Genomic DNA, 53,080 nt, shown 5'->3' with positions numbered 1-53,080 from the left:
GGGCGCCCAGCACGGTGCCTGCAGCGACGCAGCCGACGCCCTTCGAGCCGGTCGACGACACGCCGGCGACCGCCGAGCCGTTGCCGCCCAGCCCGTCGCCGGCCTCGGCGACGCCCGCACCCGCGTCGCCACCGGCGTCGGGCGCGTGACGGGCGGTCGTAACGCCATCCAAACGCCGCCTTTGCACTGCTGCGCTATCCTGTTGCTCCCCCCGCAAACAGGCGAACGCACATGGGCGGTTTGAGCCTCTGGCACTGGCTGATCGTGCTGGTGATCGTGGTGCTGGTGTTCGGCACCAAGCGCCTGAAGAACGTCGGCCAGGATCTGGGCGAGGCGGTGAAGGGCTTCAAGAAGGGCATGAACGAGCACGACCAGGAGAAGCTGGCCGACCAGACCCGTCGCGACGAGATCGCGCGCGAGGAAGCCCTGCGCGCGGCGGACGCGCGCCGCGACACCGCCGATCCCCTGAAGCGCGACGACGACCGCACGCCGCCTTCCGCGCGCTGACCTCGCCGACCCGCGCGGGCCACGGCGATGTTCGACGTCGGATTCTCTGAACTGCTGGTCATCGCGGTCGTCGCACTGCTGGTGCTCGGCCCGGAGCGGCTGCCCAAGGCGGCGCGCTTTGCCGGCCTGTGGGTGCGGCGGGCACGCGCGCAGTGGAATTCAGTGAAGTCCGAGTTCGAACGTGAAATGGCCGACGACGAGCTGCGACGCACGTTGCACGAGACCCGCGAATCGCTGCGCGAGGCGCAGGCCTCGTTGCGCGAAGCAGGCTCCAGCCTGCAGCGCGATTTCCAGGGCGCCAGCGACGAGCTGATGCGCGGGCCGTCGCCGGACCCACGCGAGCCGCGGCAACCGCGCGAGCCACGGGGGGCATTGCCCGCCGCCGCGGCTACGCCAACGGCGACCCGGTCGCTCGACGCGGGCGCACCGGCGCTGGGTGCGACGGCCCCGGTCCAACCTCCCGCGGACGATGCGGCAGCACTGCCGGCCACGAACGACGACGGCTTCGATCCTGATCCCGAAGTGTCTTTGCACGCGCCGATGGAGGATCCGCCACCGCCCATGGACGAGGACGAGGACGACGCGCTGTCGGCGCCTTCGCACCGTCCGCCGGGACCCGACCAGGACGCCGCCGATGCTCCCCAGCGCTGACGACGACGGCGGCGCCCGCCTGTTCGACCACCTGATCGAACTGCGCACGCGGCTGCTGCGCGCGGTCGCGGGGCTGGCATTGATGTTCGTCGTGCTGCTGCCGTTCGCCAACCGGCTGTATGCGCTGCTGGCGCTGCCGCTGCTGGAGAAGCTGCCCAAGGGCGGCCAGCTGATCGCCACCGAAGTCGCGTCGCCATTCTTCGCGCCGTTGAAACTCGCGTTCTTCGTCGCACTGGTGATCGCGATGCCCTGGCTGCTGTACCAGCTGTGGGCGTTCGTCGCCCCCGGGTTGTACAAGCGCGAGCGCCGGCTGGCGATGCCGCTGCTGGCCTCGGCGCTGCTGCTGTTCTACCTGGGCTGCGCCTTCGCGTATTTCGTCGTGCTGCCGGCGGTGTTCACCTTCCTCAACAAGGTGACACCCACGGGCGTGACGATGATGACGGACATCACCAACTACCTCGACTTCGTGCTGGTGATCTTCATCGCCTTCGGGGCGAGCTTCGAGTTGCCGGTGGCGCTGGTGATCCTGGCGCTGCTGGGCTGGGTGACGCCGAAACAACTGCGCGAATGGCGCGGCTACGCGGTGGTCGGCATCTTCGTGTTGGCCGCGGTCATCACCCCGCCCGACGTGGTCTCGCAGATGCTGCTCGCGGTGCCGATGATCCTGCTCTACGAAGCCGGCATCCTCGCCGCCAGCGCGGTACGGCCGACGCGCGCGAGTGGCGTGTCGACGTCGGAATGAGCGAAGCGGCCAGGCGTGATTCCGGCGTCCGCGCGGCTGCGGCGCCGGCCGGTTTCTGGCGCCGCTACGCCGCCTGGTCGCTCGACATCGCCGTCGTTGGCGCGCTGGCGACGTTGCTGGCGTGGTCGTCGCTGGTCTCCGGCTGGCAGGCGATCACCGCCGCCAGCGCACGGTTGTCCGACCTGCTCGGCACCCAGTTGGCCGACGCGCTCATGCACGGGACGCGAGCCGATGCGCTGGCGCCGCAGCTGTTGGCCGATCCCGCCGTGCAGGCCGCCGCGAGCGCGGTCGAATCCGGCATCGATCGCATGCTCCTGCCCTGGCTGCCGTGGATGCTGGCGCTGGCGGCGTTGTGGTTCGTCGGCTTCGAAGCGGGCCCCTGGCAGGCGACGCCGGGCAAGCGCGCGTTGCGGATGCGGGTGGTGGGAGCCGTCGATGATGCGCGCCCGCCGCTGGCGCGGATCGCCCTGCGCCATGGTTCCGGCGCGCTGTCCTGGCTGACGCTCAACCTGGGCCACCTGCTCGTCGCGGTGTCGCCCCGAGGGCGCGCGCTGCACGACCTGGTCGCGGGCACACGCGTCGTCAGCGACGCCGCCCAGCCGCGGTTGCCGGCGTGGGCGCGCGCCTGGCTGGGATTGCAGGTGCTGGCGTGCTTCGTGCTGCTGGCCTGGGGCCTGGCGCGCTACATGGCGATGCTGCGTGCGTCGCTGGGGTAGGCGGCCGAGGCGGAGCGGCGCAGGGGCGCCTGGCGGACGAAAAGACACGGTTCGCGGCTGAAGCCGCGCCTGCCGGGGAGCCGCTGCCACCCGGCGGCTTGCGGATGAACCGCGCGGGCTGGATCAGGCCTCGAAGCCGGCGGCGGGCGCCGATGGCGTCGGCGCGCCGGCAGCGGTGACGTCGCGCCACAGGAAATACATCACGCCGAACATCACCACGTACATCGCGACCAGGAATGCCAGGTACACCGGCAGCGCCAGCAGCATGCCCAGCAGCGGATGCACCAGGCTGCCCAGCGCCATCAGCAGCGCCAGGCCCAGGCCGAGCACGATCGCCACCACCAGCATCCCGAACAGCGACACCACCGCCAGCACCAGCAGCGGCAGCACGTTCTTGATCGTGCCGGCGAAACCGTCGGCGAGCGCGCCGCCGACGTTGCGGTCGGTCAGCGCGACCTGGCCGAAGCCGATCGAATACACCCCGCCCAGGAACATCATCAGCAGCATCCCCAGTCCGAACACCGTGCCCAGCCCCGAGGGCGCCGCCGGCAGCACCGGCGGCGTGCCCGGCGTGGCCTGCTGCGCGGCGGCAAGCACCTGCACGTACCAGCTGGCGACGTCGCCGCCGAAGGCGACCAGGACCGCGCCGAACGCGAGCAGGTAGATCAGCGACATCAGCAGGCCGAAGCCGATCAGCCGACCGCGCGCGGGCCCGGGACGGAAGGTGTCGAACAATGCCGTGGCGTGGGTCGGGCGGCCGCGCTCGGTGGCGTCGATCACGCCAAAGAAACCGCCGATCAGCAGCGGATAGACCACCACCATCACCAGCAGGCTCACGCCGGTGATCCACAACATCGCCGCCGTCCCCGGGAACAGCCGCTGCGCGATGAGCTGCAACACGCTGGGAATGAGTGCGACCAGCATCAGCAGGGCGGCCGCGCCGAACAGCGCGCGCGGATTGTTGCGTCCCAGGTTGATCGCCTGCTTCAGCCAGGACCAGCCGGCGCCCGGCGCCATCGCGTGTGTATGCATCCGTGTACCCCTGTGATCCTGCGTTGATGCGCACGGCGCGCCGCGCCGATGCGGCGTCGCCGGTCGCGGCGTGCGGTGTCAGCGCGCCTGCACCTGCAGCGCGTGCCGCACGAAGCGCCGCAACACCCGTCGCGCGTGCGGCGTGGCGGTGATCGTACGCGACAACCGCCTCGCGCAGTGGCCTTCGCGCGCGAGCGCATCGTGCTTGGCATCGACGTAGCCGCGCATGTGGACGGTGCCGAATTCGGGATGGAACTGTACGCCCCAGGCCGATGTCCCCCAGCGGAACGCATGGCAGCCGTCCTGCGCGCTGCGCGCCAGCACGGTGGCGCCGTCGGGCGTGCGCAGCACGCTCTGCAGGTGCGTGGCCTGGGCCGGAAAGCGCGCAGGCAGGCCGCCGAACAGCGGATCGCCGGCGGCATCGGCGTGCAGGTCGATCGCCACCGTGCCCATCTCGCGGCCGCTGGGGTTGTCGCCGACTTCGCCGCCCAACGCGTGCGCCAGCAGCTGGTGCCCGTAGCAGATGCCGAACAGCGGCATGCCGGCATGGGCCGCATCGCGCAGCCACTGCGCGCTGCGCTCGCTCCAGTCGCGACGCTCGGTGACCATCGCCCCGGAGCCGGTGATCAGCACGGCGGCGAAGCCGTCGCGATCGGGCAGCGCTTCGCCGGCTTCGACGTTGACCGCGATCGCGGCGTCGGCGGGCAGCCCCGCGGCGACCCGGATCCAGTGCGGGAAACGCCCATGCCGGCGCATGGTCGGCACCGGTTGCCCGGTTTCGAGGATGAGGAAGGGTTTGGCAAGAGCGCCCGGGAATGTCGCGTTCAAGGTCCGCGCAACCTGCTCGTCGATCGGTGGGCGATGGCGCCTGGCGCACATCGGGAGTCTGGCGGCCGCGCGCGACCGCGCCCGTATACTAGCCCGCTTTTCCCGCGCCCAAACACGGTCGGCCACGGCATGCCCAACTCCGTCACGGATCGCTCGCAGGCGGTCACGTTCCAGTCGTTGATCCAGCGCCTGAATGCCTACTGGGCGCAGCAGGGCTGCGTGCTGGTGCAGCCGCTGGACCTGGAAGTCGGCGCTGGCACCTTCCACCCGGCGACCTTCCTGCGCGCACTCGGCCCGGAGCCGTGGAACGCCGCCTACGTGCAGCCCTGCCGCCGCCCGACCGACGGCCGCTATGGCGAGAATCCCAACCGCCTGCAGCGCTACTACCAGTACCAGGTAGTGATGAAGCCCAATCCCGACAACCTGCAGGAGTTGTACCTGGGCTCGCTGGCGGCGCTGGGCATCGATCCGTTGGTGCACGACCTGCGCTTCGTCGAGGACAACTGGGAATCGCCGACGCTCGGCGCCTGGGGCCTGGGCTGGGAAGTGTGGTTGAACGGGATGGAAGTCACCCAGTTCACCTATTTCCAGCAGGCCGGCGGCATCGAATGCAAGCCGGTGCTGGGCGAGATCACCTACGGCCTGGAGCGGCTGTGCATGTACCTGCAGAACGTCGACAACGTGTTCGACATCGTCTGGACCAACGGACCCGACGGCACGCCCGTCACCTACCGCGACGTCTACCACCAGAACGAGGTCGAGCAGTCGGCCTACAACTTCGAGCATGCCGACGTCGCCGAACTCTTCCACCGCTTCGACGCCTGCGAGGCCGAGGCACTGAAGCTGGTCGAGCTCGGCCTGCCGCTGCCGGCCTACGACCAGGTGGCCAAGGCCTCGCACAGCTTCAACCTGCTCGACGCGCGCCGCGCGATCTCGGTCACCGAGCGCCAGCGCTACATCCTGCGCGTGCGCCGGCTGTCGCAGGCGGTGGCGGAAAGCTATTACGCGCAGCGCGAGAAGCTCGGCTTCCCGGGCCTGCGCCATGCCAACGGAGCCGCGGCATGAGCCTGCAGCCGCTGCTGGTCGAACTGGGCACCGAGGAGCTGCCGGTCAAGGCGCTGCCGGGGCTGGCGCAGGCCTTGTTCGACGGCGTGGTCGATGGCCTGGTGCGGCGCGGGATCGCTGTGGATCGCGACGGCGCCAAGCCGCTTTACACGCCACGTCGGCTCGCGGTGCTGCTGCCGGGCGTCGGTGGCGAGCAGCCCGAGCAGCACTCGGAAGTATTCGGGCCGTACCTCAACATCGCGCTCGATGCCGATGGCCAGCCGACGAAAGCGCTGCAGGGCTTCGCCGCCAAGGCCGGCGTCGACTGGCGCACGCTGGCGCGCACCACCGACGCCAAGGGCGAGCGCTTCGTGCATCGCGCGGTGACGCCGGGCGCATCCACGCGCGCGCTGCTTCCGGAGATCCTGCGCGAGGCGATCGCGGCGATGCCCATCCCCAAGCCGATGCGCTGGGGCGACCACGATTACGCCTTCGCCCGGCCGGTGCACTGGCTGGTGCTGCTGCTGGGCGACGCGATCGTGGACGCGGAGCTGTTCGGCCTGCGCAGCGACCGCACCAGTCGCGGCCATCGCTTCGAGCATCCGTCGCCGGTGTGGATTCCCACCCCGGGCGATTACGTCGATGCACTGCGCGCGGCCAGGGTGCTGGTGGATCCCGACGAGCGGCGCGAGCGCATCGAGCGCCAGGTCGCGCATGCGGCGGCCGCCGTCGACGGCATCGCGCGGATCGACGCCGACAACCTCGAGCAGGTGAATTGCCTGGTCGAGTGGCCCAGCGCGGTGGCCTGCAGCTTCGATCGCGAATTCCTCGCGGTGCCGCAGGAAGCGCTGGTGGCGACGATGGAAGCCAACCAGAAGTTCTTCCCGGTGCTCGATTCCGACGGGCGCCTGGTCGAGCATTTCATCGGCATCGCCAACATCCAGTCCACCGACGTGGCCGAAGTGCGCAAGGGCTACGAGCGCGTGATCCGCCCGCGTTTCGCCGATGCGAAATTCTTCTTCGACGCCGACCTCAAGCAGGGGCTGGCGTCGATGAATGCCGGGCTTGCGAGCGTGACCTACCAGGCGAAGCTGGGCACCGTCGCCGACAAGGTCGCGCGGGTCGCCGCGCTGGCCGAAATGATCGCCCGGGACATCGGTGTCGATCCGGCAAGCGCGCGCCGCGCCGCCGAATCGTCGAAGGCCGACCTGCAGTCGCGGCTGGTCAACGAGTTCCCGGAACTGCAGGGCATCGCCGGTCGCTACTACGCCGCGGCCCAGGGCGAAACCCCCGACGTGTCGGCAGCGATCGATGAAGGCTACATGCCGCGGTTTTCCGCCGACGCGATCGCGCCGTCGAGGACCGGGCAGGTGCTCGCACTCGCCGAACGCCTGGATACTCTGGCCGGCGGCTTCGCCGCGGGGCTCAAGCCCACCGGCAACAAGGATCCGTTCGCGTTGCGACGCAATGCGCTGGGGCTGGCGCGGACGCTGATCGAAGCGGGTATCGATCTCGACCTGGGTACGGCGCTGGAACGCGCGCGCGATATCGTCGGCGCAGTCGGCAAGGACGCCCAGGCGGCGTGGGCCGACGTCGGCGAGTTGCGCGAGTTCATCCTCGACCGCCTGCGCAGTTACTACGCCGAGCAGTCGGTGCCGACGCAGCAGTTCGAAGCCGTGCTCGCGATCGCACCCAAATCGCTGCTCGACTTCGACCGCCGCCTGAAGGCGCTCGGCGAATTCGCGACGCTCCCCGAAGCCGCCGCCCTGGCCGCGGCCAACAAGCGCATCCGCAACATCCTGCGCAAGGTCGAGGGCGACATCCCGACGCGCATCGACGACGCGCTGCTCGAAGCCGGCGCCGAACGCGATCTCGCCGAAGCGGTTTCACAGGCGTTGGCGCAGACCGACGATGCGCTGGCCAGGCGGGATTACGTCGCCGTCCTGGGCCGGCTCGCGCGCCTGCGCCCGCAGGTCGACGCCTTCTTCGACCAGGTGATGGTCAACGTCGACGACGCCCGAGTGCGCGACAACCGGCTGGCCCTGCTGCAGCGCCTCGCCGACCGCCTGGGCAGCGTGGCGGCGATCGAGCACCTGTCCGGCTGACGGCACGCGCGTCGCGCGGCGGGTGTCGCCGCGCGCAGGCAGCGATGCCGTGCTCGTCCCGCGGGCGGCACCCGTCCATGGGATGAACGAGTCGCAGACAGGCGCCGCGTATCCTCGGGACATGCGCGCCACCCGCCTGCTGTGCCTGCCCCTGTTGCTGCTCGCGGCCGTCGCAACCGCGCAGGCCGCGACCGTGGTGCGGGTCGACATCCGCGGCCTGGACGAACCAATGGCGCAGAACGCGCGCTTGGCATTGCCGCTGGTGGACGCGATCGGCAAGGATCTCTCCGGGCGGCGATTGGCCTTGCTGCTGCGCGAGGCACCGGCGCAGGTGCGATCGGCGCTCGAGCCGTTCGGTTATTACTCCGCGCAGGTCGACGTGCAGCGCCTCGCCGTGGCGGGCCAGCCACGGCAGGCGGCCATCCGCATCGATGTCGACCCCGGGACGCCGGTGCGCGTGCGCGGTGAGCGGATCTCGATTTCGGGCGATGGTGGCGACGACACATCGCTGCAGCGCGGCGTCGCCGCCTTCAGGCCCGCCATCGGCGACGTCTTCGACCAGGGGGTTTACGAAGCGGGCAAGGCGCGCATCGCCGGACAGCTTGCCGATCGCGGTTATTTCGATGCGGCCCTTGCCGAGCACCGGGTCGAAGTCACGCGGGCCGAACATGCCGCCGACATCGCGCTCGCCTGGCGCAGTGGCACGCGCTACGCGCTGGGGCCAGTGGACTTCGAGCAGGCGCCGCAGGCGATCATCCATGAGCGCGTGCTGGACAAGCTCGTCGACTGGATGCCGGGCGACCCCTACCAGCAGGACAGCATCGATCGCCTGCGGCAGTCGTTGATGGCATTGGACTACTTCAGCCGCATCGACATCGAACCCGACCCCGCGAATGCGGTCGACCACCAGGTGCCGGTGCAGGTCAGGCTCGCGCCCGCCAAGCGCAGCATCTACATCGCCGGCGTCAGCTACGGCACCGACAGCGGGCCGGGCGTGCGCCTGGGCGTGGAGCGGCGCTACCTCAACGCGCGCGGGCACAAGGCGCAGGCCGAGCTGGACTACGCGCAGCGGCGCAGGACGCTCACCCTGCAATACCGCATCCCCGCATTCGCATGGCTCGACGGCTGGTATACCGCAAGCCTGCAGGCCGCCGACGAGCAGACCGATTACATCGACACCCGCCGGGTGGAATTCGTGGCCAGCCGCAGCGGCGAGGTCAACATGCACCTGACCGCCAACGTGTCGCTGCACGTGCTGCGCGAGCGCTGGGCATATCCGGCGCAGGGGCTGGCGCCGGCCTGGCAGTACGGCACGTTCACCTTTCCGGCATTGCGCGCGGAGTACATCGATGTCGACGACCGGCTGTATCCGCGGCGCGGCATGTCCAGTTCACTGGAGTTGCGCGGCGGGGCGAAGGGCGCGGGCTCGGATGCCGACTTCGCGCAGGTGCATGCCCGCGCGAGCTGGTTCAAGGGCCTGGGCGCGGACAACCGGCTGATCCTGCGCGGCGAGCTGGGGCATACCTTCACCGACGCGGTGGTCGACCTGCCGCCGAGCCTGCGCTTCTATGCCGGCGGCGATCGCAGCATCCGCGGCTACGACTATCGCGAGGTGGGCCCGCGGCTGGGGACATTCGGCCTGGGCGCGAACAACCTCATCACCGCGAGCAGTGAGTTCGAGCATTACTTCACCGAGCAATGGGGCGGCGCGGTCTTCGTCGACACCGGCAGCGCGTTCAACGGCCGCACGCCGGACTGGCGCACCGGCGTCGGCATCGGCCTGCGCTGGCGCTCGCCGGTGGGCCCGTTGCGGGTGGACCTCGCGCATGGCCTCGACCATCCGGATGCGAACTTCACCCTGTCGCTGAACTTCGGGGCCGACCTGTGAGCGTCGGTCGATGACGCGCGTGGGCCGATGAGGGGCGTGCCGCTGACGCCGGAACAGCGCGCGCAGCGCCACGCGGCGCGACGCGCGCTCGCGCGCCGGGTGGCATGGCGCTCGGGCCGGGCGATCGCGGCGCTGGTGGTCGTCGTCGCGGTCGTCGCGTGGTGGCTGCTGACCACGATCGGCGGTCGCGACGTGCTGCTGCGGCAGATCGTCGCGCGCCTGCCGCAGGGCACGTCGCTGACCTGGCAGCGTGCCGAAGGCCCGGTGTCGGGGCCGATGGTGCTGCACGGGGTGCGCTTTTCGATGCCGCGCCAGCGCAATGCCGCGTGCGTCGCCGATCCAACCCACCGTTGCGACATGGGCACGCTGGTCTTCACCGCGCGCACGGTGGCGATCGACCCGGCACTGCGCCCGCTGCTGGGACGCAGGCTGCGGCTGGATGCGCTGGCGATCGCCGATGCGACGCTGGAGCTGCCGACGACGACGCAGCCGTTCGAATTGCCGCGCTGGCCGGGATCGCTGCCGCAGATCGCGCCGCCGCTGGCACTGCGCGCCGATGCCATCCGCATCGACCGCCTGCGGGTCACGCGCGATGGCGCGCCGCTGGTCGACATCGCCTCGGTGCGCGGCGGGATCGATGCCGCGCGCGGGCGACTGCACGTCGAGCACCTGCGCGTGGACAGCGATCGCGGACGCTTCACCGCGCATGGCGACTACGCCCCTGCCGACGACTACCGCAGCGATCTCACCGTGACGGCCGTGTTGCCGGCCGCAGGAGGCACCCGGCCGGCGCTGGCACTGGTGGCGCGCGGCGACCTGTCGGCGATGCAGGTAGCGATCGGCGGCCATGCGCCGGCACCGGTGCGCGCGACACTGGCCTTGCACGGCGTGCAGTCGCCACGCTGGACGCTGGATGCGCAATCGAGCGCGTTCGACCCCGGATTGCTCACCGACGGCGTGGCGAAGACGCCGGTCGCGTTCGCCCTGCACGCCGACGGCACCGGTGGCCATGCACGACTGCACGGACACGCGGCGCGCGGCGCGTGGTCGGTCGTCGTCCAGCCATCGCAGGTCGCGCTCGTCGACCAGATGCTCGAGCTGCAGCCGCTGGTCATCGATACGCTCGATGGCCGCATCACCGTGCGCGGCCGCGCCGACCTGCACGATCCGCGGACGTCGTCCCTGCGATTCGCGGTGAATGCGCGCGGACTGACCTGGCGCGCGCCGGGCGCGCCGGCCGTGCGCGGCGATGCCGACCTCGGCCTCGCCGGGCAGCTGGACGCATGGGCGGCGATCGGCCACGCCACGCTGCAGCGCGGCGCGCAGTCCGCGCGCGTGCAGTTCGATGCGCGCGGCGACCGGCAACATGCGCTGTTGCGCCGGATGCAGGCGGCCACCCCGGGCGGTGCGCTCGATGCCAGCGGCCAGCTGCGCTGGGCGCCGTCGCTGCAATGGGCGCTGGAGGCGCAGCTGGCGCACTTCGACCCCGGCTACGTCGTGCCCGGTTGGGACGGCGCGCTGGACGGACGCATCCGCAGCAGTGGCCACCGCCAGGCCGATGGCGACCTCGTCGCGCAGGTGCAGGTGCCCTCGATCGCCGGCCGGCTGCGCGGCCGCGCATTGCAGGGCCATGGCGACGTTGCGCTGGCCGCCAGGCAATACCGGGGCGCGGTCTCGCTGGCGATCGGCGCCAGCCGCGTCGATGCGCACGGCACGTTCGGCGATCGCATCGACCTGGATGCGCGCTTCACGCCGCTGCAGCTGGCCGACCTGCTGCCGCAGGCGCGCGGCGTGTTGCGCGGTCGCCTGCAACTGCGCGGACCGCGCACGGCGCCGGACATCGCTGTCGACCTCGACGGCAGCGGCCTGGCCTGGGGCGGCCGGCGGCTGGACGCGTTGTCGGCGCATGGGCGCCTGCCGTGGCACGGTGGCGGCGGTGCCTTGACGCTCGACGCACGCGGCCTCGCGGCCGGCGTCGACATGGATCGCCTGCAGGTGCAGGCGCGCGGCGCGGTCGAAGCACTGCAACTGCAGGCGAGCGCGCAGGGTCCGCTTGGCACGATGACGCTCGTGGGCCAGGCCAGCAGGCACGGCGGCGGTTGGCGCGGCACGCTGGCGGCGTTGCGGCTGGCGCCCGCGCAGGGCGCGCCGTGGCGGCTGCAATCACCGGCGCGGTTCGCGCAGGACGGCGCGCGCTGGACTTTGTCGCGCAACTGCTTCGTCGCCGTCGACGCCGGCACCGTGTGCGCGAGCGCGGACTGGCCGCGCCGGGGCATCGAGGTCAACGCACGGGGCCTGCCACTGGCCCTGGCGAGGCCATGGCTGTCGCCGCGCAGCGATGGGCTGCCATGGCGCCTGCACGGCGTCCTCGATGTCCGCGCCCACGTGCAACCGGTGCAGGGGCGTTGGCGCGGCGAGGTGCATGTCACGTCGGCCGCGGGCGGACTGCGCAACAGCGAACGCGCGCGTCGCGACCTGGTGGCGTACGACGCGCTGGTGTTCGACGCCCGCTTCGATCCGCGCCAACTCGATGCCACGCTGCACGCCGGCCTGTCCGGCAACGGCCGCATCGATGCGCAGGTGGCCACCGGCTGGGACGCGTACGCACGCTTGCAGGGCCAGCTCGGCTTTTCGACCGACGCGCTGACGTGGATGGAACTGCTGTCGCCGGACATCGTCGATCCGGCCGGCCGCCTGCAGGGGCACGTCACCCTCGGCGGCACCCGCGCGCAGCCGGTGCTGGGCGGGCAGGCACAGCTCAGCGGCTTCCACACCGAGGTGCCGGCGCTGGCGCTCACGCTGCGCGACGGTAACCTGCGCCTGCAGGCGCAAGCCGATGGCCGCGCGCGCATCGACGGGCGGCTGCGCTCCGGCGACGGTGTGCTCACGGTCGATGGCACCCTGGGCTGGCGCGGTACGGCGGGCACGCCCTCGGCGCCGCTGGTGCTACGCGTGCGCGGAAACAACGTGCTCGCATCCGATACGCCGGAGCTGCGCGCGGTGATCGACCCGGACGTGGTCGTGCGTTATGCGGCCGGACAACCGCTGTCGGTCACCGGCCGCGTCGGCGTACCGAGCGCGGACATCGACCTGGCGCGACTGGACCGCGGCGCGACCACCTCGCCGGATGTCGTGGTGCTCGATCCGGCCACGCCCGACGCCAAGGCCGCCACCCCGCTGGCGCTGGACCTCACGCTGGTGCTCGGCGACGACGTGCACCTGCGCGGCTTCGGCCTCGACGGCACCCTCGACGGCAGCCTGCAGGTCGGCGCGCCGGCAGGGGCGCCCCTGCGTGCCACCGGCAGGCTGCAGGTCGGCGGCCGCTATCTCGCCTACGGTCAGAAGCTCGACATCACCCGCGGCGACCTGGCCTGGAACAACGATCCCATCGGCGACCCGCGCCTGGACATCCGCGCGCAACGCGAGGTCGGCGACGTCACCGCGGGCATCGACGTCAGCGGTCGCGCGTCGCGCCCGCATGCGCAGGTGTGGACCGATCCGGCCACCGACCAGTCGCAGGCGCTGGCCTATCTCGCGCTCGGGCGCCCGTTGTCGACCGCCAGCAACGACGAGGCGCAGCAGCTCGATGCCGCTGGCGCCGCGCTTGCCGCCGGCGGCAATCTCATCGCATCGCAGCTGGGCGCGAAACTTGGCCTGGACGCGGCCGGCGTCAGCCAGTCGCGCACGCTCGGGGCCAGCGTGCTTGGCGTGGGCAAGTACCTGTCGCCGCGCCTCTACGTCGGCTACGGTGTCTCGCTGCTCGGCACCGGGCAGGTGCTGACGCTGAAGTACCTGCTGGGGCACGGCTTCGACATCGAGATCGAATCGAGCACGGTCGAGAACCGCGCCTCGGCCAACTGGCGCAAGGAGAAGTGAGCCGATGAGCACCACCCGCCGCCTGCGCGTGCCGCCGCCGATCGCGATGACGCTCGAACAGGGCGTGGCCGCGATCAAGCGCGAACAGGCGTTGCCGCTTGCGTTCCCGCCCGGGGTGGAGGCGCTCGCCGCGCAGGCCGCGCTTGCGCCGCGACTGCCGGCGCTGGATCGCACCGACATTCCCTTCGTCACCATCGATCCCGCCGGCGCGATGGACCTGGACCAGGCACTGCACGTCGAGCGCGCGGGCGACGGCTATCGCGTGCATTACGCCATCGCCGACGTCGCCGCCTTCGTCACCGCCGGCGACGCGATCGACATCGAGGCGCATAAGCGCGGCGAAACCCTGTACGGCGCCGACGCGAAGATCCCGCTGCACCCGAAAATCCTGTCCGAGGATGCGGCCTCGCTGCTGCCCGACCAGGTGCGCCCGGCGCTGCTGTGGAGCATCGAGCTCGACGCGACCGGCGAAGGCACCGCGGTCGACGTGCGCCGTGCGCGCGTGCGCAGCCGGGCGCGACTGGATTACGACGGCGTGCAGGCACGCATCGATGCCGGCGATGCCGATCCGATGTGGGCGTTGCTGCGCGAAGTGGGCGAGCTGCGCAAGCAGCGCGAGCGTCGTCGCGGCGGCATCAGCCTGCCGCTGCCGGAGCAGGAGATCCGCGTCGAGGGCGATGGGCAATGGCGGCTGGAATTCCGTGCGCGCCATCCGGTGGAGGACTGGAACGAACAGATCTCGCTGCTCACCGGCATGGCCGCCGCGCACCTGATGGTGCAGGCGCAGGTGGGCATCCTGCGCACGCTGCCCAAGCCGCAGGACGGGGCCGTCGAGCGCCTGCGACGCACCGCGCACGCGCTCGGCCTGGCCTGGCCGCAGGCGATGTCGTATCCGGACTTCATCGATTCGCTGGATCCAGCCAAGCCGCGCGACGTGGCGATGATGGTGGCCAGCACCACCGTGCTGCGCGGCGCCGGTTACGTCGCCTTCGACGGCGCGCTGCCGGCGCAACCGATGCACTGGCCACTGGCCGCCGAATACGCGCATGCGACCGCGCCGCTGCGGCGGCTGGTGGACCGCTACACCGGCGAGACCTGCGTCGCGCTGTGCGCGCAGGCGCCGGTACCGGCGTGGGTGCGCGATGCCCTGCCGGCGCTGCCGGCGACGATGCAGGCCGCCGACCAGCGCGCCAGCCGCTTCGAGCGCGCGGTGCTCGACCAGGTGGAGGCCGCGACGCTGGCTTCGCGCGTGGGCGAGGTGTTCGAGGGCGACCTCGTCGAGGTGCGTCGCGACGATCCCGCGCAGGGCGTGGTCATGCTGCGCGATCCGGCGATCGAGGCGCCGGTCGCCGGTGCCGGCCCGCTGCCGCTCGGCGATACGGTGCGGGTGCGGCTGGTCGAAGCCGATCCTGCGCGGCGGACCACCCGCTTCGTGCTGGCGTGAGCGCCGGCTGGACCGCTAGCGGCTGACGATCGCACCGCGCAGTCGCGGCGTGCCGTCGGCGACGTCGGTCCAGACCAGGTACGCCGCATCGCGATGCAGGGCCAGTTGCGGGTAGCCCGAAGCGATGCCCTGGCCATGCAGCGTCGCAACCCGCATCCGCTGCAGTTCGCGCGTCAGGTCCGGCGTGTAGCGCGCCAGCCACAGCCCCTGGCCGCCCGCCTCCGCGCGCAACCACGCGATCCAGACCTGGGCGCCACCGAAAGCCACCGCGACGCGGCCCTGCACGGCGTCGCCGTGGTCGACGACGACCGGCGGGTCGAACCGCTGGCCACCATCGCGACTGCGCGCGAGCGACACCGTCGGCTGCTGCCCGGCGGCGGTGTACCAGGCGACGAACGCGGTGTGGCCCTCCACCGCCAGCGCCGGGCCGTTGACCGGGCATGCCGGCATCGTCCAATGGTCGGAGTGGACCGGCGTTGGCGCGGTCCAGTGGGCGCCATCGAAGCGGGCGCTGGCGATATCGCGGGTTTCCTTCGCGTCTCGGTCGCGGAACACGAGCAGCGCACCCGGCGCGATCGCCGCCGCGGCGGTCTGGCAGCAGTCGCAGGCCAGCGTATCGACGACCGCATCGTCGTGGCGTTGCAGCAGGCGGTCGAACAGCGCGGCATGCACCGCGGTGCGTTGGTCGGCCGCCGCGTCGGAAGTCCCGTCGTCCATCGCATGCGCGCCTGGCGCGGGTGTCTTCGCGCGCGGTGCGGTCGTGGCCTTGGCCGGCGATGCCGTGGGCGGCGCCGCATCGGCGCTGCCGTCGAGCCAAGCCACGCCGAGACTGTCGCGACCGGCCGGCCACAGCGAGACGAAGCCGCGTTCGGCATCGTCGGTACGGCCGTTGATGCGTGCCGGCGGACTCCAGTTGAAGCCGCCATCGACCGAGCGGGCGAGCATGAGGTCGGTGGCGCCAGGCTGCGCCAGATCCTTCTGCAGCCATTGCACCCACAGCGCGCCGTCGGCGGTCGCCGCCATGTGCGGCCGGTTGGCGGCTTCGGCCAGCAGCGCATCGCCGACCACGATCGTGCGCGCGCCACTTTCCCAGTTGCCCTGGTCGCCCCAGGCGGCGAACTGCAGCGCATCGCGGCGTCCGGGCACCGTGCTGATCCAGCTCAGCAGCAGGCGGCCGTCATGGCTGGTCGCCAGGCCAGGGGCGATCGCGCCCGGGGACGAGGGCACCAGCCACTCGCTGCGCGCGTAATCGCCATGGCCCACGGCCGCGGACGCCTCGGCGGCGTCGGGCGTTCGATGGCAGCCAAGCAACAGCACGGGCAGCAGGCCGCACGCAAGTATGGTCAATTGGCGCATCGTGCCTCTCCATTGAGCGGCCCATTGTAGGAGCGCCGCGTGGAGCGAGGCGCAAAGCCCACGGGCGACCTGGGCTTCGCTCCCACCGGAAGCGGGCGGGGGTGCCTAGGCCACGCGCGCGCGCTGCACGCGCGCCAGGTGCACCAGCAGCAAGGAAATCGCCGCCGGTGTCATGCCCGGGATGCGTTGCGCCTGGCCGATGGTCTCCGGACGCACACGCTCGAGTTTCTGTTGCACTTCCGCCGAAAGGCCGCGCACGGCGGCGTAATCGAAACCCGCGGGGATCGCGTGGGCTTCGTGCCGCTGCTGGCGCGCGATCTCGTCGTGCTGGCGTTGCAGGTAGCCCGAATACTTGACTCCGATCTCGACCTGTTCGGCCACCGCCGGGTCGTCGACCGCAGGCGAGAACCCGGGCACCGACAGCAGTGCCGCGTAATCCAGTTCCGGGCGCTTGAGCAGGTCCAGCGCACTGCTCTCGCGGCTGAGCTCCAGCGACAGCACCGAAGCCAGTTCGCGCCCCAATGCGTTGTTCGGCGTCGCCCACAGCGCGCCCAGGCGCGCCTGCTCGCATTCGATCGCCTCGCGCTTGCGTTCGAAAGCGGCCGCGCGCGCGTCGTCGACCAGGCCAAGTTCGCGCCCGATCGGCGTCAGCCGCAGGTCGGCATTGTCCTCGCGCAACTGCAAGCGGTATTCGGCGCGCGAAGTGAACATGCGGTAGGGCTCGGTGGTGCCCTGGGTGACGAGGTCGTCGATCAGCACGCCGATGTAGGCCTGGTCGCGCCGTGGCGACCACGCCGGCAGCGCGCGCACGTGGCGCGCGGCATTGAGCCCGGCGATGAGTCCCTGCGCGGCGGCCTCCTCGTAGCCGGTGGTGCCGTTGATCTGGCCGGCGAAGAACAGCCCGGCGATCGGTTTGGTTTCCAGCGATGCCTTCAGCCCGCGCGGATCGAAATAGTCGTATTCGATCGCGTACCCGGGCCGGGTGATGTGCGCGCGCTCGAAGCCGCGGATGCTGCGCACAAGCTCCAGCTGCACGTCGAACGGCAGCGAGGTCGAGATGCCGTTGGGATAGATCTCGCTGGCGTCCAGGCCCTCGGGCTCGACGAACACCTGGTGGCTGTCCTTGTCGGCGAAGCGCACCACCTTGTCCTCGATCGATGGGCAGTAGCGCGGGCCGACGCCTTCGATCTGGCCGCTGTACAGCGGCGAGCGATGCAGAGCGCCACGGATGATGTCGTGGGTGCGTTCGCTGGTGTGGGTGATCCAGCACGGCACCTGCCGCGGATGGTCGGCGCGCGTGCCCATGAACGAGAACACCGGGCGCGGGTCGTCGCCGGGCTGCAGCGTCATCACCGAGTAATCCAGGCTGCGGCCATCGATCCGCGGCGGCGTGCCGGTCTTGAGGCGGTCGACGACGAAGGGCCGCTCGCGCAGCTTCGCGGCCAGCGTCGTCGCCGGCGGATCGCCCATGCGCCCGGCGGCGTACTGGGTGTCGCCGACATGGATGCGGCCGGCAAGGAAGGTGCCCGCGGTCAGCACCACCGCCGGCGCCGTGAACCGCAGGCCGGTCTGGGTGAGCACGCCGCGCACTTGCTCGCCTTCGATCAACAGGTCGTCGACCGCGGCCTGGAACACGCTGAGGTTGCGCTGGGATTCCACCGCGCGGCGGATGAAGCCGCGATACAGCGCGCGATCGGCCTGGCAGCGGGTGGCGCGCACCGCGGGTCCCTTGGAGGCGTTGAGCCGGCGCCACTGGATGCCGGCGGCATCGGCGGCGCGGGCCATGACGCCGCCGAGCGCATCGATCTCGCGCACCAGGTGGCCCTTGCCGATCCCGCCGATCGCCGGGTTGCAGCTCATCGCGCCGACCGTCTCGATGTTGTGGGTCAGCAGCAGCGTGCGCGCACCGCTGCGGGCCGACGCCAGCGCCGCCTCGGTGCCGGCGTGGCCGCCGCCGATGACGATGACGTCGTAACGATGGAAGGACTCGGGCATGGGCGCATTATCGCGCGCGGCGGCCGGCACCATGTCGTGCTTGCCTGCGCCGGGGCGGGCCCGGTCGCGGCGACGCTGGCGCGTGCGCTCGCGCTGCGCAAAGAGTGGGCAAAAAAAGGGGCCGAACGTCCCCCGACATTCGGCCCCGGCATCCCCGACGTGCGCGCGACCAGCCCTGTTCCAATCCTGGTCGGCGCCCCTGACGCCTTGCCACGTCGGGTGCAGGGGAGATGATGCAGGAAGCGTGCCAACTGTCGTGGCCAGCACAGGCTGAATGATTCAGTGCGCAGATGGCCGCGGCGAAGGCCACGCGGCGGCGATGCGGGTGTATGAGGCAGCCGTCCGCTGCGGATGGCCGGCATGGAATCGCCGACGAGGCGCGGAGGAACGCGCGAAAGGCGCCGACGCCCGGCGGGGAAGCGGAACAGGGGGGATCCGGGAACCCCCGCCGGGCATCGACATGGAAGGCGACGCAAGCCGCGTCGCAATGCGACGCAGCCCGTCAGTAGCCGCGGCTAGCTTGGGGCCCGACCCCGTCCCAGCGCAAGCGCTCTCAGGGCCTGGAAATGCGACGCTCGTCGCGATCCCGTTCGGCTCTCGCCGGCGCGCGTGACTGGGAACGCTCGTTTCGCTGCGGTGCCGGCTGGAAATCGGGCCGGCCCATCTTCGGAACCGGGGCCGTCGGCACCAATGGACGCCGCATCGGAGCCGCCGGCAGCGGAGCCGACGCCACGGGGCGAACGCTGGACGACAGCGGCCGCGAAGGCAACGGCCCGGACATCACCGGTCGAGGACGCAGCGGCATCGGGATCGGCCGATGCCGTGGCGGCTTGGGACGCTCGCCCCAGGGCGGCGGGTCCGGACGATGGCCGTGATTGGGCCGCGTGTCGCCGCCGTCGTCGTGGTCGTCGTGGTCGCCGTGGCCGTGGCCGTGGCCCTGGCCGTGGCGCACGATGATGATCGGCGGATAGTAGGGACTCCAGTAACCACCGTAACCGAAGCCGCCCCACGGGTAGCCGTAGCCGCCATACCCGTAGCCGCCATAGCCGTAACCCAGTCCGATGCTCCCGCCCCAGCCACCCCCGTAACCGTAGCCGGGATAACCGTAGCCGTACCCACCATAGCCGCCGTAGCCATGGTCGTAGACCTCGGTCGATGGCTGGCCATAGTAGTAATCGCCGGTGCCATCGCGGTACTGGTACCCGCTGGTGACGCAACCTCCGAGCAGGCCGGCGAGCGTCACGGCCAGGGTCGGCAACAGCAGTGTGCGGTTCATGGTGGCGTCCCCTCGATGGAAGCCGCAGCTTCCGCCGCCGGCTTTGAATCCGTGCTTAACCTTTCCGCCCACACCTGAATGCCAATTGTGATGGCGGCGCGCGACTGCGAGCATGCGTGACCACGTTTGCGGATCCCACCGATGGCACTGCATCGAACCTCGGGGCGCTGGCGCCTTGGCCTGGGACTGGCGCTGGCGACCGCGGGGTTCTGGGCGACGTTGCCGATCGCGCTCAAGGTCTGCCTGGAAATCCTCGATCCGATCACGCTGACATGGTTCCGATTCGTGGTGGCGATGGTGTTCACCGCCGCCTGGCTTGGCGCGCGTGGGCAGTTGCGCGGCTACGGCGCGCTGTCGCGGCGACAGTGGGCGATGCTGGCGGCCGCCGCCGCGTTGCTGCTGGGCAACTACGTCTTCTACCTGCTCGGCGTGCAACACACCACGCCGGCCAATGCGCAGTTGCTGATCCAGCTGGCGCCGCTGTTGATGGCGCTGGGCGGGATCTGGGTGTTCCACGAAGACTTCCGCGCCGCGCAGTGGCTGGGACTGGCGTTGCTCGCCGGCGGCATGGTGCTGTTCTTCCGCGACCAGCTGGACGCGGCGCGGCAGGCGCCGGGCTACCTGCTGGGATCGGCGTGGGTGGTGATCGGCGCGCTGGTGTGGGCGGCGTATGCGCTGCTGCAGAAGCAGTTGCTGTTGCAGCTGGGCTCGATGCAGATCCTGCTGCTGATCTACGTCGCCGCCAGCGTGGCCCTGCTGCCGTTCTCGCATCCGGCCTCGCTGGCGCGGCTGGATGGCCTGCACTGGGCGATGCTCGGCTACTGCGCGCTCAACACCATCGGTGCCTACGGCGCCTTCGCCGAAGCGCTGGCGCATTGGGAAGCCTCGCGGGTGTGGGCGATCCTGGCGACGACGCCGCTGTTGTGCATCGGCGCGGTGGCGCTCGTGCACCAGTGGTGGCCGTGGCTGATCGCACCCGAACGCATCAGCACCCTGGGTTATGCCGGCGCACTGCTGGTGGTCGCGGGTTCCGCCGCGGTCAGCCTCCTCGGCCGGCGGACCGCGCGATAGCATTGCCGACATGGACATCCACGCCATCACCGCACCGACCTTCGCCGATGTCATGACCGCCGCGGTGCGGATCGCGCCGCATGCGCAGGTGACGCCGGTGCTGCGTTCGCGCTCGCTCGATGCGCTCGCCGGCGCGCAGCTGCATTTCAAGTGCGAGCAGCTGCAGCGCGCCGGTGCATTCAAGTTCCGAGGCGCCTGCAATGCGGTCTGGGCGCTGCCCGAAACCGTCGCCGCGCGCGGGGTGGTGACGCATTCCTCGGGCAACCATGGCGCCGCGCTGGCGCTGGCGGCCGGCACCCGCGGCATCGCCTGCCACGTGGTGGTGCCCGAAGGCGCGGTCGCCTCCAAACTGGCCGCGATCCGCGCCTATGGCGCCAGCCTGCATTCCTGCGCGCCGACGATCGCCGCGCGCGAAGCGCGCTGCGACGCGTTGCAGCGCGATACCGACGCGACGCTGGTGCATCCCTATCGCGATCCGGACGTCATCGCCGGGCAGGGCACGGCTGCGCTGGAGCTGATCAACGCCTGCGAAGGCCGACTCGACGCGCTGGTGGTGCCGGTCGGCGGCGGCGGACTGGCATCGGGCACCGCGCTCGCGGCCGCGGCGCTCGCACCGCACTGCCGGCTGTACGTCGCCGAACCCGCGGGCGCGGCGGAAACCGCGGCCTCGCTCGCGCAGGGCCGCCGCGTCACCGACTTCGTCCCCGACACCATCTGCGACGGGCTGCGCGGCACCCTGGGCCAGGTCAATTTCGATCTGCTGCATGCGCATGACGTGCAGGCGCTGGTGGTCGACGACGCCGACACCGTGGCGGCGATGCGCCTGCTGTGGTCGCGCATGAAGCAACTGGTCGAACCGTCCTCGGCGACCGTGCTGGCGGCGATCCTGCGTTACCCGCAGCACTTCGCAGGCCAGCGCGTGGGCGTGCTGCTGTCCGGTGGCAACGTCGACCTGGATGCACTGCCGACGCTGTTCTCGGCCACCTGAACACGCGCGCACGCCAGGCGCCGCGTCGCTAGAATCCACGTCGGTCATTCACGCGAGCTGCGCATGCATCGGCTGCTGCTGCATTCCCCTGCCGCCCGCATCGCGCTGATCGCGATCGCGCTGTCCCTGCTGTTCCTCGGACAGCGCGCGATCTGGGATCCGGACGAGGGCCGCTATACCAACGTCGCGCTGCACATGCTCGACAGCGGCAACTGGATCGAGCCGCAGCGCAGCCACGAAGTCGACCACTGGACCAAGCCGCCGCTGACCTACTGGGCCATTGCCTCCAGCGTCGCGGTGTTCGGGCACAACCCCTGGGCCGCGCGCCTGCCGGCGGCGCTGTCGTACCTGCTGTGCGTGCTGCTGTCGGGACTGATCGCACGCAGGCTCGCGCCCGGCAGCCAGCAACAGGCGGCCCTGGCCTACGCGACGATGCTGCTGCCGATCGGCGCGGCGCAACTGATCACCACCGATTACGTGCTGGCGGCGTGCGAGACGCTGGCGCTGTGGGGATTCGTCGAGGCGCGCTTCGGTGCATCGGCGCTGGGGCGGCGCACGACCGCACTCGGATGGCTCGCGGTGATGTGGCTCGGGTTCGCGCTCGCGTTCCTCGCCAAGGGCCCGCCGGGCCTGTTGCCGCTGCTGGCGGTGCTGGGCTTCGACCTCGCCATGCCCGGTCGGGTGCGCCCGCGCGCGTTGCACTGGTCGGGCCTGCTGTTGTTCGTGCTGGTCGCCGCGCCGTGGTACCTCGCGGTGGTGCAGCGCCACCCGGGCCTGCTGCAGTACTTCCTGGGCAGCGAAGTCGTCGATCGCGTCGCCAGCGACGACTTCAGCCGCCACGGGCAGTGGTACGGCTGGATCGCCATCTACCTGCCGACGCTGCTGGTGGGGACGCTGCCGTGGACGCCCGCGCTGCTGCGCTGGGCGCGCGAACTGCCCGCGACCGTGCGCGCGTGGCGCCCGCGCGAAGCGCGCACGGCCGACGCCGGCCACCTGTTGCTGGCGCTATGGCTGCTGCTGCCGCTGCTGGTGTTCTGCGTGTCGCGGTCGCGGATGCCGTTGTACATCCTGCCGTTGTTCGTACCGCTGGCAGTGTTGGCGGCGCGCCAGCGGCAGCGCGAAGGCCGGTCCCTGCCGCGTTGGGGCTGGCTGCTGGCCTGGGTCGCTGTCGTGCTGGCGTTGCAGCTGGCGGCCGCGCGTTTTCCCACCCACAAGGATGCCGCCGGCTGGGCGGAGGCGATCCGCGCGCGCGTCGCTGGACCGGTGAGCCAGGTCAACTTCGTCGAGGACATGGCGCGTTATGGCCTGCACCTGCACCTGGGCACGGATGTCGAGAAGCTGTCGATGCAGCCGCTGCCAGGCGCGCCGCGGTTCAACCCGGAATACGACGCGGCCGTGACCGACCTGCTAGACGACGACTTCGATCCGGACAGCCTGTGGATCATCAAGCAGGCGCGCGTGTCGCAATTGCGCGCGCTGCTCGCCACGCACGGATTCACTGCGATCGCGCAGGGCACGCCCTATGAAGGCCGGGTGCTGCTGCGGGTGCGGCGGGTGGCAATCGCCGCGCACTGAACGGCGCGCACTGAACGCCGCTTCGACCGCACCGCGGCCGCGATTCAGGCGTCGGGCGCGAGCTTCGACAGGCCCTGCTGCAACAGCAGCCGCGTCATCGCCGCACGCTCGGCCGCCGGCCGCGCCTGCATCGCGTCGAGCAACCAGCGCACCGAACGGCAGCGTTGCCATTGGCTGTCGGGTGCATCGGCGGGCGCATTGAATCCGGCGGTGAAACCGTCGTGCAGCAGCGCCGCGGTGACCCCGGCTGCCTTGATCGACTGCATCGCCCGGGCGCCATCGTAGGGCTGCGGCGGCGACTGCAATGCGGCGACCAATGCGTCGCCGATCGCGGCGGCGAAGCGGTCGCGGCTGGCCGGAGGCAGCTGCGCCGCAATCGCATTCATCCCCTCCAGGCTGCGATCGGCCTGCGGGTCGAACAATCCGCACAGCACCTGCGCCTGGGCGTCCTCCCGCATCGCATCGTGCACGGTGAGCAGCAGCGCATCGACCTGCGGGTCGGGCACGCGCTGCAGAAGTTCATTTCCGCTGGCGGCGAGCAGCGACGGATCCAGCGTCCACGGCGCCGTCGCGTCCTGCGCCAGTGCGTTGATCGGCAGCGCCAGCGCCGCCGCCATCATCCAGTTCCGCCATCGCATGTGTTCGCGCCGCTTGTGGGGAGTGCGCGAATCTAGCGCCGCACGGCTGAACGCCGCTCAGCGCCGCCGTACCGGGATGCCGCTGGCCGGGAAGCGCGCGATCTCCACCCCCGCTTCGCGGATCGGCGCGCCGTGCGCGGGGGCCCATGCCATGGCGGTGATGGTTTCCCAACTCGCGGGCAGTTGCCCCGACGGCTCGATGAAGCGTGCATAGGCCTGCGCGGCCCGTGCGAAGCGCGCGCGACCGGTCAGGGTCGGACGGCGCGAATGCAGGGCATTGGTCGCGCCCATCGCGCGCAGCTCGCGCATCAGCGCGGTGAGATCCGGATAACGCGTCAGCGTGACGTCGCGATCGAGCACCGGGTCGCGGAAGCCAGCGGCCATGAGCGCATCGCCGAAGCCGGCGATATCGGTGAACGGACTCACGTGCGGCGCGACCGCATCGGCCTCGGCGAAGGCATCGCGCAGCTCGTGCAGCGTTGCCGGCCCGAAGGTCGATACCAGCAGCATGCCTCCGGGTCTGAGCACGCGGCGGAAGCCGGCGAACACCGCCGGCAGGTCCTCGACCCATTGCAGGCACAGGTTGGAGAACAGCACGTCCACGCTCGCCTCGGCCAGCGGCAACGCGCGCACGTCCGCGCACACCCGGCGCACGCCGCGACGCAGCGGATGCCAGCGTTGCCGGCGCGCGGACTCGCGCAGCATCGGCAGTGCGAGATCCAGCGCCAGCACCTGCGCCTTGGGCCAGCGCCGCTGCAAGGCCTGCGCGGCGGTGCCGGGGCCGCAACCCAGGTCGAGCACGACCTGCGGCGCGGCGGCCTTCCAGTACTCCAGCGATTCGAGCAGGTGCGCTTCCACGCCGTGCTGCAATCCGGCGACGGCGTCGTAGCTGCGCGCGGCGCGCGAGAAGGCGCGTCGCACCTGGCTGCGGTCGAAGAGGTTGTGGTGCGAAGGCAGGTTCATGCGGCAAGGAAATCCAGCAGGCGGGCAGCCACGGCGTCGGCGTGGGTCAGGAACGGCGCATGGCCGGCGTGTTCGATCACCTCGAACCGCGCGGCCGGCGTGTGCTCGGCGGCCAGCCGCATCGCGCGCGCCGGCACCAGCCGGTCGCGGCGGCCGGCCAGCCACAGGCTGGGCACGCGCAGCCCGGGCAGGGCCGGGCGAAGATCGACACTACGCAGCAATTGCAGGCCATCGGCCAGCGCCAGCGCGGTGGGTTCGCCGCGCGCGAACAGGTCGCGTCGCAACGTGCGCAGCTCATCGCCCTGGTGGTCGGAGCCGAACGCTTCCAGCGCGACGAAGCGATCCAGGGTGCCGCGATAGTCCTCGCGCAGGCCCTGGGCGAAATCGCGGAAGATGTCCGCCGACACGCCCAGGTGGGCCGCCTCGCCGGGCTCGTCGTCATGGCGGACGAAGCTGGCGTTGGCGCACAGCAACGCAAGCCGCGGAACGCAATGCGGCCGGGTCGACGCCGCATGCAACGTGAACATGCCGCCCAGCGACCAGCCGCACCACGGCGCGACCGGCACCTGGGCGAGGATCGCTTCGACGCACGGCTCCAGTGCCAGGGGCACTGCGCTGTCATGGCTCAGTCCATGCCCGGGCAGGTCGACCAGGTGCAGCGTATGCACGTCGCGCAGGCGTGCGACCAATGGCGCGAACACGCCGCCGTGCATCGCCCAACCATGCAGCAGCACCAGTGGCGGACCCCTGCCGACGACTTCGACGTGCAGCGATGGCGTCATCGCACTCATGCGCCGCGGTCCGCGCACAGGGCCTGCGCCTGGGCGGAAGATGACGTCGCCGGATGCGCGACCACCCACGCGAACGCGATGATTCCCGCGATCACCAGCAACGCACCCCACAAGGCGACGCCCTGCGGCCACGGCTCGCGCAGCATGCCGACGCCCAGGCCGGTGGCGAACAGCAGTTCGGCGGCCTGCATCGCCTCGGCCGCGCCCAGCGCCACCGGGTTGTGCTGGACCATGCCGGTGGCCTGGAAGAACAGGATCGTCGCGATCACCCCCGCACTGAGCGCGACGCCGGCGGCGAGCCACAACTGCGGCGGCGACGGCGCGCCCGCCTGCTGCCAGGCGAAAGCCGCCACCAGCCACCACAGCGGCTGGCTGGCCAGGGTCATGCCGAACACGCGCTGCGTCGCGTTGAGGGTTTCGCCCGTGCGCTCCAGGTGCAACAACAGCAGGCGATTGCCCAGCGGATACAGCACCGCCGAGCCGAGCACGCAGGCCAGCGCGATCCAGCCGTCGCGATCCAGGTGTCCGTGCGCATGGCCCAGTTGCAACAGCAGCACGCCGACCAGGATCAGCACGCCGACCGCCAGCGCGGCGCGCGGAATCCGGCGGCGCGGATCGTCCGCGGCGGTGAAGCGATAGACCAGCGGCGCGCACAGCATGCCGGCGATCACGGTGAACTGGAACGAGCCGGCGACCAGCCACGACGGCCCGCTGCCCGCCGCATACGCCAGCAATACGTAGAACAGCACGAAGCCCAGTCCGCTGCAGGCCAGCCACGGCCACGGATGCGCACGCAGCGCGCGCCACACCGGCCCGATCCCGCCCTGCCAGCGCATCAGCGGCAACAGCATCGGCAGCGTCAGCAGGTAGCGCAGCGACGCCGTCCACGCCCAATGCCCGCCATCGGTTGCGATCGCGCGGTTGAAGACATAGGTGAAGGTGAAGAACAGCGCCGCCAGCAAGGCAATCGCAATCGCCGCCAGGCCCTGGCGGCGGGTGTGTCGCGTCGCGGTCACGCCGGCAGTGCCGGCGCGTGGCGCTGCGCGCCGATCGCCTCGGACGCGTGCGTCAGCGCGTCGAGCAGGCGGTCGACGTCGGCATCGGCGTGCCCGGCGCTGAGGGTGATGCGCAGGCGCGCGCCGCCTTCGGGCACGGTCGGCGGCCGGATCGCGGCGACCCAGAAGCCGCGCGTTTCCAGCGCGGCGGCCAGCGCCAGCGCGCGCGCGTTGTCGCCGCACAGCAGCGGCTGGATTGCGCTGTCCGAAGGCAGCAGCGACAGGCCGCGCCGGGCGGCGCCGCGCTTGAAGCGATCGATCAGGCCGGCGAGTTTCTCGCGCCGCCAGTGGTCCTTGCGCGCCAGCCGCACCGCGGCCAGCGATGCGGCCGCAAGCGGCGGCGGCAACGCGGTGGTGTAGAGGTAGGGACGCGCGGTTTCTGCCAGGTGCGCGACCAGCGCGTCGTCGCCGAAGACGACCGCGCCGTAACTGCCCAAGGCCTTGCCCAGCGTCGCCAGCTGCAACGGCACTTCCGCCACGCCCAGCTGCGCGGCGGCGACGCTGCCGCGGCCTTCGGGGCCGAGCACGCCGATGCCATGCGCATCGTCGACATAGAACGTCGCCTGCTGCACGCGCGCGGCCAGTGCCAGCCGGCGCAACGGGGCGACATCGCCATCCATGCTGAAGACGCCGTCGGTGGCCAACATCGCCGTCGGCTCGGGCACGGAACGCAACTGCCGCAGCGCGCCATCGGCGTCGGCATGCGGATAACGGCGCAGCGTGCAACCGGCCAGGCGCGCGGCATCGATCAGGCTGGCGTGGTTGGCCTTGTCCTGCACGCACAGGTCGCCCGGGCGCAGCAGCGCCTGCATCACCGCGAGGTTGGCGGTGAAGCCGCTGCCGAAAAGCAGCGCGCGCGGCGCGCCGAGCCAGTCGGCGAGCTCGCGTTCGAGCGCGTCATGGGTGGCGTGGTGGCCGCACACCAGGTGCGAGCCGATGCCGCCGGCGCCTTCGCGCGACGCAGTGTCCTGCATCGCTTCGGTCACGGCGAACTGCTGCGACAGGCCCAGGTAGTCGTTGCTGCAGAAATTCACCAGCCAGCGGCCGTCGCCATGCGCGTCGAGCACCAGGCAGCGCACGCCGTCGCGGCGGCTGACGATGCGCCGCTCGCGGCTGCGGCCGAGCGCGATGCGTTCGGCACGCTGGGCTTGGATGCGTTCGTCCAGGCGCGGGCGCATGGCTCAGGCCGCGACCGCGGGATGGTCGGTGATCGAGGCGTGCACGGTGCCGGCGTGATCGTGGTCGGCAGCGTCGACCCGCACCGCCATCGGCCGCAATCCGAGGCGTGCGAACAGCGCCAGGTCGCGCCCGGTGTCCGGGTTGCCGGTGGTGAGGAGCTTTTCGCCGTAGAAGATCGAGTTGGCGCCGGCAGCGAAACACAGCGCCTGCAACTCGTCGGACATCGATTCGCGCCCGGCCGACAGCCGCACCATCGACTTCGGCATCAGGATCCGTGCTACCGCAATCGTGCGCACGAATTCGAACGGATCCAGTTCCGCGGTGCCCGCCAGCGGCGTACCGGCGACCTGCACCAGGCGGTTGATCGGCACCGAATCCGGATGCGCCGGCAGGGTGGCCAGCGTCTGCAGCAGGCCCGCCCTTTGTTCACGGCTCTCGCCCATGCCGACGATGCCGCCGCAGCAGGTCTTCATGCCAGCGTCGCGCACGTGCGACAGCGTGTCCAGCCGATCCTGGAACTCGCGGGTGTGGATGATCTCGCCGTAGAACTCCGGCGCGGTGTCGAGGTTGTGGTTGTAGTAGTCCAGGCCCGCGTCCTTGAGCGCGTGCGCCTGGGTATCGCTGAGCATGCCCAGGGTGGCGCAGGTCTCCAGGCCCAGCGCCTTCACCTCGCGGATCATCGCGGCGACCTTCGGGATGTCGCGATCCTTGGGCGAGCGCCACGCCGCGCCCATGCAGAATCGCGAGGCGCCGGCGGCCTTGGCCTGCCTGGCCTTCTCCACCACCGCACCGGTTTCCATCAGCTTGGTGGCGTCGACACCGGTGTGGTAGCGCGCGGCCTGCGGGCAGTAGCCGCAGTCCTCGGGGCAACCGCCGGTCTTGACCGACAGCAGCGTGCTGACCTGGATCTCGGCCGGATCGAAGCACTCCCGGTGCACGCTGCCGGCGCGATGCAGCAACTCGGTGAACGGCAGCGCGAACAGGGCCAGCACCTCCTCGCGCGACCAGTCGTGGCGCAGCGGCGCGGTGGCGAGGGCGATGCTGACGTCAGGCATGGGCGTTTTCCGACTGCGGGCGCGGGGCGAGCCAGGCAGTCTGGAAACCATGCCCGCCACTGTCAACCCGATCCACCCGCGCCCGGTTGACGGCCGCTTCGCGCGCCTGCTGGGCGCGCTGTGGCCGCCGCGCTGCCTGGCCTGCGGCGAGCGCGGCGACGGCGCGCGCGACCTGTGTCCCGACTGCGCGGACGCCTTGCCGTGGCTGGGCACCGCCTGCCCGAGCTGCGCGCTGCCGCTTCCAGCGCCGGCGGTGGCCTGTGGCGGCTGTTTGCAGGCGCCGCCGCCACTGGCGCAGGTGCATGCGGCCTTCGTGTATGCGCGGCCGCTGGACCGGCTGCTGCCGCGGCTGAAGTTCCATGGCGACCTCACCGCCGGGCGGCTGCTGTCGCAGTTGATGGCGCAGGCCTGCGCGCGAGCGCCGCAACCCGATGCGATCGTCCCAGTCCCGCTGCATGCCGCGCGCCTGCGCCGTCGCGGTTACGACCAGGCGCTGGAACTGGCGCGGCCGCTCGCACGCCAGTTCGGGCTGCCATTGCGCGAGGAGCTGCTGCGCCGGCGCAAGGCCACCGCGCCGCAGTCCGAGCAGGCCAACGCCACCGACCGGCAGCGCAACCTGCGCGACGCCTTCCACGTGCCGGCGGGGATGGCCCTGCCGGCGCACGTCGCGCTGGTGGATGACGTCATGACCACCGGCGCCACCCTCCACGCCGCGGCGAAAGCGCTGCGGCGCGCCGGCGTCCAGCGCGTCGATGCCTGGGTCTGCGCGCGGGTGCCGTAGCAACGGACCGCCCGGGCGGTCCGGTTTGTGCGGGGCCGCCGCTTCCCCTGGTAGGAGCGGCTTCAGCCGCGAGCGCTTCGTGCCGCTGGACGACTGAAGGAGCTCGCGAAAGCCTCGGCCTCAGCGCAACGCGTAATCGGCGGCAATACCCGCGAAGATCGTCGCACCGACCCAGTGGTTGTGCAGGAACGCGCGGAAACACGCGTCGCGTTGCCGATGCCGGGCGATCAGGAATTCGTAGCCCACCAGCAGCAGCGCCGCGCCGAGCCCATACCAGTAATAGCGCCCGAGCTGCGCGCGTTGCCCGACCAGCGCGAGCGCGGCGAAGGTCATCGCGTACAGCACGCCCAGGGCGACCAGGTCGGCATCGCCGAAAAGGATCGCGGTCGACTTCGCGCCGGCGCGCAGGTCGTCGTCGCGGTCGACCATCGCATACCAGGTGTCGTAACCGGTGGCCCAGAAGATGTTGGCCATGTACAGCACCCAGGCCACCGCCGGCACGTGGCCCTGCACCGCGGCGAACGCCATCGGGATGCCCCAGCCGAAGGCCATCCCCAGGTACACCTGCGGCAGGTAGGTGTAGCGCTTGAGGTAGGGATAGCTGGCCGCGAGCAGCACGCCGACGACGCTCAGCAGCACGGTCAGCCGGTTGAGCGTCAGCACCAGCGCGAAGGCGACCAGCATCAGCGCCGCGAACACCGCCAGTGCCTCGCGCCCGGACACCGCGCCGGTGGCGAGCGGGCGGTCTCGGGTGCGCTCGACCTGCGGATCCAGCCAGCGGTCGGCATAGTCGTTGATCACGCAACCGGCCGAGCGCGTCAGCCACACCCCGGCGGTGAACACCAGCCACGGCCACCATGGCGGCACCCCGCCGGCGGCGATCCACAGCCCCCACCAGGTCGGCCACAGCAGCAGCAGCCAGCCGATCGGCCGATTGCCGCGCACCAGCGCCCAGTACAGCGACAGCCGCGTCGGCGGGGTCGGCGGCGGCGGGGCGGGCGGCGGCGCGTAGCGCTCGTAGCTCATCGCGCCAGCCTAGCAACTGGCGCGCGGCTCGCGCCGATTCGCACGATCATGCGAGAATGCGCCTCCTGCGCGTGCCTAGGCTCGCGGAACGGCCTCGCGCCCGTAGCTCAGCCGGATAGAGTAGTGGCTTCCGAAGCCATTGGTCGGGGGTTCGAATCCCTCCGGGCGCGCCATTAGCACCACAATGGTTGGCTCCGCGGCCGTAGCCGGTTGCAGGCCCCTCAAGACCCAGCGGCATGGCCGCGACAAGGTGGATCGTGCGCAACTACGACCTCGACTTCCTCAAGAAATTCGCCATGGTGATTGGCTTCCTGGTGCTGTTGACCGCCGGGCTGCAGTTGCTGGCCTATCACCTCAACAGCGCGATTCCGGCCGAAGTCTCGCCCATCGCGGCGCAGCGCACCCAGGACCGCATCGAGCCTCTGGGCGCGGTCTATGCCGGCGCCACCGGTGCCGCGGCGCAGGCCGCCGCTTCGGCCGCCGCACAGGCCGCCGCCGCCTCGCAGGTCGCCTACGGCGGCACGACCGACGGCTCGGTGATCTTCAACAACCTGTGCACCGGCTGCCACACCTCCGGTGCCGGCATGGCGCCGACCCTGGACAAGGCGCACTGGGCAGCGCGCATCGCGCAGGGCAAGGACACCCTGTACCAGCACGCGATCGAGGGCTTCCACGGCCCCGACGGCGGCGTGATGCCGCCCAAGGGCGGCAACCCGGCGCTGACCGATGACCAGGTCAAGGCCACCGTCGACTGGATGCTGGGCCAGATCAAGTAACGCGGCACGTCGGACCAGCGTCGGCGCGGCTTCAGCCGCGCGCTTTCCCGCCGCCACCGTCGTTCGCCGCGGCCGCGACTGAAGCGCTTCTGCAAGCTCGCGCAATGCCAGCATTGCCCGGCGTCGAAACGTCTGCGTGGGACCATCGCCACACGCAGACAGGGCGCTCCCGGCCCGCCCGTTATCATGGCGCGATGCCCGCGCCTTCCTTCCCGACCGAACCTGCCAGCGTGCTGCTCGACGGCCCCGCCGGCGCGCTGGAACTGGCGGTGGATCCGGCCGAAGGCCCGCCGGTCCCGGCGGTCGCGGTGTTCTGCCACCCGTTGCCGACCGAAGGCGGCACCATGCACAACAAGGTCGTCACCATGGCCACGCGCGCGCTGCGCGAGGTCGGCGTCGATACCGTGCGCTTCAACTTCCGCGGCGTCGGCGCCTCGCAGGGCCACTTCGACGACGGCAATGGCGAGACCGAAGACCTGGTCGCGGTCGCCAGCTGGGTGCGCGCGCAACGCCCGGCCGCGGCGCTGTGGCTGGGCGGTTTCAGCTTCGGCGCCTACGTGGCCCTGCGTGCCGCGCCGACGTTGCAACCGGCCTTCATGTTGTCGATCGCGCCCCCGGTGCGGCGCAGCTGGGACTTCGATGCGCTCCTCCTGCCGACCTGTCCGTGGCTGGTGATCCAGGGCGAGGCCGATGAAATCGTCGATCCGCAGGCGGTCTACGCCTGGATCGAAGCGATGGCCACGCCGCCGCAGCTGGTGCGCATGCCCGACACCAGCCATTTCTTCCATCGCCGGCTGATGGACCTGCGCGGCGCGGTGAAGAACGGGGTGCGGCCCTGGCTGCCCAGCGCCGCATGACCTCGGACGGGGTGGCGACACCGTCGCAGGCCTATGCCGCCGGCGTCGCACGCGGCGACTGGGACGCCGACCCGGCGCAGGCAGCGGCGCTGCGCGAGCTCGACCGCATCCATGTCGCGCTGGTCGACGCGCCGTCGGCAGGCTGGCTGTCGCGGCTGTTGCGCGCCGGCGTGCCGCCGATCCAGGGCTTGTATCTGTGGGGCGGCGTCGGCCGCGGCAAGACCTTCCTGGTCGACCTGCTGTATGCCGGGCTGCCGATCGCGCACAAGCGGCGCACGCACTTCCACCGCTTCATGCGCGAAATCCACGCCGCCCTGCGCGCGCATGCCGGCGAGCGCGATCCGCTGGCGACGATCGCGCGCCAGTGGCGGCGGCAGTACCGGATATTGGTTCTGGATGAATTCTTCGTCAGCGACATCGGCGACGCGATGCTGCTCGGGCGCCTGCTCGAACGCCTGTTCGCCGAAGGCGTGGTGCTGGTCACCACCTCCAATACGCCGCCGGCGCAGCTGTACAGGGACGGCCTGCAACGCGCGCGTTTCCTGCCGGCCATCGCGCAGATCGAAGAGCATTGCGTTGTATCGCACCTGGAAAGCACGCACGACTACCGCTTGCGCGCACTCACCCGCTCGCCGGTCTACCGGCAGCCGCTGGATGCCGGATCCGACGCCTGGCTGGACGAACGCTGGCATGCACTGGGCGGCGACGATGCGCATCGCGACGCCGGCATCGACATCGATGGGCGGCGCATCGCGGTGCGCGCGCGCAGCAAGGGGTTGGTGTGGTTCGACTTCGATGCGCTGTGCGAAGGCCCGCGCGCGGCCGGCGACTACATCGAGGTCGCGCGCGAGTTCCATACCCTGCTGCTCGGCGGCATCCCGCGGTTCGACGCCCGCCGCGACGATGCCGCGCGCCGCTTCATCACCCTGGTCGACGAGCTCTACGATCGCCACGTCAACCTGGTCTGCACCGCCGCCGCGCCGCCGCCGGCCCTGTACGTGGGCGAGCGGCTTGCCGGCGCGTTCGAACGCACGACCTCGCGCCTGATCGAGATGCGCTCGGCCGAATACCTCGCGCTCGAGCACCGCGGCTGAAGCCGGCGCGCGCGACCCGCGCGCACCGCGCTCAGCGCGCGCGCCGCCGCCAGGCGAGCGCGGCGTAAACCACCACCAGCACCGCCAGCGCGATCGCGATCGCCGACCACTCCTTGGCTGTCAGCGTCGACACGATCAGCACCATCGCCGCCAGCGCCAGTGCGGGAATCGCGAAGCCCCCGGGCAGCACGAATGGCGTGCCGTGCTGGCGCAGATCGCGCCGCTGCGCGCGCCACGCGCTGCTCGCGACCAGGCCGTAGACCAGGCAGATCGCGCCGCCGGAAATCAGCGCCAGCGCATCGAAGTTGCCGACCAGCGACAGCATCCATGCCAGCCCGGCGTGCACCACCAGCGCCAGCATCGGCACCCGGTGGCGCAGGGTGACGTCGCCGAAGGCGCTGGGCAGGTAGCCATCGCGACCCAGCGCAAACACCAGCCGCGAGGTTCCCAGCAGGTTGCCCATCAAAAAACCGGTCATCGAGATCGCCGCGGTGGCCAGCAGCAGCACGTTGCCTGGGGCCCACAACGCGCCCGCGGTCGCCGCCACCGGGACCGTGCTCGTGCCCAGGCGTGCGCCGAGCACGCCCTGGCCGACGATCTGCAGGCCCAGGTACAGCAGCACCACCAGCACGATCGCGATCAACGCCGCGCGCGGGACGCTGCGCGCCGGGTTGGTGACTTCGCCCGACGGCACCAGCGCGGTCTCCATGCCCGAGTAGGCGAACATCACCAGCGCCATCGATGCGCCCAGCGCGCCCAGCGACGGCACCGCCGATGGCAGGAAGCTCACCTGCGGCCAGTCGACGAAGAACATCCCGATCGCGGCCAGCGCGAACAGCGGAGCCAGCTTCAGCGCGGCCAGGGCGGTGATCGCGCGCGCGCCCAAGCGCACGCCAAACGCATTGAGTGCGAACAACGCCAGGTACACCGCCGTCAGCAGCAACGCGCGCGGCAGCGGCGGCGCCAGCGCCGGCACCAGGCTGGCGACCTGCAGCGACAGCGCCGCGGCGACGCCGGCGCTGGAGGTGACGTTGCTGATCCACATCAGCGCGCCGGCGATGAAACCGGCGAACGGCCCGAAGGTCGCGCTGACATAGCTGTAGGGACCGCCGGTGACCTGCACCCGGCTGCCGACCGCGGCGAAACACAGCGCCACCGGAATGATCGCCAGCGCGCCGGCGATGAGCGCCAGCGGCGCGGCCGAGCCCATCTGCGCAGACAGCGCGGACGGCATGCGGAAGATGCCGCCGCCGACGATGACGTTGATCACCGCGGCGGTGAGCGCGAATGCGCCGACCGCGCGCAGCAGCGCGGCCTCGCCATGCAGCGCGGAAGCAGGGAAACCGTCGGGGCGGGCAGCGGTCATGGCGGCGGCGGTCGATGTGCAGCCGGCAGCCTCGCATGCGCGCCAGTGCCACGCCAGCATCCTCGGGGGTGCGCCCTGCGCCGGTTACGGCAGGGCATCCACTCCCGCGCGCAGGATCGTGGCGCCATGGCGTGTCGCACGCGGTGGCTCGCGGCATGCATGCGCCGGCCGCCGCGCACGCCGCCATTCAAGCCCACGTCGGGCCGCCACGTGTTGGGTTGGCGAAGGCGCGACGCATCCGCGAAGCGGCCGGCACGCGGCCGGCGCCCGGTCTACTCAGCGGCGTCGACCGCCGCTCTTGGAGGCAGCGGCCGGCGCGCTCGCGGCCAGTTCGGTCACGCGCTGCAGGACGCGGGTGACACCGAGCTTCTCGACCCGGCCACCGGATTTCTCGAACGCGGCGATGTGCTCGGCGATGCGTTCGCTGTCCACCCGCTTGTGCAGGTTGGCGTCCGAACCGCCATCGCGCGCCTTGCGGCCGCCACCGCTGCCCTTGGCCGGGGTGCTTTTGGCCGCGGTGGCCTTGGTGGCTGGCTTCCCCGACGGCGCGGACTTGCCGGCCGCCGGTTTCGCGGCGGCGATGGGCTTGGCCACCGCCGGCTTCGACGCGGCGGGCTTGGTCGCGACCGGCTTCGACGCGGCGGGCTTGGTCGCGACCGGCCTTGATGGTGCGGGCTTGGCCGCCGACTTCGACGCGACCGGCCTGGAAGCGCCCGGCCTGGCCTTGGCGACGACTGGCTTGGTCGACGCGGGCCGCGCCGGTGCCGGCTTGCTTGTGGCTGGCCTGGCGGCTGGCTTCGCCGATGGCTTGGCGGGCGCGGGCCTGGCCTTGCCGGCAGCGGCCTTGGGAATCGATGCCTTCGGCGTCGTCGCCTTCGACACCTTGGCCGGCGGGCGCTTGGCGGCGGCGGCAGTGCCGCGGCGGCTCGTGGCTGTCATGGAACCTCCCCTCGTCGCCACCCGCGGTGGCGCACCGAGCCACTATGCGGCCTTCGCGGCCTTAATGCGAACCACGGGCCATGCCGGCGGCGTCCGTTCAGCCTGGGTCCGATTGCGCCTGTGCCTTGGCGGCCTGCAGCCGGGCCAGTTCCAGCTCGTCGCGCTTGGCCTGCTGCTTGCGCAGCTCCTCGCGCCGGATCGCCTCGACCTGGTCCGGCGTCGGCGCCTCGTGCAGTTCCAGCGACAGCCCCGCCGCCACGGTCGGCTCGCCGCGCTGGCTCTTGAGCTTGATGTTCAGCCGCAGCTCGTTGGCCGAGTCGGCGTTGCGGATCGCCTCGTCGTAGCCGATCAGGCCTTCGTTGTAGAGCTCGAACAGCGCCCAGTCGAAGGTGCGCATGCCCAGTTCGCGCGACTTGGTCATCACGCCCTTCAACTCGCCGAACTCGCCCTTGAAGATCTTCTCGGCGATGGTCGGGGTGTTGATGAGGATCTCGATCGCCGCCACCCGGCCCTTGCCGTCCTCGGTGCGCACCAGCCGCTGGGAGACGATCGCGCGCAGGTTCGCCGACAGGTCCATCAGCAGCTGGGTGCGGCGCTCCTCGGGGAAGAAATTGATGATGCGTTCCATCGTCTGCGAGGCGCTGTTGGCGTGCAGGGTGGACAGGCACAGGTGGCCCGTCTCGGCGAAGGCGATCGCGTGCTCCATCGTTTCCGAATCGCGGATCTCGCCGACCAGGATCACGTCCGGGGCCTGGCGCAGGGTGTTCTTCAGCGCGTGGTGCCAGCTCAGGGTGTCGACGCCGACCTCGCGGTGGGTGATCAGCGACTGCTGCGAGACGTGCGCGTATTCGACCGGATCCTCGACGGTGATGATGTGGCCGGCCGATGTGCGGTTGCGATGGTCGATCATCGCCGCCAGCGACGTCGACTTGCCCGAGCCGGTGCCGCCCACCACCAGCACCAGGCCGCGCTTGTTCATCACGACGTCCTTCAGCACCTCGGGCAGCCGCAGCTTCTCGAAATTGGGGATCTCGGCCGCGATCGTGCGCAGCACCATCCCCACGCAGCCCTGCTGCATGAACACGTTGACGCGGAAGCGCGACAGCCCGGGGATCGCGATGGCGAAGTTGCACTCCATCTCGCGCTCGAATTCCTCGCGCTGGCGCTCGTTCATCGTCGCCCGCGCGAGCTGCGCGGTGACGTCGGCGGTGAGCTTCTGCTGCGTCAGCGGCGTCATCGCACCCTGCGCCTTGATGCTGGGCGGGAAGTCGGCGGCGATGAACAGGTCCGAGCCGCCGGCCTGGCTCATCGCCGTCAGCAGCTTGAGCATGTAGGCGCGGGCTTGTTCTTCGGTCAGTGTCGGCATGGTGGGAATCGGATCAAGGATGTCGTAGCCCGGGTCAGGCTGCAGGCCGCACCCGGGGGTATTGCGCCAACGTTGCCGGGTGCGCTTCGCTGACCCGGGCTACGCCTGTCGCGGCTCGCACACTCATCCCAGCGGTTGCCCTTCCGGCGCGCCGCGGCCGAGCTTGTCGGGCAGCGGCTCGCCGTCGCCGGTGAAGTCCAGCGAGACCGAGTTCAGGCAATGCCGCTCGCCGGTTGGTGGCGGGCCGTCCGGAAACACGTGCCCGAGGTGGCTGCCGCAACGTGCGCAGACGTCCTCCACCCGCACCATGCCGTAACTTTCGTCGCGTACGCGGCGCACGTAGGCCTGGTCGATGGGCTGGAAGAAACTCGGCCAGCCGGTGCCGGAATCGAATTTCGCGCTGGAGCGGAACAGCGGCAGTCCGCAGAAGCGGCACGTGTAGGCGCCGTTGCGCTTGTTGTCCAGGAACACGCCACAGAACGCCGCCTCGGTGCCGTGCTCAAGCAGCACGCGGCGTTCGTCCGGGCTCAGGCCGGCCGTGAGCTGCTGGCGCTGGGCGTCGGTGGGCGGGGCGAGATCGAACTGCGGCATGGTGTGGCATCCCGTGGCAGGCCCGGGGCAGGGGCCGCCCGAGTAAAGCACAGGGTGCCGGGCTCCTGCCGTGGTGGCATTCACGATCGGTCGCGGCTCACTCGGGTTCGCGTCGCGGCGGCGGCGCGTGCTCGCGCAGCAGGTGCTCCAGGTTGTGCTGGATCCGTTGCCGGAATGCCGGCCCAAGCGCGGTGGCGGTCGGCGCCGGCGCCGGCGCGGCGTGGTAGGCCGCCGCGTCGCTGGCGGCCGAGACCACCGGCGCGGCGAGGATGTCGGTGCGATTGCCGCTGGTGGTGCCGGCCCGGGCGAAGAAGGGAACGAACACCGCGCCGCGACTGGACAGCCCCTGGTAATCGCCGAGGAAGTAACCATCGGCGTTGGGCGCCGTGTCGAGGTCGAAGCGGCTGCTGATGCGGTTTTCGCGCCAGGTCACGCCGTCGTCGTCGGACCAGGCCAGCCAGGCTTCGGTCCACAGCGAGGTCGTGGCGGCGGTGTCGCTGCGAAAATCGAAATAGCTCACGCCTACCGCGCCGTCGCTGCGCACGTGCACGCTGGGGACGAATGCAGCCACGTTCGCCGACGGATTGATGCGCACAGGGCTGGTCCAGTGCCGGCCGCCGTCGCTGGAGCGGGACAAGGCAATGCCGTCGACCTTGCCGTTGCTGAAGCGCCCGTCCTGCCACGCCACGTACAGCTTGCCGCCCGGCGCCACCGCGATCTGGCCAATGTAGGCGCTGTCGCGCACCGCCCTGCCGGTGTGCGGGTCGCGCGTGCCCACCGACAGGTTGTCGGCAACGTGGATCGGTGCCGACCAGGTCAGTCCCTTGTCGGTCGAGCGGATCACCGCCAGCAACGCATGCCTGCTGCCATCGACGTGGGTGTCGATCTCGGTGAACAGGTCCACCAGGGCACCGTCGGGCAGGCCGACGATCACGTTGCCGATGGTCTGGTTGACGCCGCCGGGGTTGTAGATCGCGCGCGCCGGGGTCCAGCTGCCGCCGCCGTTGCTGGTGCGGGAGAAGTACACGGGGCCATTGCCGTTCGGCGTCAGGCGGTCCCATACCGCGTAGGCGCGCAAGGCATTGTTGGGATCGGCGGTGATCGTATTCTTGTCGTTGAAGGCATTGGCGCCATCGCGGATCAGCGTGACCGGCGCACTCCAGCTATGGCCATTGTCGAGCGATCGGCTGACCAGCATCGCGTTGGACGAGCCGGCGGCGAACACCCCGCCGGTCGCCGACAGTGCCATCAGGTAGGCGGTGCCGCCGGGCGAATAGGCCAGCCAGGGATCAGTCGTGCGCGCGTAGTCGCCGCCGTTGTCGGCGCGGCCGCCACCGCAGCGGGAGAAGGGCACGATCCGCCGCGTCCAGCTGGCGCCGCCGTCGCTGCTATAGGCGGCGATGATCCCGCGCGCCGAACCGTTGGACCAGCGATCCTGCTGCCAGGCACCGATCACGATCCGTGAATCGCGCGGGTTCACCGCCAGCGTGGGTTCGACTTCGGCGTTGGCGTACACGGCCCCGCTCGCGTCCTGGCCATCGCAGCCGCTGGTGAAGGGCGTGCTGGCGGACACCTGGAAGGCGGGCCCGGCCACCGCCGGACTCTGCCCGCCGCCGGGCACCGGCTGCCAGACCGGGTCCGGCACGGCCACGAGCTGGCGACGGTCGGCGTGGAGGGCCGATGGCCAGGCGACATTCGCGCCGGTGCGCGCATTGCGCCACAACAGGTCCTGCCGGCCGTCGCGGTCGTAATCGCCGATCGCCGCGACCTGCCAGTCCTGGCTGGTCACTGACGTCGCGGTCCAGCGGGCGGAGCGGTTCGCGGACGGCCAGACCACGTTGGCACCGGTGCCGGTGTTGCGCCAGAACACGTCCGATCGTCCGTCGCCATCGAAATCGCCGATGCCGACGATCTTCCACGCCGGGTCGGCCACATCGGCCATGGCTTGCGGATCGGACTTGTCCGCCGCACGCCAGATCGCGTCGGCGCCGCTGCGGGTGTTGCGCCAGACCACGTCCGCACGTCCGTCCTGGTCGAAGTCGCCCACGCCGGCCACCACCCATTCCGTGGGCACCGCTGGCAGTGGCCGACGCGCGCCACGCAATGCCGAGGGCCACAGCACGTTGGCACCACTGGACTGGTAGCGCCAGAAGATGTCCGAGCGGCCGTCGCCATCGAAGTCGCCCACGCCGGCGACGGTCCAGCCCGGGTCGGCGACGGTGGCGATGACCAGGCGTGCACCCCGGTTGCCAGAGGGCCAGATGACATCCTGTCCGCTCGCGCGGTGGCGCCATAGCAGGTCGGCGTGGCCATCGCCGTCGAAGTCACCCGCGCCGACGACGCGCCATGCCGGGTCGGTGACGTTGGCGACCGCCTGCTGTGTCGCGCGGTCCGCCGCGCGCCACAGGGCATTGCCGCCGGTATCCGAATTGCGCCAGAAGAGGTCCGAGGCGCCGTCGCCATCGAAATCCGCGACCACCGGGGAGGCATCGGCGACGGCGCACGCGGCCGCAAGCAACAGCCCGAGCCACGCGCGCCCACCGGCCAACGGACACTGCGCCTGCGACGTCATCCCATGCACCGGCCGCGGGAGGTCCGAGGCTACTCCTGCCGGCGGGACGATTCCACGCACGGCCCCGGGGACGACGCTGGGCAGACACCGCCCGCGTTATGGTGGCAGCGCATGACCCGGGCCCACCCATCCACGGCCGCACCGCGCAATGCCGAGCAGCTTGCCGCGCGGGCGGCGGGCGTGGCGCCGGCCGACAACCTGTCCCCGGCCGACCGCTACCAGGAATTGTTCGTCGCGGTGCAGACCGGGCGCGTGTTCGCCGACAGCAAGACCTTCGTCGACTGCGTGCCGCTGCAATCGCCGGCGTCGATCCTGGACGCCTATCGCGCGCAGGTTTCGATGCCGGAGTTCGACCTGGCCCGCTTCGTGCGTGCGCATTTCCGCCCCGAGCATCCGCCGGACAACGGTTACGTCTCCGATCCCGACCAGACCCTGGTCGCGCACATCGATGGCCTGTGGAACGTACTGACGCGCCAGCCGCGCGAACACCCGACGCTGTCCTCGCTGCTGCCGCTGCCCGGGCAGTACGTCGTGCCCGGTGGGCGCTTCGGCGAGATGTACTACTGGGATTCGTATTTCACCATGGTGGGCCTCGTGGAAAGCGGGCGCGCGGACCTGATGCAATCGATGGCGGACAACTTCGCCTACCTCATCGATACCTTCGGCCACGTGCCCAACGGCAATCGCAGTTACTACCTCAGCCGCTCGCAGCCGCCGTTGTTCACGCTGATGGTCGACCTGTTCGAAACCCATGGCCTGTGCCGCGCCGTGCAGTACCTGCCGCAGCTGCGCTGCGAACACGCGTTCTGGATGGAAGGCGCCGACGCGCTGGCGCCCGGCGATGCGCACCTGCACTGCGTGCGGATGGACGACGGCCGCGTGCTCAACCGCTACTGGGACACGCGCGATGCGCCGCGCGAGGAGATGTACCTGGAAGACGTCAGCACCGCCCGGCGCAGCGCGCGCCCCGCGGCCGAGGTCTACCGCGAGCTGCGCGCGGCGGCCGCCTCGGGCTGGGATTTCAGTTCGCGCTGGTTCGACGACGATGGCGACCTGGCGTCGACGCGCACGACCAGCTTCGTGCCGGTCGACTTGAACTGCTTCCTGCATGCGCTGGAGGCGCAGATCGCGCGGCTGTCGCGCCGCAGCGGCGAGGTCGCCGCCGCCGACGACTTCGATGCGCGGGCGCGCCGCCGGCGCGAAGCGATCGATCGCTGGCTGTGGGACGAGGCCGCGGGCGCGTACTGCGATTACGACCGCTTGCGCGGCCGCCTGCGACCACCGTGCGCGGCGACCGCGGCGGCGCTGTTCGTCGGCGTCGCCGACCGTGCGCGGGCCGCGCGCGTGGCGGACTGCCTGCGCGCGCAGCTGCTCGACCATGGCGGCCTGGGCACCACCCTCGTAGCCAGCGGCGAGCAGTGGGACCGGCCCAACGGCTGGGCGCCACTGCAATGGCTGGCGATCGGCGGCCTGGAGCGCTACGACCACCGCGTGCTGGCGCAGGAGATCAGCCGCCGCTGGCTGGCGACGGTGGGGGACCTGTACAAGCGCGAAAGCAAGCTTGTCGAAAAATATGTCATGGGCCCGACCGGCGACGGCGCGCGCGGCGGCCACGGGGGCGAGTACCCGTTGCAGGACGGCTTCGGCTGGACCAATGGCGTCACCCGCAAGCTGTTGCACCAGGACCCGCGCGATCCCAGCCACCACGCGCGCGCCGGCCGCAGGTAGCGATGGCGGGCGAACTCGACCGTGGCCGCGCCATCGCGGTCGCCACACCGTGCGTCGCTTCGCGCTGCATTGACGGCCCCGCGCCTCCAATGCGCTGTCGCCATGGTGAGTGCGCATGTTCGAACATCTTCCAGCCCCGGTCGGGCACGCCTTGCGACACGTGCGTCCGGGTCTGGACAAGCTGCTGGTCAACGATTCCTCGTGCGTCGCGCGTTTGTCGCTGGCGGTGCTCAGCCGCGCCTTCGAGGACGGCGCGGAATTGCCGCTGCGTTACACCGCCGACGGCGAGGGCCTGTCGCCGCCGCTGCGCTGGTATCACGTGCCGCCGGCCAGCCGCAGCATCGCGGTGGTGGTCGAGGATGCCGACAGCCCGACCCCGCGCCCGCTGGTGCATGCGATCGTGTGGAACCTGCCGGCCGAGGACGGCGTGCTCGGCGAAGGCGTGCTCAATACGATGCACGCCACCGGCAGCCCGGACCTGGGCCGCAATTCCCTGCTGCAGCACGACTGGCTGCCCCCCGATCCGCCGCCCGGGCACGGCGCGCATCGCTACGGGTTCGAAGTCTTCGCGCTGGACTGCGTGCCGGGCCAGGGCGCGGCGCCCGGGCGCGGCGGGCTGCTTGAACTGTTGCGCGGGCACGTGCTGGCCAGCGGCCTGCTGGTGGGGACCTACGAGCGCCATCGCAACTGAGCCGATACTGGCCGACGCCTGCACGCCGCCGCGTTGATCCACTACGCTAGCCCTCATCCGGCGGCGGCTGCTGAAGCCGGCCGCCACCAGGCCAGCACCGACGCGCCACGGGGCGACGCGTCGCAACTCAGGGGGAGACAACGATGGCGATCCGGCGCGAACTGTTCGCGGGCGAAGTGCTGTACCGGCAGGGCGAACCGTCAGACTGCGCCTGGCTGGTCGAGCGCGGCACGATCGAGCTGGTCTCGGTCCAGGGCCGGCGCGAGATCAGCCATGGCGTGCTCGGCCAGGGCGAGCTGATCGGCGAGCTGGGCATGCTCGACGGCGCGCCGCGCAGCGCCACCGCGATCGCGCGCGGCGACACCGTGCTGCTGGCGATCGAACACGACCAGTTCCTCGAGCGGCTGGAAAGCGGCGACCCGATCGTGCGCACGCTGGTGGACAGCCTGCTGCAGCGCACCCGCAGCATCATCGCCAGCCTGCCCGCGGACGTGGCGCTGCCGGCCGAGGACGTGTCCTGCGATGATCCGGTCGAGCGCAGCGGGATCGAGAAGATCCGCATGGAAACCCAGCTGCGCGAGGCGCTGGACACCGGCGCGCTGGAGGTGCGTTACCAGCCGCTGTACGACATCCCGGCCGGCCGCGTCAGCAGCTACGAAGCGCTGGTGCGCTGGGAGCTGCCCGAGCGCGGCGCGGTGTCGCCCGGGGAGTTCATCAAGCTTGCCGAGGAAACCTCGCTGATCGTGCCGGTCGGCGAGTACGTGCTCGACCGCGTCATTGCCGTGCTCGTCGGCCTGCGCGATGCCGGCGTGGAGCCGCTGCCGAGCATCGCGGTGAACCTCTCCGCGCGGCAGCTGGTGGAGCCGGGCATGGCGCGTCAGATCGTCGCCCGCGTGCAGCGCGCGCAGCTGCCCAAGGGCGCGTTGAAGCTGGAAGTCACCGAAAGCCGCATGCTCGATTACGGCCCGGTGCACGCGGTGATGCAGCACTGCCGCGAGAATGGAATTCCGTTCGCGCTCGACGATTTCGGCACCGGCTATTCCAACCTCACCCACCTGTACAAGCTCGACTTCGAGTTCATCAAGGTCGACCAGGCGTTCGCGCGGCACATGTTCGAAACCCCGCGCGCGATGGCCCTGGTCGAATCGATCGTGGCGATGGCGCACGCGCTGGGCGCGCAGGTCATCACCGAAGGGGTGGAGACGCTGGAGCAGCTGCAGCGCCTGCGCGAGATGGGCGTGCGCTATGCGCAGGGCTACCTGGTCGGGCAGGCGCAGCCCGCGGAAAAGGTGCTCTCGGGCGAGGCCGCCCGCGTGGGCGAGGCCGCGGCGCGGGGTTGATCGACGACCGGCTGGCCGGTCGCCGGCCCTGGCATGGCGTCGACAGCCGGCGTCGCGGCTGCCGACAGCCAAGCCGCTTACCGGGCAACGACGCCCAACCGGCGCGACAACGCGTAATACACGAGGTTGCCGATGCCGGTCGCGCCGACCAGCAGCGCGAGCGCGCCGGCGTTCAGGTCGCTCCAGCCCTGGACCTGGATCATGCCGAAGGCCGCGGCCAGCGCCACCATGATGATTCCCCAACGCAGCGAGGCGTGGCGGCGGTTGGCCTCCTCGCTTTCGATCATGGTGCGGACCAGCTCCTGCGAGCCGTTGGATTCCATCATCTGTTTGCGAACCCGGGCATCGAACACCACCCGGATCGCATAGGCGATGCAGACGAACAGGGTGATCGGGATCAGGATTTCGAAATTCATCGTTGGCTTCCGGTGGTTGACGGGTCAGGGCCATGGATACGTCCGGTCCGCGGCCGGTTGCAGCCCCGGCGCCACCGGCCCTTCCGCACCGCCGCTTGCAACCGGCCGCGGGCCGGGCGTATCCAGTGCCGGATGAGCGAAGAACGCAGGCGGGTCGATGCCGTGCTGGCGGGGGTGCCGGGCGCCTTCGAACTGCTGGTGCGCGACTACCAGGGCCTGGTGTGGCACGTCATCCAGCGCATGGTCCGCCATCCCGACGACACCCGCGAGCTGTGCCAGGACACCTTCCTGCGTGTCCACCAGTGCCTGCACCAGTATCGGCACGACGCGCCGTTGAAGTCGTGGATCGGGCAGGTGGCGTACTCGGTGGCGCGACGCCACCTGGAACGCAAGCGCATTCCCCTGGCCGAGCCGGCAGCGGACGACGAGGGCAGTCCGTTGCTCGATCGCATCGCCGACGGCTTCGACCTGGAAGCCAGCACCGCCGAAGCCCAACGCCTGCAGCACCTGCACGCTGCGATCGAGGCATTGCCGCCACTGCAGCGCACGCTGCTCACGCTCTACCACCTGGAGGAGATGTCGATCAGCGAGATCGCAGGCGTCACCGGGCTGGCCGAGGGCACGATCAAGAGCCACCTGTTCCGCAGCCGCAAACTGTTGCGCGACCTGCTCGCGCCACGCATTGGAGTCGCCGCATGACCCGCCAATCCATGCCGCCCCCCCTCACCGATGCCGAAGAGCGCGAATGGCTGGCCCAGGAGCGCGCCTGGCGCGACGAACGCGCGGGCATCACCGGACCCGCCGATCCGTCGCTGGGGTCGTATCGGACCGTCGTGCGCGCATTGCGGGAGCCGGTCACGCCCGCGCTTCCAGTGGATTTCGCGCGCACGCTGGACGCGCAATGCCGTCACGCGCGGGCCGGCGGCGGCGTGGAATCGGGACTGGAGGTTCAGGTCCAGCGCGCCCTGCTCGGCCTGCTGGCGGTGTCGGCGCTGGTGGCACTCGCGCTGCGGGGTGGCGACTGGTGGCGGGCCAGCACCGCCGTGCTTCCCTTGCTGGACCACCCCACGACCTTGAACTGGATGCTGGCGCTCGCCTCGTGCCTGGGACTGTCGTGGGCGATGGACCGGCTGCGGCGTCGGACGCTGCCGCGCTAGCCAGTTTCCCGGCCGTCTTCATCGGCCGGCGACAATGCAGCGTGCGTTGCCTTCGAACGACCGTGCGACCGCGCCGGCGACCTCGCCATCCACCGGCATGGCGGCCGGCCGGCGCTAGTGCCCGTGCACCGGCTTGTGCGCGCGCACCGCCATCACCACGCCCAGGCCCGCGAGCAGCGAGACCGCGGACGTGCCGCCGTAGCTGAGCAGCGGCATCGGCACCCCGACCACCGGCAGCAGGCCGGCGATCATGCCGCCGTTGACGATCACGTAGACGAACAGCGACAGCGCCAGGCTGCCGGCGAGCAGGCGCGAGAAACCATCGCGCGCCTGGCTGGCGATCCACAGGCAGCGGCCGATCACGACCAGGTACAGCGCCAGCACGGTCGCCACGCCCATCCAGCCGAACTCCTCGCTCAGTACCGCGAACACGAAATCGGTGGTGTGTTCGGGCAGGTAGTCCAGGTGCGACTGCGACCCATGCCCCCAGCCCATGCCGGTCCAGCCGCCGGAGCCGATCGCGATCTTGGACTGGATGATGTTCCAGCCCGCGCCCAGCGGGTCGGACTCGGGATTGAGGAAGGTCAGGATGCGGTCCTTCTGGTACGGCCGCAGAAGCCAGAACCAGGCCACCGGCGCGACCGCGGCGACGCCGCTGGCGGCGGCCGCGAACCACCACCACGACAGGCCGGCCAGGAACAGCACGAACGCGCCGCTGATGCCGACCAGCATGGCAGTGCCGAAATCCGGTTGCAGCAGGATCAGCAGCGTCGGCACCGCGATGATCACGCCGGTCACCAGCACCACGCCCAGGCGCGGCGGCAGGATGCCGCGGTTGAGGTACCACGCCGCCATCATCGGCAGGCTCAGCTTGAGCACTTCGGCCGGCTGGAAATAGAACACGCCCAGGTTGATCCAGAGGTTGCCGTGCTTGCCCTGGCCGATCGCGAGCACGATCAGCAGCGGTACGATCGAGGCGGCATAGACCAGCGGCGTCCAGTGCCGCAACTGCGTCGGCGGGATCCGCGACAGCAGCCACATCGCACCGAAGCCGAGCACGAAGCGTGAGCCCTGCGCCAGCACCAGGTGCGGCGACTCGTTGCCGGCGCTGTAGAGCACCATCAGTCCGATGCCCATCAGCGCGAACAGCGCCAGGCACAGCGGCCAGTCGAGCGTGCGCAGCAGGCGTCCGAGCATTTCGAACAGCCAGCGCAGGATGTCGCTCATCGCACGACCCGCAATAGCTCGCGCGGTCCGGGAGCAGACCCGTCGGGCGACGTCGGGTGCGAGACCGACGACGCGGACAAGGGGCGTGGCGCGGATGCCGCCGGTGACACGGACGAGCCCGCGGCGGTCTGCGGTTCCCTTTTCCCGTCGGGAGCAGGTGCCTCACGCGTGCCATCGGGCGAGGCCGATGAGGGTCGCGTGGCGCGGGGCGTTGTCGATGCCGTGGATTGCGTCTTGAGGGACGCAATCACGTTCGCATCGTGCTCCGGCTCCGGCATCTTCCCCAGCAGGTACGCATCGAGGATCTTGCGCGCGATCGGACCGGCGGTGCTGGCGCCGAAGCCGCCGTGCTCGACCATCACCGCGACCGCGATCCGCGGGTTCTCCACCGGCGCATAGGCGATGAACCACGCCTGGTGGCGCAGCGACAGGGGCAGCGAATGCGGATTGGAACTGATGTTGCCCTTGCGGCTGGTGTTCTGCGCGGTGCCGGTCTTGCCGGCGATCGTGTAGGGCGCGCCGCGCGCGACCGCGGCGCCGGTGCCGCCGGGCAGCATGGTCTGCATCATGCCTTCGGCGACCACGCGCAGGTGCGCGGTGTTGTCGCTGATGCGCACCGGCGCCGGCTGCGGCAGCGGCACCCACGGCGCGTTGTAGCCGTCGCGGCGCGCGCTGGCCAGGTGCAGGCGATGGCGCCAGCCGTTGTCCGCCAGCGCCGCGACGCCGCGCGCGAGTTGCAGCAGCGTCACTTTCCAGTAGCCCTGGCCGATGCCGGCGATCACCGTCTCGCCGACGTACCACGGTTCCCTGCTGTGCTTGGCCTTCCATTCCGGGGACGGCACGATGCCGGGGTTCTCGCCCAGCAGGTCGATCCCGGTGGGCTCGCCGAAGCCGAACTTGCGCACCCAGTAATCGAAGCGCTTGATGCCCATGTCGTAGGCGAGCTTGAAGTAGTAGTAGTTCACCGACTCGGCGATCGACTTGCGCAGGTCGGTCCAGCCGGCGCCGCCATGCGCGTCGCGATAGCCGCGGCGCTGGCCGGGGATATGGAATTCGCCAGTGGAGAACACCTTGTCGTCGGCCGTGCGCATGCCGCTGTCCAGCGCGGCCAGCGCCAGGAACGGCTTGATCGTCGATCCCGGTGGGCCGCCGCCGAGCACGTTGCGGTTGAACAGCGGCCGCGACGGGTTGTCGATCAGCGCGCGGTAGTCCTCGTGCGAGATGCCGTTGACGAACAGGTTGGGATCGAAGCTCGGCAGGCTGACCATCGCCAGGATCTCGCCGGTGCGCGGATCCACTGCCACCGCCGAGCCGTCGAAGTCGCCGAACGCGGTCGCCGCCGCCTGCTGCAGGTCCAGGTCGATCGACAGTTTCAGGTCCGCGCCCGGCACCGCCGGCACCCGGCCGACGGTGTGCAGCGCGCGGCCTTCGACATTGGTCTCGACCTGCTCGTAGCCGATGCGGCCGCGCAGGGCGTCTTCGTAATAACGCTCCAGCCCGCTCTTGCCGGTGTGGGTGAAGGCGGTGCTGGTCTGGCCCAGCCTGGCCAGGTCCGCGTCGTCGATGCGGCCGACGTAGCCGATCACATGGGCGAACAATGGGCCGTAGGGATAGCGCCGGCTCAGGTACGGCACCAGGTCGACGCCCGGAAACCGCCAGCGGTCGACCGCGAAGCGCGCGGCCTCCTCGTCGGTGATGCGCAGCTTCAGGGTCACCGCGCGGAAGCCGCGGGTGGCCTTGCGGTCGGTGTTGAAGTGGGCGATGTCGTCGGGGCTGAGCGCGATGATCTTCGACAGCCGCGCGACCAGGTCCGGGATGTCGCCGGCCTGCTCCGGGGTGACGTCCAACCGGTAGGCCGGGACGTTGTCGGCAAGCACGCGGCCCTTGCGGTCCAGGATCAGGCCGCGCCCGGGGATCACCGGCCGCGGCTTGATCCGGTTGGCCTGCGAGCGCATCGCGTAGTCGGCGTGGTCGATCACCTGCAGCTTGAAGTACCACCCGCCCAGGCCGCCGAGCGCGAGCAGCACCAGCACGAAGCCCAGCGCCGCGCGCGCACGGAACTGCGCGGCTTCGGCGCCGGCGTTCTTGATCGGACGCCGGGTCATGTCAGCGGCGTCCCAGCCGGAACGTGTCCAGCAGCAGGAAGACCGGCGCCCACAGCAGCATGCCCAGCAGCGGCGCCCACCAGAACGTCCACGGCAGTTGCGGCTCGCCGAGCGTGAAATGCACCGCGGCGCTGACCACGCGGTCGTTCACCAGCAGGCCGCCGATCGCCAGCGCCTGCTGCGACAGCGGGAAGAAGCGCAGCTGCGCGCGGAAGCGCTGCAGGATGAAGGCCATCACCACCAGCCGCAGCGCCTGCTCGCCGAGCAGGCCGCCGAAGGCAAGGTCGGCCAGCACGCCCATCGCGAAGGCGAAGCCCAGGCCCGCGCGCTCGGGATCCTCGATCACCCAGTACGCCACCACCAGCGCCAGCCAGTACGGCCGGAACGGCAGCAGCCACGCGGGCAATGGCAACAGGCCCAGCAGCAGCGCGACGAACACGCTCAGCGGCAGCAGCCAGGGATTGCGCGGGCGGATCATGGCGTGCGCCCTGGCGCAGGGCGGGCCGGCCGATCGGCGCTGGACGGCATTGAAGTCGCGCGCGACCGCGGCGGCGCGCTGGAGGCCGGGTGGGCGACGGCGGCGGGCTCGGGGACCGGTGGATTCGCGACCGACGGCAGGTCGCCGATGACCGCGGGCGGCGGTGGCGGCAAGGGCGCGGCCCGGTTCCTCAGCAGCAGCACGTCGCGTCCGCGGTCCAGCTGCGCGGCCGGCTTGAGTTGCCCGACCAGGAACGCGCGGCTGTCGTCGGGCTGCAGCGACATCACCGTGCCGACCGCGAAGCCGGCGGGAAACCGCCCGCCCAGGCCCGAGGTGACGATGCGGTCGCCGACCTGGATGTCGCTGGACAGCGGGATGTTGGCCAGCTCCAGCCGGTCGCCACGGCCCTTGCCGTAGGCCACCAGGCGCACGCCGGTGCGCGCGACCACCACCGGGACGGCGTGGTCGGGGTCGGTGATCAGCAGCACCGTCGCGGTGCCGGCGGTCACGCCGATGATCTGGCCGAGCAGGCCGCCGGCATCGATCACGGTCTGGCCCACCTGCACGCCATCGCGGCTGCCCGAATCCAGGATCAGCCGCTGCCGGGTGGGATCCAGGTCGACATCGAGGATCGGCGCCAGCTGCACGTCCAGCCCGCCGCGCTGGCCGGCGCCGAGCAGCCCGCGCAGGCGTGCGTTCTCGGCGGCCGCCGCCTGCAGCCGCGACAGCCGCGCGCCGCTGATCAACAACGCATTGCGCAGCACGTGGTTCTCATCGGCCAGCTGCGCGCGGGTGGAGGTGTTGTCGCGCACCGCATCGCCGATCCGCGCCGGCGCGCCGGCCAGCCACCACAGCGGCTGCACGACCAGTTCGCTGCGCGCGCGGATCTGCGCCAGCCAGCCGCCGCGATGGTCGAGCACGATCAACGCGACCGCGATGGCCAGGTACGCAAGCAGCCGCAGCGTGCCGGCGATATCGCCGGTGCGCGGGGGATGGGAGCCGGCGTAGGTGGCCATGGCGGTCGGTCAGCGGTGCGCGGTGCGCGCGAGGCGACGGGCAGTGGTCGATGCTGCTGCGCGCGCGGCCGGATGGCACATGGTTCGCTGTCCCCAGGAGGCATGGATGCTGTTTGCGGCCAGCGCCGACCGCTCGCTGTTCACTGCGTCGCGCCCGCCGTGATCGATCACTCCGGCGCGAAGAACTCGTTGCCGTGCATGTCCAGCAGCTCCAGCGCACGACCGCCGCCACGGGCCACGCAGGTCAGCGGATCGTCGGCGATCTGCACGTGCAGGCCGGTCTGCTCGCTGATCAACCGGTCCAGGTCGCGCAGCATCGCACCGCCACCGGTGAGCACGATGCCGCGTTCGGCGACGTCGGCGCACAGTTCCGGCGGCGTCTGCTCCAGCGCCTGGCGGATCGAGCTGATGATGCCGGCCAGCGGTTCGCGCAGCGCCTCGAGCACTTCGTTGGAATTGATCTTGGTCATCTTCGGCACGCCTTCGGCCAGGTGGCGGCCGGAGACTTCGACCTCGCGCACCTTGTCCTGCTGGTAGGCGCAACCGATCTCGAGCTTGATCCGCTCGGCCGACGACTCGCCGATCAGCATGCCGTGGCTGCGGCGCACGTAGGCGATGATCGCCTCGTCGAAGCGGTCGCCACCGATGCGCACCGACTGCGAATAGACGATGCCGTTGAGCGCGATCACCGCGACCTCGGTGGTGCCGCCGCCGATGTCGACCACCATCGAGCCGCGCGCCTCGGTCACCGGCATGCCGGCGCCGATCGCGGCGGCCATCGGTTCCTCGATCAGCGACACCTGGCGCGCGCCGGCTTCGAGCGCGGACTCCTTGATCGCGCGTTGCTCGACCTGGGTCGAGCCGCAGGGCACGCACACGATCACGCGCGGGCTCGGGCGCAGGAAGCGCGACTTGTGCACCTTGCGGATGAAGTGCTTGAGCATCTCCTCGGTGTAGGTGAAGTCGGCGATGACGCCATCCTTCATCGGCCGGATCGTGGTGATGTTGCCGGGGGTGCGGCCGAGCATCTGCTTGGCTTCGCTGCCGACCGCGGCGACCGAACGCGGCCCGCTGCCGACGCGGTCCTGGCGCACCGCGACCACCGACGGCTCGTTGAGCACGATGCCCTGGCCGCGCACGTAGATCAGCGTATTGGCCGTGCCCAGGTCGATGGCCAGGTCGTTGGAAAACATGCCGCGGAACTTCTTGAACATCGGATCAGGGGTCCGTGAGGTGCGCGAAAGGGGGGCGCGAAAGGGGGCGTGGGGTGGAAATCGAGTGGGCAGGCGGCGGGGCGGATCCATGGAATCCAGGGGCGGAATCCGGGGAGGCAGGCCGCATCGCGCGGGGGCGCGGGCGCCTGGCACAAGCGATTGGCTAGCCTAGCAACGCCCCCCCACCCGGGCAACCACGAAAGACGTGAAAGCGTCCACGAAAGTGCACCGCGCTACCGCTCCGCGCCGGCCAGCGGCTACGCTATCGGGACTGCAGGGCCGCAATGGGGTATTTGCGGCCATGGGGCCGGCGGGGTGCCGGCGGATGGAACTTCATGCCGAGGAAGTCGGCGCCAGGGGCTTTGCGATGTCTGCGTTGATCTGCGGTTCGATGGCTTACGACACCATCATGGTGTTCCCGGACCAGTTCAAGAACCACATCCTCCCGGACAAGGTCCACATCCTCAACGTCTCGTTCCTGGTGCCGCGGATGCGGCGCGAGTTCGGCGGCTGCGCCGGCAACATCGCCTACAACCTGCGCCTGCTGGGCGACGATCCGGTGCCGATGGCGACCGTCGGCCAGGATTTCGGCCCCTATCGGCAGTGGTTCGCCGAGCACGGCATCCGCATGGACCAGATCCGCGAGTTGCCGGAGCTGTTCACCGCGCAGGCCTTCATCACCACCGATCTGGACGACAACCAGATCACCGCCTTCCACCCCGGCGCGATGATGCGCAGCCACGAGAACCACGTGCGCGACGTCCCGGGCGTGAGCTTCGGCATCGTCGCCCCCGACGGCCGCGACGCGATGCTGCAGCACGCCAGCGAATTCAAGGCCGCCGGCATCCCCTTCATCTTCGACCCGGGGCAGGCGCTGCCGCTGTTCAGCGGCGAGGAATTCCGCCATTTCATCGACCAGGCCGACTACGTCGTGGTCAACGACTACGAGTCCAACCTGCTGCAGGAGCGCACGGGCTACGACGAGGCGACGATCGCCGGCAAGGTCCGCGCCTATATCGTCACCCAGGGCCCGAAGGGCTCGCGCATCCACACCCAGGGCGCCGTGCACGACATCCCGCCGGCGCACGAGCGCCGCATCACCGATCCCACCGGCTGCGGGGACGCCTATCGCGCCGGATTGATCTTCGGCCTGATGCGCGATTACGACCTGCCGACCTGCGGACGCATGGCCTCGCTGATGGGCGCACTGAAGATCGAGCACCCCGGCACCCAGAACCAGCGCTTCACCTGGGCCGAGTTCGCCGAGCAGTTCCGGCAGCAGTTCGGCACCACGCTCTGATGGTCGCGCGCCGCACCCGCGTCGTGCTGCTCGCGGCCGCGGTGGTGCTGGCATGGCTGGCCTTCCTCGCCCCGCAGTTGTGGCCCGAGCGGTTCCGGGTAGCGGCCTTCTTGGGTATCGTCGCCATGGCGGCCTGGGGCTGGGGCCGCCGTGCCCGCGTGCGGGCCACGCACGCGCGCCGGGCCGATGCGCTGCCGGCCGAGGTCGCGGCCTCCGATGCCGGCCTTGCCCGCGACGGCGCGCCACTGGCCGCCGACCTGGTGGC

Annotated in this window: 45 protein-coding genes, 1 tRNA gene and 2 pseudogenes; 24 read left to right on the top strand and 24 right to left on the bottom strand. The window is 71.0% G+C overall.

Features of this window, described 5'->3' with window-relative positions:
* Positions 1–187: hypothetical protein (locus G7B67_RS09265; protein WP_207780902.1), on the bottom strand; the 187-nt coding region annotated here is incomplete at its 3' end.
* Between the two features lie 44 nt (positions 188–231).
* Here G7B67_RS09265 and tatA point away from each other — a divergent pair.
* The 4 genes and pseudogenes from tatA (at position 232) to G7B67_RS09245 (ending at position 2,616) form a co-directional block, all read left to right on the top strand.
* Positions 232–507 carry a Sec-independent protein translocase subunit TatA gene (gene tatA / locus G7B67_RS09260; protein WP_166211258.1) on the top strand — a complete coding sequence of 92 codons (276 nt, stop codon included), beginning with the start codon at positions 232–234 and terminating at the stop codon, positions 505–507.
* A gap of 27 nt (positions 508–534) precedes the next feature.
* Positions 535–963, top strand: a pseudogene (gene tatB, locus G7B67_RS09255) (Sec-independent protein translocase protein TatB); the annotation flags it as partial.
* 178 nt (positions 964–1,141) lie between these two features.
* Positions 1,142–1,900: a twin-arginine translocase subunit TatC gene (tatC, locus tag G7B67_RS09250; RefSeq protein WP_166211252.1), complete on the top strand. Its 759-nt coding sequence runs from the start codon at positions 1,142–1,144 to the stop codon at positions 1,898–1,900.
* Entirely contained in the window at positions 1,897–2,616 is a 720-nt protein-coding gene (locus tag G7B67_RS09245; RefSeq protein WP_166211249.1) for an RDD family protein, read from the top strand. Before tatC ends, G7B67_RS09245 begins: the two co-directional genes overlap by 4 nt.
* A 123-nt stretch (positions 2,617–2,739) precedes the next feature.
* Here the strand turns inward: G7B67_RS09245 and G7B67_RS09240 are convergent, their stop codons facing one another.
* Both G7B67_RS09240 and G7B67_RS09235 read right to left on the bottom strand, forming a co-directional pair.
* Positions 2,740–3,648 (bottom strand): hypothetical protein, encoded by a 909-nt coding sequence (locus G7B67_RS09240; protein ID WP_166211246.1) that lies wholly within the window; start codon positions 3,646–3,648, stop codon positions 2,740–2,742.
* Positions 3,649–3,726: 78 nt separating this feature from the next.
* Positions 3,727–4,476, bottom strand: a complete 750-nt coding sequence (locus G7B67_RS09235; protein ID WP_279303991.1) for a glutamine amidotransferase — start codon at positions 4,474–4,476, stop codon at positions 3,727–3,729.
* Positions 4,477–4,605: 129 nt separating this feature from the next.
* Between G7B67_RS09235 and glyQ the strand changes: the two genes are divergently transcribed.
* From glyQ to G7B67_RS09210, 5 genes are all read left to right on the top strand, one after another.
* Positions 4,606–5,541 (top strand): glycine--tRNA ligase subunit alpha, encoded by a 936-nt coding sequence (gene glyQ / locus G7B67_RS09230; RefSeq protein ID WP_166211240.1) that lies wholly within the window; start codon positions 4,606–4,608, stop codon positions 5,539–5,541.
* Positions 5,538–7,625 carry a glycine--tRNA ligase subunit beta gene (gene glyS / locus G7B67_RS09225; RefSeq protein WP_166211237.1) on the top strand — a complete coding sequence of 696 codons (2,088 nt, stop codon included), beginning with the start codon at positions 5,538–5,540 and terminating at the stop codon, positions 7,623–7,625. Before glyQ ends, glyS begins: the two co-directional genes overlap by 4 nt.
* Positions 7,626–7,746: 121 nt before the next feature.
* Positions 7,747–9,513 (top strand): autotransporter assembly complex protein TamA, encoded by a 1,767-nt coding sequence (locus tag G7B67_RS09220; protein WP_166211234.1) that lies wholly within the window; start codon positions 7,747–7,749, stop codon positions 9,511–9,513.
* Between the two features lie 27 nt (positions 9,514–9,540).
* Positions 9,541–13,389, top strand: coding sequence for a translocation/assembly module TamB domain-containing protein (locus tag G7B67_RS09215; RefSeq protein ID WP_425482432.1), 3,849 nt, complete (start codon positions 9,541–9,543; stop codon positions 13,387–13,389).
* Between the two features lie 4 nt (positions 13,390–13,393).
* Positions 13,394–14,833 carry an RNB domain-containing ribonuclease gene (locus tag G7B67_RS09210; protein ID WP_166211228.1) on the top strand — a complete coding sequence of 480 codons (1,440 nt, stop codon included), beginning with the start codon at positions 13,394–13,396 and terminating at the stop codon, positions 14,831–14,833.
* 15 nt (positions 14,834–14,848) lie between these two features.
* Here G7B67_RS09210 and G7B67_RS09205 read toward each other — a convergent pair whose 3' ends face one another.
* The 3 genes from G7B67_RS09205 to G7B67_RS13315 form a co-directional block, all read right to left on the bottom strand.
* Positions 14,849–16,189 (bottom strand): hypothetical protein, encoded by a 1,341-nt coding sequence (locus G7B67_RS09205; protein ID WP_166211225.1) that lies wholly within the window; start codon positions 16,187–16,189, stop codon positions 14,849–14,851.
* Positions 16,190–16,294: 105 nt separating this feature from the next.
* Complete coding sequence (gene mnmG, locus G7B67_RS09200) at positions 16,295–18,184, bottom strand: tRNA uridine-5-carboxymethylaminomethyl(34) synthesis enzyme MnmG (RefSeq protein ID WP_166211222.1); 1,890 nt, start codon at positions 18,182–18,184, stop codon at positions 16,295–16,297.
* A 553-nt stretch (positions 18,185–18,737) separates the two neighbouring features.
* Positions 18,738–19,460 carry a hypothetical protein gene (locus G7B67_RS13315; RefSeq protein ID WP_207780901.1) on the bottom strand — a complete coding sequence of 241 codons (723 nt, stop codon included), beginning with the start codon at positions 19,458–19,460 and terminating at the stop codon, positions 18,738–18,740.
* A 141-nt stretch (positions 19,461–19,601) separates the two neighbouring features.
* Between G7B67_RS13315 and G7B67_RS09190 the strand changes: the two genes are divergently transcribed.
* The 3 genes from G7B67_RS09190 (at position 19,602) to G7B67_RS09180 (ending at position 23,094) form a co-directional block, all read left to right on the top strand.
* Entirely contained in the window at positions 19,602–20,531 is a 930-nt protein-coding gene (locus G7B67_RS09190; RefSeq protein ID WP_166211219.1) for a DMT family transporter, read from the top strand.
* A gap of 10 nt (positions 20,532–20,541) precedes the next feature.
* On the top strand, positions 20,542–21,519 hold the full coding sequence (locus tag G7B67_RS09185) for a threonine ammonia-lyase (RefSeq protein ID WP_166211216.1): 978 nt from the start codon (positions 20,542–20,544) through the stop codon (positions 21,517–21,519).
* A gap of 63 nt (positions 21,520–21,582) precedes the next feature.
* The gene (locus tag G7B67_RS09180; protein ID WP_166211213.1) at positions 21,583–23,094 is read left to right on the top strand and encodes an ArnT family glycosyltransferase; all 1,512 of its coding nucleotides are present in this window, start codon (positions 21,583–21,585) and stop codon (positions 23,092–23,094) included.
* Between the two features lie 44 nt (positions 23,095–23,138).
* Here the strand turns inward: G7B67_RS09180 and G7B67_RS09175 are convergent, their stop codons facing one another.
* From G7B67_RS09175 to bioB, 6 genes are read right to left on the bottom strand one after another with little or no spacing between them, the layout of a single operon-like run.
* Positions 23,139–23,732, bottom strand: coding sequence for a hypothetical protein (locus tag G7B67_RS09175; protein ID WP_166211211.1), 594 nt, complete (start codon positions 23,730–23,732; stop codon positions 23,139–23,141).
* Positions 23,733–23,789: 57 nt separating this feature from the next.
* The gene (gene bioC, locus G7B67_RS09170; RefSeq protein ID WP_166211208.1) at positions 23,790–24,695 is read right to left on the bottom strand and encodes a malonyl-ACP O-methyltransferase BioC; all 906 of its coding nucleotides are present in this window, start codon (positions 24,693–24,695) and stop codon (positions 23,790–23,792) included.
* Positions 24,692–25,465 (bottom strand): pimeloyl-ACP methyl ester esterase BioH, encoded by a 774-nt coding sequence (gene bioH / locus G7B67_RS09165; protein ID WP_166211270.1) that lies wholly within the window; start codon positions 25,463–25,465, stop codon positions 24,692–24,694. Before bioH ends, bioC begins: the two co-directional genes overlap by 4 nt.
* A gap of 17 nt (positions 25,466–25,482) precedes the next feature.
* Entirely contained in the window at positions 25,483–26,502 is a 1,020-nt protein-coding gene (locus G7B67_RS09160) for a multidrug resistance efflux transporter family protein (RefSeq protein WP_243412315.1), read from the bottom strand.
* Entirely contained in the window at positions 26,499–27,719 is a 1,221-nt protein-coding gene (gene bioF, locus G7B67_RS09155; RefSeq protein ID WP_166211205.1) for an 8-amino-7-oxononanoate synthase, read from the bottom strand. Before bioF ends, G7B67_RS09160 begins: the two co-directional genes overlap by 4 nt.
* A gap of 3 nt (positions 27,720–27,722) precedes the next feature.
* Positions 27,723–28,775, bottom strand: a complete 1,053-nt coding sequence (bioB, locus tag G7B67_RS09150) for a biotin synthase BioB (RefSeq protein ID WP_166211202.1) — start codon at positions 28,773–28,775, stop codon at positions 27,723–27,725.
* A 49-nt stretch (positions 28,776–28,824) separates the two neighbouring features.
* Between bioB and G7B67_RS09145 the strand changes: the two genes are divergently transcribed.
* Positions 28,825–29,556, top strand: coding sequence for a ComF family protein (locus tag G7B67_RS09145; protein ID WP_166211199.1), 732 nt, complete (start codon positions 28,825–28,827; stop codon positions 29,554–29,556).
* A gap of 120 nt (positions 29,557–29,676) precedes the next feature.
* Here the strand turns inward: G7B67_RS09145 and ubiA are convergent, their stop codons facing one another.
* Positions 29,677–30,582, bottom strand: a complete 906-nt coding sequence (gene ubiA, locus G7B67_RS09140; RefSeq protein WP_166211196.1) for a 4-hydroxybenzoate octaprenyltransferase — start codon at positions 30,580–30,582, stop codon at positions 29,677–29,679.
* Between the two features lie 96 nt (positions 30,583–30,678).
* On the opposite strand from ubiA, the gene G7B67_RS09135 reads away from it, so the two are divergent.
* The 4 genes from G7B67_RS09135 (at position 30,679) to zapE (ending at position 33,309) form a co-directional block, all read left to right on the top strand.
* Positions 30,679–30,755, top strand: a tRNA-Arg gene (locus G7B67_RS09135).
* A gap of 84 nt (positions 30,756–30,839) precedes the next feature.
* Positions 30,840–31,358 carry a c-type cytochrome gene (locus G7B67_RS09130; RefSeq protein WP_166211264.1) on the top strand — a complete coding sequence of 173 codons (519 nt, stop codon included), beginning with the start codon at positions 30,840–30,842 and terminating at the stop codon, positions 31,356–31,358.
* A 194-nt stretch (positions 31,359–31,552) separates the two neighbouring features.
* Positions 31,553–32,215 (top strand): alpha/beta hydrolase, encoded by a 663-nt coding sequence (locus tag G7B67_RS09125; protein ID WP_166211193.1) that lies wholly within the window; start codon positions 31,553–31,555, stop codon positions 32,213–32,215.
* Entirely contained in the window at positions 32,212–33,309 is a 1,098-nt protein-coding gene (gene zapE, locus G7B67_RS09120) for a cell division protein ZapE (protein ID WP_166211190.1), read from the top strand. The genes G7B67_RS09125 and zapE overlap by 4 nt, the downstream gene beginning before the upstream one ends.
* Before the next feature lie 31 nt (positions 33,310–33,340).
* Here the strand turns inward: zapE and G7B67_RS09115 are convergent, their stop codons facing one another.
* The 5 genes and pseudogenes from G7B67_RS09115 to G7B67_RS09095 all read right to left on the bottom strand — a co-directional run bounded on the left by G7B67_RS09115 (position 33,341) and on the right by G7B67_RS09095 (position 40,143).
* Complete coding sequence (locus G7B67_RS09115; RefSeq protein ID WP_166211187.1) at positions 33,341–34,675, bottom strand: APC family permease; 1,335 nt, start codon at positions 34,673–34,675, stop codon at positions 33,341–33,343.
* A 276-nt stretch (positions 34,676–34,951) separates the two neighbouring features.
* Positions 34,952–35,614, bottom strand: a complete 663-nt coding sequence (locus tag G7B67_RS13520) for a hypothetical protein (protein WP_166211184.1) — start codon at positions 35,612–35,614, stop codon at positions 34,952–34,954.
* Positions 35,615–35,858: 244 nt separating this feature from the next.
* Positions 35,859–36,980, bottom strand: a pseudogene (locus G7B67_RS09105) (PilT/PilU family type 4a pilus ATPase); the annotation flags it as partial.
* A 123-nt stretch (positions 36,981–37,103) separates the two neighbouring features.
* The gene (gene msrB, locus G7B67_RS09100; protein WP_166211178.1) at positions 37,104–37,571 is read right to left on the bottom strand and encodes a peptide-methionine (R)-S-oxide reductase MsrB; all 468 of its coding nucleotides are present in this window, start codon (positions 37,569–37,571) and stop codon (positions 37,104–37,106) included.
* Positions 37,572–37,668: 97 nt separating this feature from the next.
* A complete protein-coding gene (locus tag G7B67_RS09095; protein ID WP_166211175.1) occupies positions 37,669–40,143 on the bottom strand; it encodes an FG-GAP-like repeat-containing protein in 2,475 nt (824 codons plus the stop codon).
* A gap of 111 nt (positions 40,144–40,254) precedes the next feature.
* Here G7B67_RS09095 and treF point away from each other — a divergent pair, with 111 nt between their 5' ends.
* The 3 genes from treF to G7B67_RS09080 all read left to right on the top strand — a co-directional run bounded on the left by treF (position 40,255) and on the right by G7B67_RS09080 (position 43,902).
* Complete coding sequence (treF, locus tag G7B67_RS09090; RefSeq protein WP_166211172.1) at positions 40,255–41,871, top strand: alpha,alpha-trehalase TreF; 1,617 nt, start codon at positions 40,255–40,257, stop codon at positions 41,869–41,871.
* 115 nt (positions 41,872–41,986) lie between these two features.
* Positions 41,987–42,562 (top strand): YbhB/YbcL family Raf kinase inhibitor-like protein, encoded by a 576-nt coding sequence (locus tag G7B67_RS09085; protein ID WP_166211169.1) that lies wholly within the window; start codon positions 41,987–41,989, stop codon positions 42,560–42,562.
* Between the two features lie 143 nt (positions 42,563–42,705).
* Entirely contained in the window at positions 42,706–43,902 is a 1,197-nt protein-coding gene (locus G7B67_RS09080; protein ID WP_166211166.1) for an EAL domain-containing protein, read from the top strand.
* A 77-nt stretch (positions 43,903–43,979) separates the two neighbouring features.
* Here G7B67_RS09080 and G7B67_RS09075 read toward each other — a convergent pair whose 3' ends face one another.
* The gene (locus G7B67_RS09075; RefSeq protein ID WP_166211163.1) at positions 43,980–44,318 is read right to left on the bottom strand and encodes a DUF6249 domain-containing protein; all 339 of its coding nucleotides are present in this window, start codon (positions 44,316–44,318) and stop codon (positions 43,980–43,982) included.
* 132 nt (positions 44,319–44,450) lie between these two features.
* Between G7B67_RS09075 and G7B67_RS09070 the strand changes: the two genes are divergently transcribed.
* Entirely contained in the window at positions 44,451–45,017 is a 567-nt protein-coding gene (locus tag G7B67_RS09070) for an RNA polymerase sigma factor (protein WP_166211160.1), read from the top strand.
* Entirely contained in the window at positions 45,014–45,475 is a 462-nt protein-coding gene (locus G7B67_RS09065; protein ID WP_166211157.1) for a hypothetical protein, read from the top strand. Before G7B67_RS09070 ends, G7B67_RS09065 begins: the two co-directional genes overlap by 4 nt.
* A gap of 114 nt (positions 45,476–45,589) precedes the next feature.
* Here G7B67_RS09065 and rodA read toward each other — a convergent pair whose 3' ends face one another.
* From rodA to G7B67_RS09040, 5 genes are all read right to left on the bottom strand, one after another.
* On the bottom strand, positions 45,590–46,702 hold the full coding sequence (rodA, locus tag G7B67_RS09060; RefSeq protein ID WP_166211155.1) for a rod shape-determining protein RodA: 1,113 nt from the start codon (positions 46,700–46,702) through the stop codon (positions 45,590–45,592).
* Positions 46,699–48,807: a penicillin-binding protein 2 gene (gene mrdA / locus G7B67_RS09055; RefSeq protein ID WP_166211152.1), complete on the bottom strand. Its 2,109-nt coding sequence runs from the start codon at positions 48,805–48,807 to the stop codon at positions 46,699–46,701. Before mrdA ends, rodA begins: the two co-directional genes overlap by 4 nt.
* 1 nt (position 48,808) lies before the next feature.
* Complete coding sequence (gene mreD / locus G7B67_RS09050) at positions 48,809–49,285, bottom strand: rod shape-determining protein MreD (RefSeq protein ID WP_166211149.1); 477 nt, start codon at positions 49,283–49,285, stop codon at positions 48,809–48,811.
* Entirely contained in the window at positions 49,282–50,301 is a 1,020-nt protein-coding gene (mreC, locus tag G7B67_RS09045; RefSeq protein WP_166211146.1) for a rod shape-determining protein MreC, read from the bottom strand. The genes mreD and mreC overlap by 4 nt, the downstream gene beginning before the upstream one ends.
* Before the next feature lie 167 nt (positions 50,302–50,468).
* On the bottom strand, positions 50,469–51,515 hold the full coding sequence (locus G7B67_RS09040; protein ID WP_166211143.1) for a rod shape-determining protein: 1,047 nt from the start codon (positions 51,513–51,515) through the stop codon (positions 50,469–50,471).
* A gap of 367 nt (positions 51,516–51,882) precedes the next feature.
* On the opposite strand from G7B67_RS09040, the gene G7B67_RS09035 reads away from it, so the two are divergent.
* Positions 51,883–52,815, top strand: coding sequence for a carbohydrate kinase family protein (locus tag G7B67_RS09035; RefSeq protein WP_166211261.1), 933 nt, complete (start codon positions 51,883–51,885; stop codon positions 52,813–52,815).
* A partial coding sequence (locus G7B67_RS09030) for a hypothetical protein (protein ID WP_207780900.1) occupies positions 52,815–53,080 on the top strand: 266 nt, incomplete at its 3' end. The genes G7B67_RS09035 and G7B67_RS09030, both read left to right, overlap by 1 nt.

The sequence above is a fragment of the Cognatiluteimonas telluris genome (genome assembly GCF_011320095.1).
Lineage (GTDB): Bacteria > Pseudomonadota > Gammaproteobacteria > Xanthomonadales > Xanthomonadaceae > Cognatiluteimonas > Cognatiluteimonas telluris.
Note: the sequence above shows the minus strand (reverse complement) of the source record. Positions and strands in the feature narration are given on the sequence as shown.

Bases quoted from the DNA above. Each gene is read 5' to 3' on its own strand.
- G7B67_RS09035 (WP_166211261.1), top strand. From the start codon at position 51,883: ATGTCTGCGTTGATCTGCGGTTCGATGGCTTACGACACCATCATGGTG.
- mreC (WP_166211146.1), bottom strand. From the start codon at position 50,301: ATGGCCACCTACGCCGGCTCCCATCCCCCGCGCACCGGCGATATCGCC.
- G7B67_RS09080 (WP_166211166.1), top strand. From the start codon at position 42,706: ATGGCGATCCGGCGCGAACTGTTCGCGGGCGAAGTGCTGTACCGGCAG.
- G7B67_RS09070 (WP_166211160.1), top strand. From the start codon at position 44,451: ATGAGCGAAGAACGCAGGCGGGTCGATGCCGTGCTGGCGGGGGTGCCG.
- G7B67_RS09075 (WP_166211163.1), bottom strand. From the start codon at position 44,318: ATGAATTTCGAAATCCTGATCCCGATCACCCTGTTCGTCTGCATCGCC.
- rodA (WP_166211155.1), bottom strand. From the start codon at position 46,702: ATGAGCGACATCCTGCGCTGGCTGTTCGAAATGCTCGGACGCCTGCTG.
- G7B67_RS13315 (WP_207780901.1), bottom strand. From the start codon at position 19,460: ATGAACCGCACACTGCTGTTGCCGACCCTGGCCGTGACGCTCGCCGGC.
- G7B67_RS09085 (WP_166211169.1), top strand. From the start codon at position 41,987: ATGTTCGAACATCTTCCAGCCCCGGTCGGGCACGCCTTGCGACACGTG.
- G7B67_RS09245 (WP_166211249.1), top strand. From the start codon at position 1,897: ATGAGCGAAGCGGCCAGGCGTGATTCCGGCGTCCGCGCGGCTGCGGCG.
- G7B67_RS09180 (WP_166211213.1), top strand. From the start codon at position 21,583: ATGCATCGGCTGCTGCTGCATTCCCCTGCCGCCCGCATCGCGCTGATC.
- treF (WP_166211172.1), top strand. From the start codon at position 40,255: ATGACCCGGGCCCACCCATCCACGGCCGCACCGCGCAATGCCGAGCAG.
- G7B67_RS09220 (WP_166211234.1), top strand. From the start codon at position 7,747: ATGCGCGCCACCCGCCTGCTGTGCCTGCCCCTGTTGCTGCTCGCGGCC.
- mreD (WP_166211149.1), bottom strand. From the start codon at position 49,285: ATGATCCGCCCGCGCAATCCCTGGCTGCTGCCGCTGAGCGTGTTCGTC.
- bioB (WP_166211202.1), bottom strand. From the start codon at position 28,775: ATGCCTGACGTCAGCATCGCCCTCGCCACCGCGCCGCTGCGCCACGAC.
- G7B67_RS13520 (WP_166211184.1), bottom strand. From the start codon at position 35,614: ATGACAGCCACGAGCCGCCGCGGCACTGCCGCCGCCGCCAAGCGCCCG.
- msrB (WP_166211178.1), bottom strand. From the start codon at position 37,571: ATGCCGCAGTTCGATCTCGCCCCGCCCACCGACGCCCAGCGCCAGCAG.
- mrdA (WP_166211152.1), bottom strand. From the start codon at position 48,807: ATGACCCGGCGTCCGATCAAGAACGCCGGCGCCGAAGCCGCGCAGTTC.
- tatC (WP_166211252.1), top strand. From the start codon at position 1,142: ATGCTCCCCAGCGCTGACGACGACGGCGGCGCCCGCCTGTTCGACCAC.
- G7B67_RS09115 (WP_166211187.1), bottom strand. From the start codon at position 34,675: ATGACCGCTGCCCGCCCCGACGGTTTCCCTGCTTCCGCGCTGCATGGC.
- mnmG (WP_166211222.1), bottom strand. From the start codon at position 18,184: ATGCCCGAGTCCTTCCATCGTTACGACGTCATCGTCATCGGCGGCGGC.
- G7B67_RS09145 (WP_166211199.1), top strand. From the start codon at position 28,825: ATGCCCGCCACTGTCAACCCGATCCACCCGCGCCCGGTTGACGGCCGC.
- glyS (WP_166211237.1), top strand. From the start codon at position 5,538: ATGAGCCTGCAGCCGCTGCTGGTCGAACTGGGCACCGAGGAGCTGCCG.
- bioC (WP_166211208.1), bottom strand. From the start codon at position 24,695: ATGAACCTGCCTTCGCACCACAACCTCTTCGACCGCAGCCAGGTGCGA.
- G7B67_RS09175 (WP_166211211.1), bottom strand. From the start codon at position 23,732: ATGCGATGGCGGAACTGGATGATGGCGGCGGCGCTGGCGCTGCCGATC.
- glyQ (WP_166211240.1), top strand. From the start codon at position 4,606: ATGCCCAACTCCGTCACGGATCGCTCGCAGGCGGTCACGTTCCAGTCG.
- G7B67_RS09210 (WP_166211228.1), top strand. From the start codon at position 13,394: ATGAGCACCACCCGCCGCCTGCGCGTGCCGCCGCCGATCGCGATGACG.
- bioF (WP_166211205.1), bottom strand. From the start codon at position 27,719: ATGCGCCCGCGCCTGGACGAACGCATCCAAGCCCAGCGTGCCGAACGC.
- tatA (WP_166211258.1), top strand. From the start codon at position 232: ATGGGCGGTTTGAGCCTCTGGCACTGGCTGATCGTGCTGGTGATCGTG.
- G7B67_RS09125 (WP_166211193.1), top strand. From the start codon at position 31,553: ATGCCCGCGCCTTCCTTCCCGACCGAACCTGCCAGCGTGCTGCTCGAC.
- G7B67_RS09065 (WP_166211157.1), top strand. From the start codon at position 45,014: ATGACCCGCCAATCCATGCCGCCCCCCCTCACCGATGCCGAAGAGCGC.
- G7B67_RS09185 (WP_166211216.1), top strand. From the start codon at position 20,542: ATGGACATCCACGCCATCACCGCACCGACCTTCGCCGATGTCATGACC.
- G7B67_RS09190 (WP_166211219.1), top strand. From the start codon at position 19,602: ATGGCACTGCATCGAACCTCGGGGCGCTGGCGCCTTGGCCTGGGACTG.
- G7B67_RS09040 (WP_166211143.1), bottom strand. From the start codon at position 51,515: ATGTTCAAGAAGTTCCGCGGCATGTTTTCCAACGACCTGGCCATCGAC.
- G7B67_RS09240 (WP_166211246.1), bottom strand. From the start codon at position 3,648: ATGCATACACACGCGATGGCGCCGGGCGCCGGCTGGTCCTGGCTGAAG.
- G7B67_RS09215 (WP_425482432.1), top strand. From the start codon at position 9,541: ATGAGGGGCGTGCCGCTGACGCCGGAACAGCGCGCGCAGCGCCACGCG.
- G7B67_RS09095 (WP_166211175.1), bottom strand. From the start codon at position 40,143: ATGACGTCGCAGGCGCAGTGTCCGTTGGCCGGTGGGCGCGCGTGGCTC.
- zapE (WP_166211190.1), top strand. From the start codon at position 32,212: ATGACCTCGGACGGGGTGGCGACACCGTCGCAGGCCTATGCCGCCGGC.
- ubiA (WP_166211196.1), bottom strand. From the start codon at position 30,582: ATGAGCTACGAGCGCTACGCGCCGCCGCCCGCCCCGCCGCCGCCGACC.
- G7B67_RS09205 (WP_166211225.1), bottom strand. From the start codon at position 16,189: ATGCGCCAATTGACCATACTTGCGTGCGGCCTGCTGCCCGTGCTGTTG.